Here is a 56862-nt window from a genome sequence, read left to right as displayed (position 1 = left end):
GTTCGCCACGGGCGGGTGACATGAGGGGCGGTCCTCACGGGTGGGTCATCCGCAGGACGTCGAGTGCCTCGTCGAGCTGCTCCAGCGTGAGGTCGCCACGCTCCACGTAGCCCGCTTCCAGGACGACCTGACGGATCGTCTTGCGCTCGGCGAGAGCCTTCTTGGCGACCTTCGCGGCCTCTTCGTACCCGATGTACTTGTTGAGCGGGGTGACGACGGAGGGCGACGACTCGGCGTACTCGCGGGCGCGTTCGGGGTGGGCGACGATGCCGTCCACGGTCCGGTCGGCGAGCAGCCGGGAGACGTTGGCGAGCAGCCGGACCGACTCCAACACGTTCTTCGCGAGGACCGGCATCATGACGTTGAGCTCGAAGTTGCCGGCCGCGCCGGCGGTGGTGACGGTCGCGTCGTTCCCGATGACCTGCGCGGCGACCATGAGGACGGCCTCGGGGATGACGGGGTTGACCTTGCCGGGCATGATCGAGGATCCCGGCTGCAGATCGGGAAGGGCGATCTCGGCGAGTCCGGTCCTCGGCCCCGAGGCCATCCACCGCAGATCGTTGGCGATCTTCGTCAGGCCGACGGCGATGGTCCTCAGCTGCCCGCTGGTCTCGACGATGCCGTCCCGGGCGCCCTGGGCCTCGAAGTGGTTGCGGGCCTCGGTGAGCGGCAGCCCGGTGGCGCGGGCGACCTCGGCGATGACCGCGGCGGAGAAGCCGGCCGGCGTGTTGATGCCGGTGCCGACCGCGGTACCGCCCAGCGGCAGCTCGGCGAGCCGCGGCAGCGAGGCGTTCAGCCGCTCGACGCCGTACCGCACCTGGGCGGCGTAGCCGCCGAACTCCTGGCCCAGGGTCACGGGCGTGGCGTCCATGAGGTGGGTCCGCCCCGCCTTCACGACATCCGCGAACTCGTCGGCCTTGCGTTCGAGAGAGGCCGCGAGGTGCTCGAGGGCGGGGATCAGGTCGCGGCTGACGGCGCCGGTGGCGGCGATGTGGAGAGAGGAGGGGAAGACGTCGTTGGACGACTGGGAGGCGTTCACATGGTCGTTGGGGTGCACGTTCCGGCCGAGCCGCTCACTGGCGAGAGTGGCGATGACCTCGTTGGTGTTCATGTTGGACGAGGTGCCGGACCCGGTCTGGAACACGTCCACGGGGAAGTGCTCGTCCCACCGTCCCTCGGCGACCTCGTCGGCGGCCTCCTGGATGGCCTGGGCGACGTCCTTGTCGAGCACCCCCAGCTCCGCGTTGACCTTGGCGGCGGCGCCCTTGATCCGTGCCAGCGCCTCGATGTGCGCACGTTCGATGCGCTGTCCGGAGACGGGGAAGTTCTCCACGGCGCGCTGCGTCTGCGCCCGCCACTTGGCGTCGACGGGTACCTTCACTTCGCCCATGGAGTCGTGCTCGATGCGGTATTCGCTCATACCGGGTACAGCGCGGGGGCGGGTGCGGTTGTTCCGGGGGATGGGCCGAATGGGGGACGGCTCCCGGGCCGGGGAAGCGGACTCTGGAACGTCGGCTGAGGCGCCGGATCGGCGGGGGATTTTTGAAGTGGTCGTTCGACTTGTTCGTCCGACGTTCGACCAATTCGTCCGAGGTTCGAGCCATTCGGTCCGACGGCGATGACGAAGCCCGTCCGGCGTTCGAGGACGAGGCCGTCGGCCCGCGAGGAGGTCCGGGGCGGGAGCCCCGCCAGGGTGCAGGGGCGCATCCCCTGCGGATGGGGCGGCGGGGGCGCGATGCCTCCCCGCCGCCCCGAAGGCGCTACGCCAGTCCCGGCCCCCGCACCGGAATCGACGCGAACGTCGGATGCGGTGCGGGTCCTTGAAGAAGTCGTTCGGCTTGTTCATCTTGCGTGGACCCTCGTACGATCGCCGCCATGATCAGGCATCCGAGGGTCCTGGGCGCTGTCCGCCTGTCCATCCTCAAGGACGACACCACCAGTCCCGAGAAGCAGAGGCAGGCCGTAGAGCACTGGACTGCTGGCCCGGCCGTGGACGGCCGCATAGCGGGCTGGGCGGAAGACCTGGACGTGTCCGGTGCGATGCACCCCTTCAAGCGACCGGGCCTCGGTCCTTGGTTCAACGAGCGGGCCGACGAGTGGGATGTGTTGGCCGTCTGGAAGCTCGACCGCCTCAGCAGGAAGGCGGGTCACTTCGCCGAGGTCTTCGAGTGGTGCCAGAAGCACGGGAAGTCCATCGTGTCGGTGACCGAGGGCATCGACATGTCCACCCCGATGGGCAAGATGTTCGCTCAGATCATCGCTGCCTTTGCCGAGGGAGAGTTGGACACCATTCGCGCCCGCGCGCTTTCTGGCTCGGCCGCTCGCAAGGCCAAGGGCGTTTGGATCGGTGGCGTCGAGCCGTACGGGTACCGCTTCGAACGGCAGGAAGGCGGCGGAAAGAAGCTGGTTCAGGACCCCAAGTATGCGGAGCTATTCAGCGAGATTGTCGAGCAGCTGAAGGGTGACTGGTCGTCGTACAAGATCGCGCTTGATCTGAATAAGCGTGGCGTTCCCACCTGGCGGGATCATCTTCGAATCGTGAAGGGGGAAGATCCGAGGGGCGTTGCCTGGACTGCCAACGCGATTCGCGCCATAGCCATGAATCCCACGGTGGCCGGCATCTACACGTACAAGGGCGAGAACGTCGTAGACGAGAACGGCGAGAATGTTCGGATCACTGATGATCCGTTGATGGATTTTGCCGAGTGGTCGGAATTCGTGGCCGCGCTCAAAAGTGATCGCCCGGTTAGGCGGTCCACCCCTTCGCGGTCGATGCTTGGCGGTGTGGCCACCTGTCAGGGGTGCGGCGCCCGGATGTCGTCCAACAAGAAGACGAAGCCGAATGGACGCGTGCATCACTACTACGCCTGCAACAACGTCAACACCGGAACGTGCCCTAACCCTGGCCGCATTCGGCGCGATGACCTAGACACGGCTGTTGGGACCTTCGTGAAGGTCACTCTCGGCCCGCTCCCGGTTATGGAGCGGACTGGTAATTCCATCAGTCAGGCCAAGATCGAGCTTGCCGAGGTCGAGACGACGCTAGACCGACTGGAAGCAGATTACCTGGCTGGACGGTTCAAGACCGACGTTCAGGTCGAACGCTACTGGGGACAGCACGAATTCCAGTCGGCCAAGGTTGAGCGTCTGCGGGAGGAAATCAAGACTGCCGAGGATGCCCCGGCCTGGAAGGAGACGGGGTGGACTTACTCCGAAGAGTGGACGACTAAGGATGACGAACAGAAGCGTGTGTTCCTGCAACGGCACGGCATAACTGTGGCGGTGGGGGCTACGGAAGATGGAAGTCGACGAGTCGTCTGCAAGATGCCTGAGCTTGTCGAGATCGCCAAGGAAACCGGGCTTCAAGTTCCCGAGGGATACTGGTTGATCGAGCCGGAGGCGGAATACATCCTGCCGAAGCAGATGGCTTATAAGCGGAAGTAGGTAGGGCCTACCACGTTCCCGACCCTTGCCCCCGACACGTGTAAACGCTTCGGGGGCCTTTCCATGTTTGTGAATTTCTCCCCGGACCGTTTACATGGCCTGCACTCCGCTGTGTTTAAACGCGTGGGCGACGTCACGCCTTGCAGGTTTACTCAACCTGGATTCCGCCAGGGGTTCGGCTGTAGACATGGCTGAGCACTGCGAAGACCGCAGACCAACCACCAAGAGCCCCGAAGGTAGCCGGGGCTTTTTGATGCCTGAACCGAGAGGGGAACTGGCCAATGGCTTTTCTCGACCAATGCGCGGATGCTATCGAGGTGCGCAGAGCGAAACTCCGGAAGCGCGGGTACGCTCTGGCGGCCGAAACAATCTTCCCGACCGGACAGGCCATCCTGTGGTACAGCGACGCGATCCTATGCGTGCCTCGTAGCGGTCAGGCCGTTGCCCGACAAATAGCCCGACTGTGCGGCGATGACTCCCAGGTAACTATTCCGTGGCGCTCGCTCGCCGATGCTGTCGGCGTACGCGACAGGGCCGGAAACCTTCGCCGATATACCGAGCGCGGCGTAAAAACCCTGATTGATGCTGAGTGGCTCGAAGTCGAGACGGTCGGGAGCAAGCGGGGAGCGAAGACGACATTCCGACTGCTGGCTGGCGATCTTTCCTCGGAGTGTCTGGGGTGGATCGATGATGAGGAGTGGTTCACCGAGGCGGCCTGAACGGCCCTCGGCGTCTTATGGCCTTAGTGGGGCCCCTTCGGGGCCGTTAACTGCTGCGCTCCGCTGCGCAGCTATGCTTTGGCCGATGAAGGCCCGGGGAACTTATGGCCTTAGAGAGAAGCAGTGCCCATCCAAGGGCGCTGCTCTATAGAAGCTCACTGGCGTTCGCTTCTCGCCCTGGCCGAGGAATGGAGGCCAGACTCACTAGCCACCTATAGGCACCCCGTGGAGGGTGCCTCTATTTGCGAGACAGAGTTACTCAGCTTCAACGACATCCGAGGGCGAGCCGTCCTCGGCGTCGAGTAGGCCACCGAAGTGACCAAAGGCCCAACCATCGACCATGGTTGGGTAAGCCTCTATCAGCATCCTCGGAAGAGAGTCGTTCGGCTCATCAAGGTGGAAGCACCATTGGGACACTACGTTGTCGCCCAAAGCCAGATCGGCTACGGCAGCGCGCAGCCGCGTTGTATGCTCCAATATGTCGTTTTGACTCACGGCAGATAGTGAGCCTACCGAGGCTCCTTTATGCGCAATGAAGTTGCGAGCTTTCCTTGCCCCGTCGAGGGCGTCGAAGTCGGAGGTTCGCGAGCCCAGCGATGTGTTCGCTAGGTCTCGCAACGTGCCCCCAAGCATCTTGTCTGGGGGCAGGCCATTGGCCTCATGTGTTCAGCTACGTCTGTGACCTGATGCCCCGACAGAAGAAGGGTGCCTCCCACCTGCGATGATCTGGATTGCCTAGATCAAAACCGTCGCAGAGAAGAGGCACCCGACAGGTGCAGGCTACCGAATGGGATCACCGGCTTGCTGCGCGGGCCGACGGCAAGAACCTGATCGGCCACGCGGGCGTGGTGTTGCTGCGGAAGGTCGCCGACCGCACTGGCCTGGTCACCGCACTGAGTGCGGCGCTGCCGAAGGGCGCCGGGCCGGGCTGGCGGGAGCGGGGTATGGCGCTGGTCCAGCTGGCCTGTGCGATCGTGCTCGGCGCGACGAACATCCTGGAAGCCGAGCGACTGCAGTACCAATGGCGGCCGCTGTTCCCGCGCCCAGTCTCGGACAGCACCCTGCGCCGCACTCTGGCGACGATCGACGGCCTGGTGGCGGCGCGGGTCGAGCGCGTCCGCGCTGCTATACGCCGCGTGGTGTGGACGCTGCTCGCCCTGCGCCCCGGCGGCTTCCCCTGGATTACGGTGTGCGGCCGGGCCCTGACCGGCTGGTACGTCCTCGACCTGGACGCGACCATCGTCACCTGCACCAGCGCCAAGGAGGGCGCGGCGGGCACCTTCAAGGGCAGCTTCGGTCACATGCCGCTGGGAGCGTGGGTGGCCAACACCCGCGAATGCGTCGCGATGCTGCTGCGGCCCGGCAACGCGCCGCCCAACGATGTCGCCGACCACAAGACGGTCCTGGCCGCCGCGCTGCGGCAACTTCCGCTGCCGCTGTGGTCGAAGCTGCTGATCCGGATCGACGGCGCGGCCTTCAGCCACGATGTCCTCGACCACCTCCAGCAGTTGTCCACCAGCCGGCGCCGGGTGCGCTGGGTGACCGGCTGGGCCATCAACGCCACGGACGAGCAGGCCATCGCGCTGCTGCCCGAGAACGTGTGGACGGCCGCACTGCGGCAGGACGGCGAGGTCCACGAGATCAAGGGATTCGACGGCGAGACGGTCTCCTACCAGGTCGCCGAGCTGACCGGGGTCCGTGACCTGACCGGCTGGCCCGAGGGGATGCGGCTGATCGTGCGCCGGGTCAAGCCCTCGCGGCGGGATGCGAAGAAGCTGACCGCCTTCGAGAAACGCACCGGCTGGCGCTACCAGATCGTCGCCACGAACATCCCCGCCCACCAAGGGCTTTCCGGGGTTCCCGCCTCGGGGCAGGTGTGGTTCATCGACGCCCTGTACCGGGATCACGCCGAGGTAGAGGACCGCGTCAAAGCGATCAAACGGGTCGGCCTCGGGCTGTTGCCCTCGAAGTCCTGGCAGATCAACGCCGCCTGGGTGCTGGCCGCCACGATCGCCGCCGACCTCGACGCCTGGACGCGGCTCCTTCTCCTGCACGACGAGCCCGAACTCGCCGCCGCCGAAGCGGAAACGATCCGCATGAAGCTCTACCACCTGCCCGCCCGCCTCACCTCCCACGCCCGCAGACGCACCCTCCACCTCGACCGGACCTGGCCCTGGGCCACCGCGTTCACCGCCGCCTGGCAGCGAGCCCATCAGCTTCCGGCCCGCGTCTGACGGCCGACCACCACCCCGACAAGGACCAGGAAGGAGCAGGCCAGCAGGATTCCGGCCCCGTGGAAGCCGGCGCACCCGCAGCGTCACGCGAAGGTCCCCCACACCGACCATCGGGACAAATAGGGCAAACCGTCGGACCGGTCAGACCGATCAGGCCACAGACGAATCGAGGTTGATCATCTCTTGCAGACCCAACACCGGGTCGGCTTGTGCAGCCTCGGCAAGATTGGCCATCCGCAAGACGTACTGACACTTCGACTCGAAGGCATTGGCCAGGTGCAACGCGCGACCAGCCGACAGGAAGAGCGCGTCCAACAGCCGTGGCTCACGCGGCTTCAGATAGTTCAGCGACCAACCCATGCGATCCACGGTACTGACACCGTCAAGGGGATTTCGGCCGGCTGACGGGGAAGGCGCGGGTGTTCAGGTCGCGGAGGCTCCCATAACGGCCCTGGCAGCCGGGAAGAACCGGGAAGGGGGTCTGAAACTCTGAAGGCATCCTTTCGGGCACCCGCGTCCTTCCCTTCGCTTGCACGCGCGGGGGTTAGCTCGAAGTCGTGGGACCGAATCACCGACCACTATTCGGCCAAAGTTTCGGGTCGCCCGGGGAATCGCGCCGGATGACGCGTGAGGTTCAAGGCTGCTACCAGCTAAGAAAAAGGTTCTCCAAACACAGGGACACCCGGCGTCTGCCGGGTGCCCCGATTTTTTTGTTTTAGCCGAGAACCGACAGAACTAGATTCCCCGGCTCATCAAGCCAAACCGTCTCGCCCTCGGGGCTCACCGTTAGCCCGAACCGGTCGAAGCCGGGGCGGCCCTGGCCGTCCCACCACTGGTACGCCTTTTCGACTTCATCCCACAGCTTCCGGGGCCCCGACTGAACGACCTCGAACTCTGTCCGGTCTGTCTCGAAGTCGACCGTCGCCCACGAAGTTACCGTCGTGTCCCGAAGCCACAGCGTGTAAGAGCCGTCCTTGTACGTCTCCATCCACGGGAACGCGTCGGCCACCTGCACGCCGATGGCGAACATGACGTGCCAGTCGCCCACGTCATCCGGGGAAAGCGTCGTGGTCGACTTGACGCCATAGGCGGGCCACGGCTGGCCGTTCAGGTACTCGCGAACGGGCTTGCGCTCCGTGCGCTGGTCACGAAGCCGCATGAACGCCGAGGACCCGATGAACTTCCCCGACGCTGCCCCGCCCGACTTCACCGTGAGCCGTACGACAGCTTCTCCGCCGTACGTAGGCCCCCAGGGGGCCACGATCACGCCGCCTGGTTTCGTCTGCTCGATCCAGGCATGGGGGACCTGGCCGATCGAGCACGTCGCAATCACCCGGTCGTACGGGGCCTCCAGCGCGAATCCGGCTGCTCCGTCGCCGACCACGGCCAACGGCACGAATCCCGCGTCCCGAAGCCGCTTCCGGGCATCCGACGCTGTGGCTTCGTCCACCTCGACCGTGACGACGTTCTCAGGGCCTACGCGGTGCGACAGCAGCGCGGCGTTCCAGCCGGTACCCGTCCCGATCTCCAAGACCCGATGATTTTCGTGAACGCTCAGGGCGTCGAGCATCGAGAAGACCATGGTGGGCATGGAGTTTGAAGAGGTCGGGATCCTGCCCTTGTCGGGTCCGGTGTACGCGCCGTCATCCCATTGCGTCGTGATGGGGGCGTCCGTGTAAACGGCGTCCCACCATGCGCGCGGTTCCTCGGAACGCGCGATCTGGCGCTTCTGCCGGTTGCCCCCCGCCATACCTGGCCAGATCGCATCCGGTACGAACAGGTGGCGCGGCGCCCGCTTGAAGGCGGGAAGCCAGTCAGACGTCAGGGCGCCCTTCTCCATCAGCGCGGACGCCAGCCGCTCGGGGCTGGCGTCCGTTCCTTGCTGCTCGGTCATTCAGCGGCCGTCCGCCGGTCCCTGGCCGTCGTTCGTGTTGCCGCCCTCGTCGGACCCGCCGCCGCCGTGCTTGTTGCCGCTGTCGCTGTCGTCCTGGGGGTTGCCGGGGTCCTCGGCCGTGAGCCACTGCTTGCGCATCTGGTTACCTCCAGTTGGATGGTGCCTCTTGAACCGTCCCGCTGTATGCGGAACGGGGTGTTGCCCGCCCCCGCCGGGATTCCGAGCCATGGGGGAACAGGGGATCGGGTCAGACCCGACGGGGGCGGAGAGCAGCGAGAAATGATCAACAGACGTTGGGCAGGAGCTGACCGCCGGCACACGTAGGGCAAAGCACCTTCCGCCGGTTGTTGCAGCCCGAGCAACCCCCGAAGCCGAAGCAGATGGGGCACCAGATTTCACGGTGTCCGGCACACGTTCCGCAGTACTCCCTGTGCGACCACAGATTCTGAGTGATCGTTCTGGGGCGGCGCGGGTCGGTGCGCGCCATCAGAGGATTTCGCCACGGCTCCGAGCATTGGCCTCGGCGACCCGTTCCCGCAGGCTCGTACGGCCCACTCCCGAATGAGGCGGAGCGTCCGCCCCCTCAGCCGTCGTCCCCAAGGGATCATCCGGGTCGTGGGACACCAACAGCATGCCGTTGCTGCCGAACCGGTCGAACGCCTCAGACAGCCAGGCTCTTGCGTCGCTCGCCATGATCGCTCGTCCCTCCTATGGTCGTGCAGACCACGCTAGGAACGGGCCACATCGGGGCTCTACGAAGTTCTACGAAATTGCACGCGTGTTAGCCGAGTGTCTCGATGGCCTTCGTGATCAAGGTTCGTGCCGTGGCCCCGTAGACCGCCGCTTCCGACAGTCGTTCGAAGGCTCTCGCGTACTGCTCGATCTCCGATGGCGCTGTCACGTTCACGGCCGCTGTCAGCAGCTCCACCTGAGCTTGGGCGCTGTCGTAGATCGAGAAGGTTTCCAGCGGCCACATGTGCCGGGAGGTGCTAAACGGCACGACTCCGAGGGAGACGGCCGACAGGGACATGATCGACAGCAGATGGCCCAGTTGCCCGGCCATGACTCCGGCGTCGCCTATGCGGTACCGCAAGACGGCTTCTTCAACGAGGATGGCGAATCGGTGATCTCCTTCGCGGAGAACACGCGCTCGATCCATGCGGGCGGCCACGGCCTCCGTGACGTCATTGGGCGTTTGCCGGAAGTCGGTGATCTCAGTCAGCAGCGCGGTTGCGTACGCAGGTGTCTGGAGCAGACCGGGCACCACGTTGGAGCAGTAGATCCGGAAAGTCCGAGTGCGCTCGAAGAGCGGTACGTACGACTCCTGGAGCCGGCGTAGTCCAGTGCGCTGGAGCCGTCGCCACTCGACGTACATCGACTCCGCCGAGCGAGACGCGGCGATCAGGTCGGCAGCTTGGTCGTCGGCTCCACAGATGCGGCACCAGTCGCGAATGTCGGCGTCCGAGGGGGGCGTTACGGCGTTCTCCAGCCGACTCGCCTTGGAGGGATGCCAGCCAGCCTGTAGGGCCAACTCACGGGCCTTCAGACCAGCGTCTAGGCGAATATCCCGAAGGCGTGCTGCAAGCGCCTCACGGGCCGCCTGGACGCTGGACGAAGGGGAACGGGCCATTGGTGCTGTGCGTTCTCAGATCCTGTAGCGGTCGTGCGGCACGGCCCGGTCCCAGACGGCTTCGAACGCCGAGGCGCACAGCTTGACCACCTCGGGGCGGTCGTCCACTTCGTCGCCGAGGTACACGCCCTCACCGGAGAATTGGCCGAACCTCACCAGCCGGTCATCGAAGCACCAGAAGTCATTGCCGGGGAGTGCCAGATCCGACGCGTTCCGGCGGGGAAGCCAACGGATCTGCTCACCGGCGGCGACGTTGGTGAACGTGCCGTCGTAGAGGTACCGGGTGTACTCGCTCACCGGCTCGGAGACGATCCGGGCGCGGCGGATGACGACGCCACGGGAGACCGCCTCGGACACCATGTCGAGCCACGGACGCCACCAGGACGCTCGGTCGTTCGGGTCCGGCCGATGCCCGGCCTTCCACGCGGCCACGCGCGGAGCTTCGTCGGGGTCGTCGTAGAAGTCGCGCATCTCCAGATGCACGGCGGATCGTTGGCAGTTCGCCAGCAGCTCACTGAACGGTGGGGCCGTCTGCGGCACTACAAGCCTCCCTGATGGCGGCGACCATACGCATAGGCAGCCGGACGACGGTCTCACTGTCGGGGATGGGGCCGGTCTTCAGGCACTCGGCGCGCGTCGCCTCGTCCACCGTCCAACCCTGCAACACGATCTCTTGCTTCTCCTCGTCGACCCACACCGTGGGGCAGTTCGCCCCGTCCGTGTTCGGGTCCTTGGCGATGAACCGTAGCGACACAGCAGCCTCCCGGGCTACGCGGATTGCACGGACTTCTACGCACGGACCCTTCCGATGCTGCCGCGCTGGCGTCAAGGGTGCCCTTCAAGCCACGGGAGCGGGGGACTATAGCGCCGCCCAGGGACAGCAGCAGACCCCCCGGCGACGCCGAGGGGTCTGTGAGGCCCTTGGGGGACTCAGGCCAGGCCAGGACCCCGGACCGGGATGCTGGTGAACGTCGGCTGCTCAGGTTCCCGTGAAGTGAAGAAGTCGTTGCCCTTGTCGTCCACCACGATGAACGCCGGGAAGTCCTCGACCTCGATCTTCCAGACCGCCTCCATCCCGAGCTCCTCGTACTCGACGACCTCGACCTTCTTGATGCAGTCCTGGGCGAGACGGGCAGCCGGGCCGCCGATCGAGCCGAGGTAGAAGCCGCCGTGCGACGCGCACGCGTCCGTGACCTGCTTGCTCCGGTTGCCCTTCGCCAGCATCACCTTGGAGCCGCCCGCCGCCTGGAACTGCTCCACGTAGGAGTCCATGCGGCCCGCCGTCGTCGGGCCGAAGGAGCCGGACGCGTAGCCCTCGGGCGTCTTGGCCGGGCCGGCGTAGTAGACCGGGTGGTCCTTGAGGTACTGCGGCATCTCCTCGCCGCGGTCCAGCCGCTCCTTGATCTTGGCGTGCGCGATGTCGCGCGCCACGACCAGCGGACCGGACAGCGAAAGCCGCGTCTTCACCGGGTACTTGGTCAGCTCCGCGAGGATGGCGTCCATGGGCTGGTTCAGGTCGACGCGCACGACGTCGCCGTCCTGCTCCAGGTGCTCGTCCGTCGTCTCCGGCAGGAACCGCGCCGGGTCCGTCTCCAGCTGCTCCAGGAACACGCCCTCGGCGGTGATCTTCGCCACGGCCTGGCGGTCGGCCGAGCAGGAGACCGCGATGGCGACCGGGCAGGACGCCCCGTGCCGGGGGAGGCGGACCACGCGGACGTCGTGGCAGAAGTACTTGCCGCCGAACTGCGCCCCGATCCCGATCTTCTGCGTCAGCTCGAAGACCTTCTCCTCCAGCTCCTTGTCCCGGAAGCCGTGGCCCAGCTCGGAGCCCTCCGCCGGCAGCTCGTCCAGGTAGTGCGCGGAGGCGTACTTGGCGGTCTTGAGCGCGTACTCGGCGCTCGTGCCGCCGACGACGATCGCCAGGTGGTACGGCGGGCAGGCGGCCGTGCCGAGCGAACGGATCTTCTCCTCCAGGAACTTCATCATGGAGGCCTCGTTCAGGACGGCCTTCGTCTCCTGGTAGAGGAAGGACTTGTTGGCGCTGCCGCCGCCCTTCGCCATGAACAGGAACTTGTAGGCGCCGCCGTCCGTCGCGTAGAGCTCGATCTGCGCCGGCAGGTTCGAGCCGGTGTTCTTCTCCTCCCACATGGTGAGCGGAGCCATCTGCGAGTAGCGCAGGTTCAGCTGGGTGTACGCGTCGTAGATGCCGTGGGAGAGCGCCTTCTCGTCCCCGCCCTCGGTGAGGACGTTCTGGCCGCGCTTGCCCATGACGATCGCCGTACCGGTGTCCTGGCACATGGGGAGCACGCCCGCCGCCGCGATGTTCGCGTTCTTCAGCAGGTCCAGCGCGACGAACTTGTCGTTCGCCGAGGCCTCCGGGTCGTCGATGATGCGCCGCAGCTGGGCGAGGTGCGCGGGACGGAGGTAGTGCTGGATGTCGTGGATCGCCTCTTCGGCGAGCTTGCGCAGCGCCTCCGGCTCGACCTTGAGGAACGTACGCCCGTCGGCCTCGAAGGTGGAGACACCCTTGGAGGTCACCAGCCGGTAGGGGGTGGTGTCCTCTCCTGTCGGGAGCAGATCGGTGTACGCGAACTCAGGCATCTCGCCCATTCCTCACTAGACAGGCCGTCATTTCCTGGCTCGTCGACCTCCGGGGCGCGACATGCTGTGCCAGGGGCCGATCGTGCTCGGTCTCCCCGCACAGGCGCGCCCCTTCGGCTCACTCGCCGGGGCTGGCCTCCGTTGGCAGCGTCCACCAGCGTAGAACCTGGCGCCGACGGCGAGCCTGTGAGGTAGGGCTCAGTCGGGCGCGCTCGAGCACCCGGTCCCGGGGCGCGGCTTTCCACAGTCCGGATCCGGGGGGTAGTCGCGATCTATCGCGTTTCGGTACGCTGCTGCCGTGGACCTTCACAAGAGCCCCGTTCTGACGAACCGGCAGCCCGTGCCCCCGGCCGAGCTGCGCTGCTCCGACGCCGACCGTGACCGCATCGCCGACATCCTGCGCGACGCCCTGGCCGAGGGCCGTCTCACGGCGGAGGAGCACGCCGAGCGCGTCGAGGGCGTGCTCAACGCCAAGACGGTCGGCGAGCTGGACCGATTCGTCCGGGATCTGCCCGCGGCCCATGCGCACCGTGTCGCCGCGGCGGACTCCCCGGCACCGGGCCGCCCCACCTCGGGCGCGATCCCGGTCGAGCCCGACGAGAACGTGGTGGCGGTCTTCAGCTCCGCCATGCGCAGGGGCCGCTGGCGCCCCGGCCGCCGTACGCACGCGTACGCGATCTTCGGCAGCGTCGAGATCGACCTGAGCGAGGCCATTTTCGAGTACCAGCAGATCGTGATCAAAGCGGTCTCGGTCTTTGGCGACGTCCAGATCCGCGTCCCGGAGAACGTGTCGCTGCGCGGCACCGGCGGCGGTGTGCTCGGCAACTTCGAGGTGAGCCCGCTGGATTCGGCGGACCAGGAAGCGCCCGTCGTCTACGTGGACGGCCTGGCCGTCCTCGGGAACGTCGAAGCCCGGCCGAAGCGGGGCAAGCGGGTGGCCGACATCCTCGATCGTGTCTCGGACAAGGTGGACCGCGCTTTGCGCAAACATCTGGACCGTTGACGCTTGTGAATCCGGTCGCATCCGAAGCGAAAGGGTCCGGTTGGAGCGGCACCGACACTCCCTGGGTGCCTGGCGGCCGGGGACGCAGTGCATAGGCGCGCGCACAGCGGGTAGGCCTTGCTGCATCGTCTCTCGCTCGCGAAGCCGTCGTCAGGAGTAGACCGTGCTGCAACCGCCGCATTCGTCCCTGCAGGTCGCTGACGTTCCGCACCAGCGGGTGCCAGTGCGCGACAGGGATCAGGACGCCCCGTGGCACACGGAGGCGGTGTGCCGGCGCGACGAGGCCGGCCTGTTCTTCGCGCCCTCCAAGGAACCCACCGCGGCCCGGCTGTCCCGTGAGGAGGCGGCGAAGCGGGTCTGTGGGCGCTGCCCGGTGATGGTGGAGTGCCGGGAGCACGCGCTGCTCCAGCCCGAGCCGTACGGGGTCTGGGGCGGCCTCACGGCCGCCGAGCGCCGTGTGGTGCTGGCCCGGCGCCGGCGCCGGGAGATGGAGCTCAAGAAGGCCGCGCGGGGGACGATAGCCGCGGCCGGCTGACGGGACCCACGAGAAGGGCGCCCTCTCCGCACAGAGGGCGCCCCGGGGTTCCGGTGACCGGGCCGAGGGGGCTGACGCCCCGAGTCGGACCGGTCTCCGGCTACTTGGCTCGGTCGAAGTCGATCGCGCTGTATGCGCGCAGCTTGCTCAGCCGGTGCACGGACTCGATCCGGCGGACGGTGCCGGACTTGGAGCGCATCACGATCGAGGCCGTGGTGGCGGTCTCGGAGCGGTAGCGCACCCCGCGCAGCAACTCGCCGTCGGTGATGCCGGTGGCGACGAAGAAGACGTTCTCGCCGGAGACGAGGTCGTCCGTGGTCAGCACCCGGTCGAGGTCGTGGCCAGCGTCGATGGCCCGCTGCCGCTCCTCGTCGTCCTTGGGCCACAGCTTGCCCTGGATGGTGCCGCCGAGGCACTTCACGGCGCAGGCGGAGATGATGCCCTCGGGCGTGCCGCCGACGCCGAGCAGCAGATCGATGCCGGTGTTCTCGCTCAGTGCCAGGATCGAACCGGCCACGTCGCCGTCCGAGATCAGTTTGATGCGCGCGCCGGTCTCCCGGACCTCGTTGATGAGGCCCTCGTGGCGCGGCCGGTCGAGGATGACGACGGTGACGTCCTCGGGCGTGGACCGCTTGGCCTTGGCGACCCGGCGGATGTTGACCGAGACGGGCGCGTCGATGTCGACGAAGTCGGCCGCCTCGGGGCCGGTGACCAGCTTGTCCATGTAGAAGACGGCGGACGGGTCGAACATCGTGCCGCGGTCGGCGGCGGCCAGTACGGCGATGGCGTTCGGCATGCCCTTGGCGGTGAGAGTGGTGCCGTCGATCGGGTCCACGGCGATGTCGCACTCGGGCCCGGTCCCGTCGCCGATCCGCTCTCCGTTGAAGAGCATCGGCGCCTCGTCTTTCTCTCCTTCGCCGATGACGACGACGCCGTTCATCGACACGGTGGAGACGAGGCTTCGCATGGCGCGCACGGCGGCACCGTCGGCGCCGTTCTTGTCACCGCGGCCGACCCAGCGGCCCGCGGCCATGGCGGCGGCTTCGGTGACCCGTACGAGTTCCAGGGCGAGGTTCCGGTCCGGTGCCTCGGAGGGAACTTCGAGTTCGGATGGCAGATGATGATTCTCGGTCATCGGAGCGCACCTTTCTGATACGACGACGGCCGGATGAGGGTGGCGCCCAAGACTCTATCGCCGAGCAGACAAAATGAGCAGGGGGCCCCACGGATGAGCGGAGGCTTGCACCTGCGACGATAGGGGGGTGGCAGGTACGAAAGGCAAGCAGAAGACGGTCCGGGACATGATCCTCTCCCTGGGCCTGATCGGTCTGATGGCGGGCGTGATCTACCTCTTCATCCCGCACGACGACCACGCTCCCGATCTCAAGCGGGTGGACTACCGCGTCGAGCTGCTCACGGCGCGCCGGGCCGCAAGCTACCCGGTGGCGGCGCCCGAAGGCCTGCCCGACACCTGGAAGGCCACCTCGGTGCGCTTCCAGGGTGACGAGTCCGATGCGTGGCACCTCGGCTTCCAGGACCCCGCCGGACAGTACGTGGCGATCGAGCAGTCGACTCAGAAGCCGTCCGCGTTCATCGACGAGGCGAGCCAGGGCGCGCACGAGACGAAGGCCACCCAGGAGATCGGCGGCCGTGTCTGGCAGCGCTACACGGGTGGCCGTTACGACGCGCTCGTGCTCAAGGACAAGGGCTCCACGACGGTGGTGGCCGGCACGGCGTCGTTCGCCCAGCTGGCGAAGATGGCGCAGGCGCTGCGGACGAAGTGACACGGGCCCGGGCCGGCCGTCCTGGACGTGCCGTGCGACGACCCGGATCACGTGAGCCGATCGGCTGAGGAGAGAGGGCCGGCTCAGGAGAGCCGACCGGTCCATGGGAAAGGCCCCCGGCGTCATTGGCGGGGGCCTTTCCCATGGGTCGCGCCAGATGGACCCAGATCCCTGGCGCGGCCTTGAGGGCGGCAACGAGGGGGGCGCTGCCCACCCTCGCCGAGCCGATGCCGAAGACGACGTCCAGAGCCGCGAGGCCCGCCGTGATCCGGCTGGTTCGGCCGACGGCATCGACACTAGGCCCAAGAGGTTCAAGCTTCAACTAAAACGGGCTCGCGGTGATCGACTTCACAGTCGGAAGGGATGGCGAAGCGGCATCGGCTTCCCCGTCTCAAGGGTGCGAGACCACGCGGACGACAGCCATCGGCGGCGCCCGCCACAGAGGCCCGCCTCCGGCTCACGCGCGTCGAGTGCCGAGGCCCACCACCGGCGTCCGCCACGGCTCAAGCACGTCGGATGCCGACGCCCGCCGCCGGATCAGTCGGAACCCGCGGCGCCCGCGCCCTCCTCGTCCTCCCGCTCCTCGGCGAGCGCGGCGTCGAGCCGCTTGCGGGCCCCCTCCAGCCACGTCCGGCACACCTTGGCCAGCCGCTCACCGCGTTCCCACAGCGCGAGGGACTCCTCGAGCGTCGTGCCCCCGGCCTCCAGACGCCGTACGACCTCGATCAGCTCGTCCCGCGCCTGCTCGTACCCGAGTGCCTCGTCCGTCTTGCTGGTCATGCGCCCACCCTAAGATCCCTGGTTGTCGGCCCGTACCGTGAACTCGCCCTCGGCGACCCGCGCCCGCAGCGCCTCACCCGGCGCCACCTCCTCCGGCCCCCGCACCACGTGCCCGTCGGCCTTCTGCAGCACGGCATACCCCCGCTGCAGTGTCGCGGCCGGCGAGAGGGCCACCACCCGCGCGTGCGTGTGGGTGAGCTCCGACTCGGCACGGTCGAGCAGATGGCGCAGCGTACGGCGGCTGCGGTCGACGAGCGAGGTGATCTGCTCGGCCCGCTCGTCGACCATGCGGTGCGGATCCTCGATACAGGGCCGCGCCAGCGCGTGCGCGAGCCCCCGCTCCTCGCGCTCGACGAGCGACAGCACACACCGCCGGGCCCGGTCCCGCAGCATCTGGACACGCTGCAACTCCTCGCCGACGTCCGGCACGACCTTCTTGGCCGCGTCAGTCGGGGTGGAGGCCCGCAGGTCGGCGACGTAGTCGAGCAGCGGATTGTCCGGTTCGTGCCCGATGGCCGAGACGACGGGCGTACGGCATCCCGCCACCGCCCGTACGAGCTGCTCGTCGGAGAACGGCAGCAGGTCCTCCACGCTGCCGCCGCCGCGCGCCACGATGATCACGTCCACGTCGTCCAGCGCGTCCAGTTCCTTCACGGCCTGCACGACCTGAGGCACCGCGTGCACGCCCTGCACGGCGACGTTGCGCACCTCGAAGCGGACGGCGGGCCAGCGGTGGCGCGCGTTCTCCAGCACGTCGCGCTCGGCCGCCGAGGCCCGGCCGCAGACGAGCCCGACGAGTTGCGGCAGGAAGGGCAGTGGCTTCTTGCGGTCGGCGGCGAACAGCCCCTCGGCCGCGAGCGACTTCTTCAGCTGTTCGAGCCGCGCGAGCAGTTCGCCGACGCCCACGGGCCGTATCTCGGCGGCGCGCAGGGAGAGCTGCCCGCGCGGGGCGTACCACTCGGGCTTGGCATGGACGACGACCCGGGCGCCCTCGCTCACGACGTCGGCGACGGCGTCGAACACCTGGCGGTAGCAGGTGACCCCGACGGAGATGTCGTACGACGGATCGCGCAGCGTCAGAAAGACGACGCCAGCCCCGGGGCGCCGCGACAGCTGCGTGATCTGCCCCTCGACCCACACGGCCCCGAGCCGGTCGATCCATCCGCCGATGAGCCGCGACACCTCACCGACGGGCATCGGTGACTCCGCGGACGTGTTGACAGCCATGCGCCGAGCGTAACGGCCGGGACCGACATCGCCGCTCCGCGCGACCGGCCCCCTGCCCCCTTGCGCGCCCCGCGTGTCCCAGGCGCCTCGCGGCCCCCGATGAGCCCCACGACTGTTCCGGATCGTCACCTGCTCTCCCCCTGGGAGGCGATCTACGACCCGGGACACGGCCTTACGATGGTTCGCATGACTGCTTCGCCTGGCCGCCGTGTTCTGCTCGCCGCCCCCAGGGGCTACTGCGCGGGTGTCGACCGTGCCGTCATCGCCGTCGAGAAGGCCCTGGAGCAGTACGGGGCCCCGATCTACGTGCGCCACGAGATCGTCCACAACAAGTACGTCGTGCGGACCCTGGAGAAGAAGGGCGCCATCTTCGTCGAGCGGACGGAGGAGGTCCCGCCGGGGAGCATCGTCATGTTCTCCGCGCACGGCGTCGCGCCCACGGTCCACGAAGAGGCCAAGCAGGGCCGGCTCGCCACCATCGACGCGACCTGCCCGCTGGTCACCAAGGTCCACAAGGAAGCCGTCCGCTTCGCCAATGAGGACTTCGACATCCTCCTGATCGGGCACGAGGGCCACGAAGAGGTCATCGGCACGTCCGGTGAGGCCCCCGACCACATCCAGCTCGTCGACGGCCCCGAGGACGTCGCCAAGGTCGAGGTCCGCGACCCGTCGAAGGTCGTGTGGCTCTCCCAGACGACCCTCTCGGTCGACGAGACGATGGAGACCGTCGACGCCCTCAAGGAGAAGTTCCCCCAGCTGATCTCCCCGCCCAGCGACGACATCTGCTACGCGACGCAGAACCGCCAGCTCGCGGTGAAGCAGATGGGCGCCGAGGCGGACCTGGTCATCGTGGTCGGCTCCCGGAACTCCTCGAACTCCAAGCGGCTGGTCGAGGTCGCCAAGCTCGCCGGCGCGCGCGAGGCCTACCTCGTGGACTTCGCCGACGAGATCGACGAGGCCTGGCTGGAGGGTGTGACGACCGTCGGCGTGACCTCGGGTGCCTCCGTCCCGGAGGTCCTGGTCGAGCAGGTCCTGGAGTGGCTCGCGGGGCGCGGCTTCGAGGACGTCGAGATCGTCAAGGCCGCCGAGGAGTCCATCACCTTCTCGCTGCCCAAGGAACTGCGCCGCGACCTGCGCGAGGAGGCGGCGACGCTGCTCGCGGAGCGTACTTCGGAGAGCTGACGGGTCCGCCTCCGTCACGGCTTCGGCAAGAGGGCTGCCGGTCCGACGCCGTACCGTGGTGACCATGAAGATCTTCGGCGTGGACATCGGTGGATCCGGTATCAAGGGCGCACCCGTGGACCTGGAGCGGGGCGATCTGACGGAGGAGCGCTTCAAGGTGCTCACTCCCCATCCGGCGACGCCCGACCTCGTGGCCGACGGCGTGAAGGAGGTCGTCGGCCACTTCGGCTGGACCGGCCCCGTCGGCATAACGTTCCCCGGCGTCGTCAGCGACGGTTCCACGATCCTTACGGCGGCCAACGTCGACAAGGGCTGGATCGGCACGGACGCGCGCGCCCTGCTCAGCGGGCGGCTGGACGGGCTCCCGGTCACCCTGCTGAACGACGCGGACGCGGCGGGAGTCGCCGAGATGCAGTTCGGCGCCGGCCGTGACCGCCGGGGCACGGTCATCATGCTGACGTTCGGCACGGGCATCGGCAGCGCCCTGTTCGTCGACGGCACTCTCGTCCCGAACACGGAGCTGGGCCACCTGGAGCTCGGCGGCCACGACGCGGAGAAGCGCGCGTCCACCAAGGCCAAGGAGGACCACGGCCTGACGTGGGAGCACTGGGCCCGCCGGGTGCAGAAGTACCTCGCCCATGTGGAGATGCTGTTCTCCCCGGAGCTGTTTATCGTCGGCGGGGGCGTGAGCCGCAAGTCCGAGAAGTTCCTGCCCCTGATCCAGGACGTCAGAGCCGAGATCGTCCCGGCCCAGCTGCAGAACAACGCCGGGATCGTGGGCGCGGCGATGAGGGCCGCCGAGGCGTAGGGACGGCCGAAGAGCTCAGGTGGTGGTACGGCGGCGCTGTGCCGCCCGGCGTCGAATCACCCGCACCCTGCGTACGGTCGCGATGACGCCTGCGATGAGTGTGCCGCTGTACAACCAGCCCGCCTGGGTCGCCAGCGCGGTGACCAGCCCGACCAGACGTCCGCCGAGCCCCTCACCGCCGTCGGTCATGGTCAGCAGGCCGGCGGCGAAGGCGATCGGCACCGCGACGGGCGCGACCACCAGGTCACCGGGCCGCACCCACAGCGCGGTCAGCAGGCACACGGGCAGGAACAGCGCGCCGTACACCGTCAGGGACGAGTCGAACAGCAGCTGGTCGAGAAATCCGGCAGCCAGCATCACGGCCCCGCAGAACAGCCCACCGCCCAGGCCCGTGAGCGGGGGGGCGGGCAGCCGCCTGCCTCTCTGGACCAGCGCTGCGGCACTCCGTCGCTCGGCCGCGGGGCGGCGCTGGGGGCCGCCGTTGCCTTGGTTCGCTGGCCGTGCCCCGGCGGTGGCACCGCGTGTCTCGGGGCGGCCGGGGGTGCCGGGCCGGGTGGGCCGGGCCGTCGTCTCGGGACGTACGGGCGTGGCCGCACCCCTCCGCCCCTGAGGGGGCAGGGGGGCGCCGCGTCGCGGTCCGTGTTGCGCAGGTCGCGTCCTGTGTTGCTCCACTGGACCAACTTAGGTCGGTTTATGTGTGAAATGACCCCACAGACACGCCGTTGGCGAGACCTTGGCCAAGCGTTCGATACGTCGCCGGGCCGGGGTCGGGCACACCGTAGACTGGTGGATCGGCCCGCACACGCTCCTACGGACCCGGGCCCGGACAGCCCCAGTCCAGTCCTCCACCTCACGTACGGGAAGTCGCAACGTGTCGCTCACGATCGGAATCGTCGGTCTGCCCAACGTCGGCAAGTCGACCCTGTTCAACGCCCTGACCAAGAACGACGTGCTCGCGGCCAACTACCCGTTCGCCACGATCGAGCCGAACGTCGGTGTCGTCGGCGTCCCCGACGCGCGGCTCGCCAAGCTGGCCGGGATCTTCAAGTCGGAGCGGGTCCTCCCGGCCACCGTGGACTTCGTCGACATCGCGGGCATCGTGCGCGGCGCCAGCGAGGGCGAGGGCCTGGGCAACAAGTTCCTCGCGAACATCCGCGAATCGGACGCGATCTGCCAGGTCATCCGTGCCTTCAAGGACGAGAACGTCGTGCATGTGGACGGCAAGGTCTCGCCGAAGGACGACATCGAGACGATCAACACCGAGCTGATCCTCGCCGACCTCCAGACGATCGAGAAGGTCCTCCCGAGGCTCCAGAAGGAGTCCCGGATCAAGAAGGACGTCGCCCCGAAGGTCACGGCCGTCGAGGAGGCGAAGGAGATCCTGGAGAGGGGCGACACGCTCTTCGCGCACGGCATCGTCCAGGGCAGCGAGCGCGCCGAACTGCTCCACGACCTGCATCTGCTCACCACCAAGCCGTTCCTCTACGTCTTCAACGTCGACGAGGACGAGCTGATGGACGACACCTTCAAGGACGACCAGCGCGCTCTGGTCGCCCCCGCCGAGGCGATCTTCCTCAACGCCAAGCTGGAGGCGGACCTCGCCGAGCTCGACGAGGACGAGGCCCTCGAGCTCCTCGAGTCGGTCGGCCAGCACGAGCCGGGCCTCGCGACCCTGGCCCGCGTCGGTTTCGACACCCTGGGCCTGCAGACCTACCTCACGGCGGGCCCGAAGGAGTCCCGCGCGTGGACCATCAAGAAGGGCGCCACCGCCCCCGAGGCCGCCGGTGTCATCCACACCGACTTCCAGAAGGGCTTCATCAAGGCGGAGGTGATCTCCTTCGAGGACCTGGTCGCCACCGGCTCGGTCGCCGACGCCCGCGCCGCGGGCAAGGCCCGCATGGAGGGCAAGGACTACGTGATGCAGGACGGGGACGTGGTGGAGTTCCGCTTCAACGTCTAGCAGGTGACCTGGCGCGCGATCGCTGATCTGGCGAACTCGCAGTTCAGAAGGGGTCCGTTCCTTCGGGGGCGGGCCCCTGGTTCTTTTCCGTGCCGGGATGGTGCTGGGATGCCTGACCCGTCGTCGCCTGTCATCACCCCTGGTCGTCCTTACTGCGCCGGGATGCGGCAGAGTCGTGACTGTGAGCGACGATCAGCGAGACGCTAAGCGAGTACGTTGCTAACATTCGCGTTACTAACATAGGCGTTAGTCTCACGTGGAGGTCGGCGGACGTTGGTGGATTTTGTAGGTCGCCGGCAGGAGCTGGCGACGTTGGGGCGAGAGCTGCAGAAGGTGGCGGTAGGGGCCGGCGGGGAGCGGCCCGGTCGGTGCGTGATGTTGCGCGGGCGGCGCCGGGTGGGCAAGTCGCGACTGGTCGAGCGGTTTGCGGAGCGCTCCGGAGCCCCGTTCTTGTTCTACACGGCGACTGGTGCGTCCCCTGGGGATGATCTGGCACGGCTGGCCCGAGACGCCCAGGCATCGACGCTGCCGCTGGCGCGGCTGGTGGCCGCCGCGCGGCCGGAGAGTTGGGATGCCGCGTTCGATGTGCTGGCCGCGGCGCTGCCCGGCGACCGGGCGAGCGTGCTGGTCATCGACGAGGTGCCGTACCTGATGGATCCCGATGGCGCCTTTGAGGGGATGCTGCAGCGGGCCTGGGACCGGGTGCTGGAGACCAAGCCAGTGCTGCTGGTCCTCATCGGCTCCGATCTGTCGATGATGGAGGCTCTGAACAGCTACGGGCGACCGTTCCACCAGCGCGGCCGGGAGATGGTGCTCGGGCCGCTGAACCCCTCCGAGGTGGGGAGGATGCTCGGGCTGGAACCGGCGGAAGCCTTCGATGCCGCGCTCGTCACCGGCGGGCTGCCGCTGATCTGCGCGGAGTGGCCGCACGGCGCGGGGCTGTGGGGCTTCCTCGGCGAGGCCCTGAATGACCCGGTCTCGGCTCTGCTGGTGTCGGCCGAGCGGTCGTTGGCTGCCGAATTCCCCCCGCAGGCTCAGGCGCGTACGGTGCTGGCGGCCATCGGCAGTGGCGAGCGGACCTTCACCAATATCGCCCGTGCGGCCGGCGGGATCGGGGCCACGCCGCTGCAGCGAGCGCTGGAGCTGCTCACGGACAAGCGGATCGTCGCTGCGGAGCTGCCCGTATCGCTGCGTACGTCGAAGGATCGCCGCTACCGGGTGACAGATCCCTACCTGCGTTTTTGGCTGCACCTGCTCGGCCCGTCCATGGAGGAGATCGAACGGGGGCGGGGCGATCTGACCTTGGCGCGGATCCGGGAGAAGTGGACCAGCTGGCGCGGCCGGGCGATCGAGCCGCTCGTCCGCGAGGCGCTCGCCCGGAAACTGCCCGACGACCGGCTCCCCGCGGCGCCCGCAGTGGGCGGCTACTGGACCCGCACCAACGACGTCGAGATCGACATCGTCGGGGCGGACCGCGCCCCCATCGCCAAGGAGCTGCTCTTCGTCGGCTCCATCAAGTGGCTGGAGCAATCGCCCTTCGACCGGCATGACCTGGCAGCTCTCCATCGACACCGGGCCGCCCTCACCGGCGAACCTGTTCCCGTCGTGGCGGTCTCGCGCAGCGGAGTCGACTGTCCGGGACTCGATGCCGCCTACGGCCCCGGCGATCTGCTGACCGCTTGGCCGCTGTGAGCGGCGGATCGCAGGCGAGGCGCGGAGTTGGTGAGTGCGATCAGGCCGAAGACATCGTGGAGAAGCACGTGGTGGAGTTCCGCTTCAGCGTCCAGCGGGTGACCCGGCGCGCGATCGCTGATCCGGCGCACTTCGCAGTTCAGGCGGGGCCGACCCGTCTCGGGTCCGGCCCCGCTTTCGGTACGGTGCCGGATGGGTCCTGGGTGATCTGGCACGCCGTCACCTCAGGTGTCTGAGTCCTCAGTCCGGCGGCTACCCCGAGCGGCGTCCTGGGTCGGCGCCGATGGCCCCCTCATGGCGCAGACCGTCGAACAGTACGGTCGTGAGGGAGTCGGCCAGGGTCGTGACCGGGAGGTCTCCGTCGGGTCTGTACCACTCGATGAGGGAATTCACGGTGCCGAACAGCAGGCGACTTGCCAGGTGGGGATCGATGTCGTCGCGTACGCCTCCCTCGGCTGCGGCGCGTATGACCAGGCCGGCGACCCGGTGGTCGAACTCGCGCCGCCGCTCGAGGGCCCGCTGCTCGGTGTCGCTGTTGCCATGGATCCGCAGGAGCAGGGTGACGTACGGCAGCTCGGCCGCGAGTACCTCGACGCTGCGCCGCACGACGTGCCGCAACCGGTCGGTTGCCGAAGCGTCCGGTGCCGGGCTTTCGTCCAGTACGGCGAACAGCGCGTCCAGAGCACGGGTGGCGGCGAGGGACAGCAGCTCCTCCTTGCCGGCGACGTGGTGGTAGATGCTGGACTTGCTCAGTCCGAGCCGCCGGGCCAGGTCCTCCATGCTGGTGCCGTCGTAGCCGCGCTCGTTGAAGACCGCGACCGCGACCTCCAGGAGGGAGGCACGGTCATAGGCGGGTCGCTCCGCGCGCCGTGCGATGGGCGTGTTGCTCACCCGGTCATTGTCGCAGGGAGACTGATCACGCCCCACGCTCGTCCTTGATCCGCCGGAGCTTGCCGAGGGAGCGCTCCAGGGTCTCCGGCTCCACGATCACCACGTCCACCGTCACGCCGACGCCGTCCTTCACGCCCTTGGCGATCGCGCGGGCAGCCGTCTCGCGCTGCTCCGGTCCCGCGCCGGGCCCGGCCTCCACACGGACGGTCATGTGGTCCATCCGTCCCCGTGTGCTCAGCTGGAGCTGGAAGTGCGGGGCGACGCCGGGTGTGCGCAGAACCACTTCCTCGATCTGGGTCGGGAAGACGTTGACCCCGCGCAGGATGATCATGTCGTCGCAGCGGCCCGTGATCTTCTCGATACGACGGAAGCCGGGACGGGCGGTGCCGGGCAGCAGCCGGGTCAGGTCCCGGGTGCGGTAGCGGATGACCGGGAGCGCCTCCTTGGTGAGCGACGTGAAGACGAGTTCACCGCTCTCGCCGTCGGCGAGGACGTCGTCCGTGATCGGGTCGACGATCTCGGGGAGGAAGTGGTCCTCCCACACATGCAGGCCGTCCTTGGTCTCGACGCACTCCTGAGCCACACCGGGGCCCATCAGCTCGGAGAGGCCGTAGATGTCGACGGCATGGATGTCCAGGCGCTCCTCGATCTCGCGGCGCATCTCCTCCGTCCACGGCTCGGCACCGAAGACGCCCACCTTCAGGGAGGTGGTGCGCGGGTCCACGCCCTGGCGCTCGAACTCGTCGAGGAGGGTCAGCATGTAGGAGGGCGTGACCATGATGATCTCGGGCTTGAAGTCCTGGATGATCTGCACCTGGCGGGCCGTCATGCCGCCGGAGGCGGGGATCACGGTGCATCCGGCGCGTTCGGCGCCGTAGTGGGCGCCGAGGCCGCCGGTGAACAGGCCGTACCCGTAGGAGATGTGGACCTTGTGCCCGGGACGGCCGCCGGCGGCGCGAATCGAGCGGGCGACCACGTCCGCCCAGGTCGAAAGGTCCTTCTCGGTGTAACCGACCACCGTGGGGCGACCGGTCGTGCCGCTGGAGGCGTGGACGCGCCGCACCTCGGACATGGGGACCGCGAACATGCCGAAGGGGTACGTGTCCCGCAGGTCGGCCTTGGTCGTGAAGGGGAAGCGGCCCAGATCCTTCAGCGTCCGGCAGTCCTCGGGCGTGACGCCGGCCTGGTCGAACTTCTTGCGATACAGCTCGACGTTCTCGTACGCATGCCGCAGCGTCCGACGCAGGCGGCGCAGCTGGAGCGCCTCCACCTCCTCGCGCGGCATCCGCTCGGCGTCGTCCAGCAGGTGCGCCGGAAGGGGCTCACCGCGGCGGGCCCGGACAGTCGCAGGTACGGTCGGTTCGTTGATCATTGCGGGCTTCCTAGTCCTCGGTGCTCCGGATGCTGCGGCTGCGGCCGCGGAACTCCGCGATCACCGTCTCGCCTCGTACGACGCTCACGTCGTAGATGCCGCTGCGACCGAAACGGGTGATCTCCCGTGCGGTGGCGGTCAGCACGTCCCCCTCGCGGGCGGGTGCCACGAACGTGACATCCGCTCCGGCGGCGACCGTGACCGGGCCATGGCTGTTGCAGGCGCAGGCGAAGGCGGTGTCGGCGAAGAGGAACAGATATCCGCCGTGAGCGATCCCGTGACCGTTGACCATCGAGGAGGTCACGGTCATGCGGAGGACGGCAGTCCCTTCGCCCTGCTCCAACAGCTCGATACCGAGGAGCCCGGAGGCCCGGTCGGCGGCGAACATGCGCGCTGCCGGCCCTGAGGTCGCGGACGTTGCTCTTGTCACGGTATACACCACCTTGTGTCCCGACCGAACATTCGGTTAGCGTGCGGCGGGGCCAAGTAATTCAAGCCATGCCAGTGCCTGTCAAGGGGATGAGTCACATGCAGCACGCAGTCACCGAGGTGCCCGACTTCTTCGCACGCCATCGCACCCTGCTGGAGCAGGCGGTGGCGGCGACGGAGAGTCGGGAGCACTGGACGCCCCATCCGGAGTCGCCCAGCAAGTCGATGTACGGCGAGGATGCTGCCCAGCTCGGTGAGGCGGTCTTCCGGGAGCAGATCGGCAGGCCCTTCGACCTGCCCGGGCATCCGGGCGAGGGGCGCGTGGCGCCCGAGGAGCACTCCCCTTACGGCTTCCCGCTGGGCATCAGCTACCCCCGTCTCTCGCCGGCCGCGGCCGTGGCCGCCGCCAAGGGCGCCACGGCAGCCTGGCGCGGGGCGGGCCCGGACACGCGCGCCGGGGTCGCCGCGGAGATCCTCGCCCGGCTGAACGCGGCGAGCTTCGAGATCGCCCACGCCGTGCAGCACACCACGGGCCAGGCCTTCGTCATGGCCTTCCAGGCGGGTGGCCCGCACGCCCAGGACCGCGGGCTGGAGGCCGTCGCCTACGCGTGGGCGGCGCAGAAGAAGCACCCGGCCGCCGCCCGCTGGAACAAGCCGCAGCGCAAGGGCGGCGCCCTGGTGCTGGACAAGAAGTTCAGCCCCGTCGGCCGCGGTGTCTCCCTGCTCGTCGCCTGCAACACCTTCCCGACCTGGAACGGTTATCCGGGCCTGTTCGCCTCGCTTGTCACCGGCAACCCGGTCGTGGTCAAGCCGCACCCCGGTGCCGTGCTGCCGTTGGCGATCACCGTCCGCATCGCCCGTGAGGTGCTGGCCGAGGCGGGCTTCAGCCCCGACCTCGTCCTGCTGGTCACCGAGGCGCCCGGTGGCCGGGACGCCGCCACGCTCGCCCTGGACCCGGACGTGCGGATCGTCGACTTCACCGGTTCCACCGAGTTCGGCGACTGGCTGGAGACCAACGCACGCCAGGCCGCCGTCTACACCGAGAAGGCCGGCCTCAACACCGTCGTGCTGGACTCGACCGACGATTACCGCGGTCTGCTCGGCAACCTCGCCTTCTCGCTCTCGCTGTACAGCGGGCAGATGTGCACCACCCCGCAGAACCTGCTGATCCCGCGCGAGGGAATCGCCACCGACCAGGGCCCGCGGACGGCCGACGAGTTCGCCGCCGACCTCGCCGCCGCCCTGGACAAGCTGCTCGGCGACCCGGCCCGTGCGGCCGGCACGCTGGGCGCGATCGTCAACGACGGCGTGCGGGCCCGGCTGAAGGAAGCCGCCGGCGCCGGCCGTACGGTGCGCGCGTCGACGTCCGTCGCACACCCGGAGTACGCGGAAGCCGACGTGCGGACGCCGCTCGTGGCGCGGCTGGACGCGGAGGCCGACCGGGAGGTCTACACCCGGGAGTGGTTCGGGCCGGTGTCCTTCGTGATCGGCACCGACTCCACCCGGCACAGCCTGGAGCTGCTCCGCGAGACGGTACGCGCGCACGGGGCGCTGACCGCCGCCGTCCACTCCTCCGACGAGGAGGTGCTGGCCGCCGCCGAGGAAGCCGCCCTGGACGCCGGTGTCCACCTCTCCGAGAACCTCACCGGGCAGGTCTTCGTCAACCAGTCCTCCGCCTTCAGCGACTTCCACGGCAGCGCCGCCAACCCCGCGGCCAGCGCCACCCTGTCCGACGCGGCCTTCGTCACCGGCCGCTTCGCCGTCCTGCAGTCCCGCCGCCCCGTCCACGCCGCCGAGGAGTCCGCCTGATGCCCGAAGAGGTCTACCTGATCGACGGAGCGCGCACCCCGCAGGGCCGCTACGGCGGCGCCCTGGCCTCCGTACGCCCCGACGACCTGGCCGCCCTCGTGGTCGGTGAGGCCGTGCGCCGCTCCGGCATCCCGTCCGAGGCCGTGGACGAGGTCATCCTCGGCGCGGCCAACCAGGCCGGCGAGGACAACCGGGACGTGGCCCGCATGGCGGTCCTGCTGGCCGGGCTGCCGCACACCGTGCCCGGCTACACCGTCAACCGGCTGTGCGCCTCGGGCCTGACCGCCGTCGCCTCGGCCGCCCAGGCGATCCGCGCCGGCGAGGCCGACCTGGTCGTGGCCGGCGGCACGGAGTCCATGACGCGCGCCCCATGGGTGATGCAGAAGCCGGGAACCCCCTGGGCCAAGCCGGGCGAGGTGCACGACACGTCGCTGGGCTGGCGGTTCACCAACCCCCGCTTCAAGGCCGCCGACCGGGCCGTGCCCGCCGGCGCCGGACCCGAGACGGTGAAGCTCACCCTGTCGATGGGCGAGACCGCCGAAGAGGTCGCCGCGCTCGACGGCATCACCCGCGCCGACTCCGACGCCTTCGCGCTGCGCAGCCACCAGCGTGCCGTCGCCGCCCAGGAGGCGGGCCGCTTCGACCGCGAGATCGTCCCCGTCCCTGTGAAGGACGGGGAGGTCACCCGGGACGAGGGCCCCCGTCCCTCGACCACGATGGAGAAGCTCGGCACGCTCCGCGCCATCTTCCGCGAGGACGGCATCGTCACCGCCGGTTCCTCCTCGCCGCTGTCCGACGGCGCGGCCGCCCTCGTCGTGGCGAGCGCCGCCGCCGTGGAGCGGTACGGGCTCACCCCGCGGGCGCGGATCGTCTCCTCCGCCTCGGCCGGTGTCCAGCCCCAGATCATGGGCCTCGGACCGGTCCCCGCCACCCAGAAGGCCCTTGCCCAGGCGGGCTGGCAGACCGCGGACCTCGGCGCCGTCGAGCTGAACGAGGCGTTCGCCGCCCAGGCCCTCGCCGTGATGCGCCGCCTGAAGCTGGACGAGGACAAGGTCAACGCCGACGGAGGGGCCATCGCCCTGGGCCATCCTCTGGGCTGCTCCGGCGCCCGCATCCTGCTGACCCTGCTGGGGCGGCTGGAGCGGGAGGACGCCCGCAGGGGCCTGGCGACTCTGTGCGTCGGCGTCGGCCAGGGCGTCGCGATGCTGGTGGAGCGGGTGTGAGCGCCATGACCCACGAGACCCTCCTGGTTGAGGAGCGCGACGACCGGGTCGTCGTCACGCTGCACCGGCCCGAGGCCCGCAACGCCATCAGCGGGCGGATGATCGCCGAACTGCACGACGTCTGCGACGAGCTGGAGCGTCGGCCGAAGCTGCTGCTGCTCACCGGCCACGGCCGGGTCTTCGCGGGCGGCGCCGACATCGCCGAACTGCTGAGGCGCGGCCGGGACGAGGCACTGCAGGGCATCAACAGCCGCCTGTTCGAGCGGGTGCGCCGGCTGCCCATGCCCACCGTCGCCGCGGTTGACGGGTGGGCCCTGGGCGGTGGCGCCGAGCTGGCCTACGCCTGCGACCTGCGCATCGCCGGACCCGACGCCGTGTTCGGCAACCCCGAGCCGGGGCTCGGCATCCTCGCCGCGGCGGGAGCCTGCTGGCGGCTGCCCGAGCTCGTCGGCGAGTCGGTCGCCAAGCAGGTACTGCTCGCCGGACGCAACCTCGACGCGCAGGCGGCCCTGGCGGCCGGACTCGTCATCGACGTCGTACCGGCCGAGAGGCTCCTGGACGAGGCGCATGCGCTGCTCGACCGCATGGCCCGGTCCTCGGCCACGGCCCTGCGCCTGACCAAGCTCGTCGTGGACTCGCCCGGCGCCCACCCGGTGGCCGACGACCTGGCACAGGCCGTGCTGTTCGAGGGCGAGGACAAGAAGGACCGTATGACCCGCTTCCTGGAGAAGAGGAGCCGAGCATGACCACCACCGCACCCGCACCGGCTGTCGTCGGAGTGATCGGCGGCGGCCGCATGGGCGCTGGCATCGCCCAGTCCTACGCGACCGCCGGGTCGACCGTCACCGTGGTCGAGAACGGCGCCGAGGCCGCGGCGGCCGCCTTGGACCGGGTGGCCACGGGACTGAAGCGGGCCGCGGAACGCGACCGGCTCACCGAACCCGTGGACGAGGTTCTCGCCCGGGTGTCCACCGTGCAGTCGGTGGACGCGCTGCCCGCCGAAGCCGACCTGGTCGTGGAGGCCGTCCCCGAGGACTCCGCGCTCAAGGCCCGGGTCCTCGCCGCCGCCGAGCAGGCGGTGAGCACGACTACGGTCCTCGCCAGTAACACCAGCTCCCTGTCCGTCACCGAGCTGGCCGCCGTCCTCAGCCGGCCCAGCCGCTTCCTGGGCATGCACTTCTTCAACCCGGTGCCTGCCTCGGAGCTCGTCGAGATCGTGGTGGCGCCGGGCACGGACGACGCCACGGTCGAGGCGGCCCTGCAGTGGACGCGCTGCCTCGGCAAGAAGGACGTCGTCGTCAAGGACTCGCCCGGCTTTGCCAGCAGCCGCCTCGGCGTCGCCCTGGGACTGGAGGCCATCCGCATGGTCGAGGAGGGCGTGGCGGAACCCGAGGCCATCGACGACGCGATGCGACTCGGCTACCGGCACCCGATGGGTCCCCTCCGCCTGACCGACCTGGTCGGCCTGGACGTGCGCCTGGCCATCGCGGAACACCTGCACGCCACGCTGGGTGACCGGTTCGCCCCGCCGCGGCTGCTGCGCGAGAAGGTTGCCCGGGGAGAACTCGGCCGCAAGAGCGGACAGGGGTTCTACGCATGGCAGTGAACTGACCGCACTCCGGCACTTGCCGGACCCCAGGAACCTTGTCATATCATTTACCGAACGAACGGTCGGTTGGGATTGGTGGTACGGATGACTGCACAGCAGGCCGGCTCGGCGGCCGCACCTGAAGCTCCCCCCGCACTGCAGGAGCACTTCGAGTCGACGATCGCGCGGGACCAGCGGATCGAGCCGCGTGACTGGATGCCCGACGGCTACCGGAAGACGCTGATCCGGCAGGTGGCGCAGCACGCGCACTCGGAAATCATCGGCATGCAGCCGGAGGGCGAGTGGATCACGCGCGCGCCGTCACTGCGACGCAAGGCGATCCTGTTCGCCAAGGTGCAGGACGAGGCCGGGCACGGACTGTACCTGTACTCGGCGGCCGAGACGCTCGGCGCCGACCGTGCGGACCTCACCGAGCGACTGATCGAGGGGCGCCAGAAGTACTCGTCGATCTTCAACTACCCGACGCTGAGCTTTGCCGACGTCGGGGTGATCGGCTGGTTCGTAGACGGGGCGGCGATCTGCAACCAGGTGCCGCTGTGCCGCTCCTCGTACGGGCCGTACGCGCGGGCGATGGTGCGGATCTGCAAGGAGGAGTCGTTCCACCAGCGGCAGGGCTACGAGCTGCTGATGACGATGATGCGCGGCACCGAGGCCCAGCGGGAGATGGTGCAGGACGCGGTCAACCGCTGGTGGTGGCCGTCGCTGATGATGTTCGGCCCGCCGGACGAGAACTCTCCGAACTCCGCGCAGTCGATGGCCTGGAAGATCAAGCGGCACAGCAACGACGAGCTGCGCCAGCGGTTCGTCGACATGACCGTCCCGCAGGCCGAGAAGCTCGGCGTGACTCTGCCCGACCCTGAGCTGCGCTGGAACGAGGCGCGTGGCCATCACGACTTCGGCACCCCGGACTGGGACGAGTTGAAGCGCGTCATCACGGGCGACGGACCGTGCAACGCCGAGCGGGTGGAGCGGCGGCGGATCGCTCACGAAGAAGGCGCCTGGGTGCGCGAAGCGGCGACCGTACACGCGGCCAAGCAGGCAGCCGGCGCCAGGAAGGGAGTCACGGCATGACCTCCGACAAGCAGGGTTGGCCTTTGTACGAGGTGTTCGTACGCGGCAAGCGCGGACTCAACCATGTCCATGTCGGCTCGCTGCACGCGGCCGACGATGCGATGGCGCTCACGCACGCGCGCGACCTGTACACACGCCGCAACGAGGGCGTCAGCATCTGGGTGGTGCGCAGCGAGCACATCGCGGCCTCCACCCGCGACGAGAAGGATCCGTTCTTCGCGCCCAGCGCCGACAAGGTCTATCGGCACCCGACCTTCTACGACATCCCCGACGACGTCCCCCACATCTAGGAGCAGGGCATGAGCGACGACCACGTCTACATGGCCCTCGCCGAGGGACACGAGGACGACGCCCGCTGGGCCTACGGCACCGGCTTCGAGGATCCGCTGCACGGCGTGAGCTCCGATGTGCCGGACGAGGTCGACCGGGCCGAACTCACCGAGCTGTGCCTGGCGTTGGCCGACGACGCCCTGGTCAGTGCCCAGCGCCTCGCCGAGTGGACCACCCGCGCACCCGAGCTGGAGGAGGAGGTGGCACTGGCGAACATCGGGCTCGACCTGCTCGGCCAGGCCCGCCTCCTCTACGCCCGCTGCGGTCAGGTCGACGGCACGGGACGCGGCGAGGACGCCTACGCCTACTTCCGTGACGCGGACGACTTCCGCAACGTGCGCCTGGCAGAACTGCCCAACGGCGACTTCGCGTTCAGCATCGCCCGGCTGCTGGTGCTCGCCAGCTGGCGCCTGGCCCACTTCGAGCGGCTCGCCGCCTCGGCCGACCCGGTACTCGCCGCCATCGCGGCCAAGGGTGTGAAAGAACTGACCTACCACCGGCAGTACGCGGCGGAGTGGGTCGTCCGGCTCGGTGACGGCACCGAGGAGTCCCATCGCAGGATGCGTGCCGGCCTCGACGCCGTGGCCGCTCACCTGGGGGAGTTGTTCGAAGCCCACGACGCGCGGACCGAGGTCCTCGCCGTGCTGCGGCAGGTCACGGAAGCAGCAGGGCTGCCCCTGCCGGATGTAGCGCCGCAGACGGCCGGCTCCGGCCGCGCAGGCGATCACACCGAACACCTTGCCCCGCTGCTGACCGAGCTGCAGAGCGTGGCCCGCGCCCACCCGGAGGCGACATGGTGACCGTGCTCACGGACGCCCGGCGCATCGCCGAACAGGTGCCCGACCCCGAACTGCCCATGCTCACCCTCGCCGACCTCGGCGTGCTGCGGGGCGTGACGGTGGCTGACGACGGCACGGTCGTCGCCGCACTCACGCCGACCTACTCCGGCTGCCCGGCCATGGCCGAGATGCGGGCCGGCGTGGCGGCGCGGCTGAAGGACGCCGGCTATGAGCGTGTGGAGGTCCGCACGGTCCTCGACCCCCCGTGGACCACCGACTGGATCACCGCGGAGGGGCGCCGCAAGCTCGCCGAACACGGCATCGCGCCCCCCGGCCCCGCACCGCGCCTGTCGCCGGGTCCCGTGCCGCTGAGCCTGTCCACCACCCGCCGGGCGGTGCCCTGCCCGCGCTGCGGCGCCACCGACACGCAGGAGACCTCCCGCTTCGGCGCCACCTCCTGCAAGGCGCTGTGGCGCTGCCTCGCCTGCCAGGAACCGTTCGAGTACGTCAAGGAGATCTGATGGAGGACTTGTTGGCTCCGAACGCCGCCCCCTCCCCGATGCGGCGGGCGCGCCGCCGCCCGGCCTTCCACGCCGTGAAAGTGGCGGGAGTGCAGCGGCTGTGCGACGACGCCGCCGCGGTGAGTCTCGACATCCCCGCCGAGCTGGCCGAGGAGTTCGCCTTCGCACCCGGCCAGTCGCTCACGCTGCGGCGCGAAGTCGACGGGCGGGACGAGCGGCGCTCGTACTCGATCTGCTCCCCGGCGGGCGCCCGGCCCCGCATCGGAGTGCGGGTGGTGCCCGGTGGACTGTTCTCGTCCTGGCTGGTGAACGAGGTGAGGCCGGGCGACACCATCGAGGTGATGGCTCCGACCGGCGCCTTCACCCCTGATCTGTCCACGCCCGGACACCATGTGCTCATCGCGGCCGGCTCGGGCGTCACACCTATGCTCTCCATCGCCGAGTCCGTCCTTGCCGCGGACGACCGGTCCCGCGTCACCCTCTTCTACGGCAACCGGCGCACCGACTCGGTGATGTTCGCCGACGAACTGGCCGACCTGAAGGATCTCTACCCCGCCCGGTTCCAGCTCGCGCACGTCCTGTCCCGCGAACCGCGGGAGGCCGAACTGCTGAGTGGCCGTCTCGACGCCGATCGGCTGGCCGCGCTCATCGACGGACTGGTCGACGTCTCCGAAGCCGACCACTGGTGGCTGTGCGGCCCCCACGGCATGGTCCTGGACGCCCAGAAGGTGCTCGCCGAGCTGGGAGTGCCCGGTGACCGGGTCCACCAGGAACTCTTCTTCGCGGGCGAGGAGCCCGTCACCGTACGCCACGAGGAGCCCCGGGCCGACGGACCGGTCAGCCAGGTCACCGTCGTCCTGGACGGCCGCTCCACCACCTCCGCACTCTCCCGCGAGACCTCCCTTCTCGACTCGGCCTCCCGCGTACGCCCCGACCTGCCCTTCGCCTGCAAGGGTGGCGTCTGCGGCACCTGCCGCGCTCGGGTCACCGAGGGCGAGGCGGACATGCGGCGCAACTACGCACTGGAACCCGCCGAGGTCGACGCCGGATATGTGCTGACCTGCCAGACCTTCCCTGTCTCCGACAGCCTGACCGTCGACTTCGACAGCTGAGCTTGATCTTTAACCTCGGCAAGATCGTTTCTTGTCGGGGTTCTTGATTCGCCGGACAGAGAGCGCGGCCGTCCTTGAGGCTTCGGAGTGTCGAGCAACGAAGCACCAAGAAACGGCCGCTGTGATGAGTGTTCTGGATGACGCCGCCCGCGTCGAGTCGCTGTCCGTGTTGTCCTGCTTCCGTGAGGACTTCCATGCCTGCCTGTCCCGGCGAGCGGATGCACTGTTCGAGCTGACGGATGCGGTTCTGTGTGCCGACGGCCCGGTCACCTCGCTGGTCGACCTGACGCTGGTGGCGGAGCACCAGCGGGGACACGGCGCGATGTACGACGCGCTGAACTGCGGGCGCCTCCAGGTGGAACGTCTGCGCCGGTCGTTGGCGTCCCTGCCGCTACCCAGGGCGGCCGATGGGAGGATCGTGCTGGCGGTCGATGTCTCGCCGTGGCTGCGGCCCGATGCGCCGACCAGCGCGGAGCGGCTGTTCTGTCATGTCTACGGGCGGGCCAAGAGCAACTCGCAGTTCATCCCGGGCTGGCCCTACTCTTTCGTCGCTGCCTTGGAGACCGGACGCACATCCTGGACCGCGCTGCTGGACGCGGTGCGGCTGGGCCCGGCCGACGACGCCACTGCGGTGACCGCCGCCCAGCTCCGCGAAGTTGTCGACCGGATCATCGCTGCAGGGCACTGGAGCGACGGTGACCCGGACATCCTGATTGTGATGGACGCCGGCTACGACGTCACCCGCCTCGCTTTCGTCCTCACGGACCTGCCGGTCGAGCTGGTGGGCCGTCTCCGCTCCGACCGGGTGCTGCTTCGACCCGCACCACCGCACCGTTACAGCCCCAAGGGGGGCCGGCCCCGCAAGCACGGCGGAACCTTCACCCTGGCCAAGTCCGACACCTGGCACGAGCCGGAGGTGGCGACCGTCACCGACACCACCCGCTATGGGAAAGCCGAGGCGATGGCATGGGACCGGATGCATCCCCGGCTCACCCACCGCGGGCCCTGGCTGGACCACGAGGGCGAACTCCCCGTTCTGCATGGCACGTTGATCCGCCTCAGGGTCGAGTACCTGCCCGGTGACCGTGACCCCAAGCCGGTCTGGCTGTGGTCGTCGGTCACCGGTGCGAGCGCTGGACTGGTCGATGTGTTCTGGCAGGCCTTCCTGCGAAGGTTCGATCTTGAACACACCTTCAGGATGATCAAGCAGACGCTCGGCTGGACCCGTCCGAAGGTCCGTGAGCCCGATACGGCGGACCGCTGGACCTGGCTGGTCATCATCGCCCACACGCAGCTCCGGCTCGCCCGCCCACTCGCCGAGGATCTTCGCCGCCCCTGGGAGAAGCCCGCCGAGCCGGGGCGGCTCACGCCCGCGCGGGTGCGGCGGGGGTTTCGGAACCTCCGAGCGAAGACGGCCCGTCCGGCGGCCGCACCCAAACCTTCCCGGCCCGGCCCCGGACGCCCGACCGGCTCGAAGAACCGCCGCCGGGCACCCAACCACGACGTCGGTAAAACCGTGAAACGCGATCTCAGCATCGCGGAACACAAGAACCGTGCAGGTTAAAGATCAAGCTGAGGAGCAGTTCTTGAACCCTCGTCTCGACGTTACTCAGGGCGTGGGCACGCTTCGTCCGGACCGCCGCAGGCGGTGCTGATGGATGCCGAGGGCGTCGACGGCAGTCGTCACGTACGGGGGTTTGACGTCGAGAGAGATCGGGTTGTGCTGCCGGCGGAGCCGTTCGCCCCCTGACCGCCTCCTTGCAAGGCAGCACAAGGCCGCAGGGGCACAGACCCTGGGTCGAGTTCGGCCGGATGGGCCCAGGTCAGGCGACGGGCGACGCGCACGCCAGGAAGGGCCCGGCCGCCTTGCTCCAGGACTCGCCCCGCGCGAGTGCGGCCGCTCCCTCCGTACGCAGTGACTCGACGACGGGCGAGAGGAAGTCCGTACGCCAGTGCCGTATGGCTTGCTCCTGCATCCCGCTTGCGTCGACGACTGCACCCACCTTCGCCTCGAGCACGGCCGCGCCCTCCGTGATGTCTTCACCGGTCCACTCGTCCATGCGGTCGGCCACGAGGGCCCAGGTCAGCTTGATCATGCGCCGGATCGTAGAGGCGCCGGCGGCGCTGGGGGAGGGGGTCGAAGGGAGTGGGTATGACCCCTCGAACCTGGCTTCACGACCGCCTCGTCTTGACAGCGCAGAATCCGCCACGCTTTCCAAGGCCGCCCGCAACGGCGGCGACGGAACAACGCCAGGTCATAGCGCTACTGCAAGGCTGAGCGGTCCGGCGATCGCGCGCCGGACCACAACATGACAGAGGCAGACCCGCCACGGGGGGTAAACGGGTCTGCCCCTGTATGAGCCGCCCACGTACCTCCCCCCGGAGAGCAGGCGGCGACCCCGCCCGGGGTCACTTTCTCCAGCGCACCGTCAGCATCAGGTGTCACGGGTGCCGGTGCATCGTTGCGAGGTCACCATTTGTGTGTGGTCCGGCACGTGTCTCCGTCACAAGTCGTATACGACCTGACCATGTACCCGGCGGGATCGTGCGGGTTCGGCGTCGGGTCAGTCGTCCGATCCCTTGCCCTTGTGTTTCCTCCCGTGGTGCCCGCCCTGGTCGTCGTTGTCGTCCTGCGGTGCAGCCGTGGTGGACGGCGTGATGGGGGAGGGCTGCGCCGTGGGTGTCTCGTCGAGAGACGGCGCCGACGTCGTGGACACCGGCTGGGTGGGGGTGTTGGGGCCGGAGTCCTCGTTCCAGGAGGCGCCGAGTGCGACAGCTCCTGCGAAGAGGGCGACCCCCACGGCGCCCAGTACCGCTTTCGACGGCACCCTGCGGCGGCCGCGAGGCTGTACGCGGGTGGCATGCTCCGGCGCGGTCTGTTCCGGAGGGGATGGCAGGGCGGCCGCGAGGGGGGCCGGTCCCGGGTGTTCCGGCTCTGCCGGGGCGGGCGTCTGGGTGTGGAGCCAGGCGGCTGCCTGGTCGGCAGAGGGGCGGTGTTCCGGGTTCTTGGCGAGCAGGTGTGTGAGGCAGTCGGCGAGCGGCTGCGGTATGTCGGGGCGCAGGTGCGTGACGGGCGGCGGCTGGGCGTCGACGTGCTGCTGCACCACGGCAAGCGAGGTGGCACCGCTGAACGGCGGTCGGCCGGTGAGGAGTTCGTACAGCACGCAGCCCAGTGAGTAGACGTCGGAAGCGGGCTGTGCGGGGTGGCCCAGGGCGCGCTCGGGGGCGAGGTAGGCGGCGCTGCCGATGATTTTTCCGGTGGCGGTCAGGGTGCTGGCCGCGTCGTCGGTGAAGCGGGCGATCCCGAAGTCGGTGAGTTTCGCGGTGCGGTCGTTGGTGAGCATGACGTTGGCCGGCTTGATGTCCCGGTGGATCACTCCCTGCCGGTGGGCGGCGGCCAGCCCGGCGGCCATCTGGGCGGCGATACCGGCGGCCTCGGGCGCGGGCAGCGCTCCGCGCAGGGAGCGTTCCTGGGACAGGTTCCAGCCGTCGACGTATTCCATGACCAGGTAGGGCTGACCGTGGTGGGAGCCGAAGTCGTACACCCCCACGACGTTGGGGTGATTGAGGCGGCCCGCTGTCTGCGCCTCCATGCGGAACCGCTCGAAGTCGGTGGCGTCGTCACCGTGCAGGAACTTCACCGCGACGGTGCGATGGAGAACCTGGTCGGCGGCTCGCCACACCTCACCCATCGCGCCGCGTCCCAGTAGTTCCTCCAGCTGGTAGCGCTCCGCCAGCAGCACTCGTACCCCCACCAGAAATCCGACAACACTGACCGACTGCGACGCGCTTTTCTGGTTTCGTCACGATCTGCGTCGCGGCAGGCTCACGCTACCCGTGCCGGAAGGTCGACGACAGGCCGCCCCCGTGGGGTCGCGCCGGCGCAGGCGGACGTCGGAGGGTGACATCTGCCCGCACCGGCGCGTGAGCACTGGCGCACAAGGGGGGAGGCGCGCAGTGCCCGGGACCGGCGGGTCCAGTGTCTATAGCGCACGGGAGCGCCAAGACGTCACTCATGCGCCGTGTACAGGGCCGCACGGCAGGTCAGCCGGGTGGCTACCGCCGTCCCGCGTCCTTGCGCGACTGATGTCCGGGCTTCTTGTCGGCTGCCTTGCTGTTCGGCTGTCCGCTCGCCTTCCCCGTGCCGCCCGCCTCGGTCCCGGACAACCTGTCGGCGCAGTAGGCGGCGACGTTGTCCGCGCCGCCGGCGGCTGCGAGGAACCGCTGCCAGGCCGACGAGCTCAGCGCGTTGCCCCGCCCCTTCACCGACGGGTACGCACGGCAGTGGGCTTCGATGTCCTTGGCCGTCGGCGGGCGGCTCTTGGACAGGGCGGTGCCGGGCTTGGAGGATGTGGTCGCGGGCGGGGCCTGTGCCACGGTGGCTGACGGATTTCTGTGTCCGGGGCCGTCGTTGTGCGGCTTCCCGGACGATCCGGGGGAGCCGATCGCCGCCATCGCCGCCCCGGCCAGGGTGAGGCTCGCAAGAAACACGGCCAAGGTGGTCTTCACCGAGCGTCGCACCGAGGTGTGCCGGGGCCGCCAGTCGTCCCGCCGCCGCGTCCGCAATCCCGCGTGAACGCCTGCGTCGCGAGCGGCACGGAAAGCGGCGATGGCCTGCTCCTCGGCCGGACGGCTGAAGGTATGGACGCGCAGTGCGCTGCCGAGCGCCGACTCCAGCCCTGTGGACGTGATTGCGCTGTCCGCGTCGGGCACTGGGCCGTTCGCGCCGGGGCTTCGGCGGGCGAACGCTCCGCCGTCGCTGTGTCGGTCGCTCATGCCTGTGTCCGTCCTTGCGTGATCGTTGCTCTTTTTTCTTACGCGTTTGGCGCGGTCGTTGCTCATTTCGACTGCCCCAGCGTATGAGCCCCCTTCTCTGTCACATCCGTAGCGCCGAGTTGGCGGGCGAGGCGTTTCAGACCGCGGTAGGCGGCGGTGCGAACCGCACCGGGACGCTTGCCCAGGACGCGCGCGGCGGCCGGACCGTCGAGGCCGATGACGACGCGCAGCAGCACCGCCTCGGCCTGATCGCGGGGCAGGCCGCGCACCAGTTCCAGTGCGCGCCAGGTCGAAAGGACCTCCAGGGCCTGGTCGTCCGTGGTGTCCGGTCCGCGCAACTCCAGGAGATCGAGGTCGAGCGCGGCAGGTACGGGGCGGCTGCGGCGGCGGCGCAGATGGTCCATCGCCCGGTGGCGGGCAATGGTCGCGCTCCAGCCGCGGAAGCCGGCCCCGTCGCCCTTGAACCGGCCCAGATCGCGGGCGATCTCCAGCCAGGCTTCGGACGCCACGTCCTCGGCGTCGTCCGCGACGAGCCCGCGCAGATAGCCCAGCAGCCCGGGCTGCACGATCCGGTACACGACCGCGAAGGCGGCCTCATCACCGTCCTGGGCCCGCATGACCGCGGCACCCAACTCCGCGTCCCGTGCACCGTCGCTCCGGGACTCGCCTCGCTGGCCCAAAACCCGTCCCCGTCCGCACCGTTCCTCGACCACGCGGGCGTGGACCCACATGGTGCCGCCACGGGCCCTGCCCAGCTCTACAAGATCATCAGCGTCGCACAGCACAGAAATGTCACAGCATCGGAGCGCGCGGGCCCAAAGCAGGTGCTCCAGCGCGGTATTCGCTCTGCCGTTGCACCACTGTGCGCTCTGGGTGCGCCCCCCGGACCGTTTCCTCGGAGGCCGGCCGCGCGTTCTCTGCCGGGGCCCGGTCCGGCCGTGCACGGGTGACGCCCGGCGAGGCCGTTGCGCTTGGGGAGTGTCGGGACCGTGACGGGCGAGGCGATTATCAGTTCTTGTAGGGGTGGGAGATTTGAGTTGCCGTACGACCCGTGCGTACATGCCACTGAGCCTGGGACGGCGGGCGTGGCTGACCGCGGGAGTCGTCGTACTGAGCGCGGCGGGGATCGTCACCCACGCCCTCGACCCTCAGCCGGCGCAGCCGCCGGGGCACGGACGCGAGTCGGCCGTGGGCACAGTACGACCGGCAGACCGGGGTGCGGCCGCGAGGTGCACGTGGTTGCCGCAGCAGGGCACGGGCCGCTACAGCGCCGCGCTGCCGGCCCGGAACAAGCACGCGCCGAAGCACGCCAGGGCCGGCTCTGACTACAACGGCGACGGCATCAGCGACCTCGCCGCCGGTACACCGAAGGCATCGGGTGGCGCCGGCAGCGTGACCGTGGTTCCGGGCAGCCCTCACGGCCCCTTGGCCGAGGCACGGCTGACACTCAGCCAGAACAGCCCTGGCGGCCCCGGCTCCTCCGAGCCGGGCGACCACTTCGGGGCCGCGACCGCATGGGGCGATGTCAACGGCGACGGCTGCGCCGACCTCGTCGTGGGCGCTCCCGGCAAGGACGACATCAGCGGCCGTGCCGACCGCGGTCTGGTCACCGTCCTGTACGGGCCCGGCCTGGACTCCGGTTTCTCGTACACCACTTCGGGTGTTCCGGCGGCCGGAGCGAGGCTCGGTTCCGCGGTGACCGCCGGCGACTTCAACGGCGACGGCACGGCGGACGTGTTCGCGGCCGGCACCGGCAACGGCGGTACCTGGAACGTCCGGCTGACCGGCGGAAGTACCCGGAACGTCCGGCCGGCCGCCGGCGTCACCACCTCCGGCACGCTCACCGGTTCCACGGGTCCGGTCGCCCAACTGGACGCCACATCGGGCGACTTCAACCGGGACGGCTTCGCGGACGTCGCCCTCAACTACCGTGACACCCGGGGCACCGGACGTGTGGTGTGGTTCGCCGGGTCCGCGAGCGGTCTGACCAGGGCAGGGATCCTCGCGGTCCGGGGCGGCCGTTCCGTCGCCGCGGGCGACTTCAGCGGCAACGGCTATGACGACCTCGTCATCGGCCAGCCCTACGCGTCCGAGTCCGGCGGCAGGACCGGTGGTCAGATCACCGTGGTCCCCGGCACGGCCGCCGGCCTCGCAGGCTCCGGCACGAAGGTCATCCATCAGGACGGCGTCGGCGTCGCCAGCACCGACCGGCCCGGCGACGCCTTCGGCGCCTCCGTCTCGACCGGCGACTACAACGCCGACGGCTACGCGGACGCCCTCGTCGGCGCTCCCGGGGAAGACCTCACCAGTGACGGCGTCAAGCGCACCGACGCGGGTCAGGCCACCCTGTTCCAGGGCTCCGCCTCCGGCCTGACGACGAGCGGCTCCTTCACGCTCAACCAGGACACCCCCGGCATCCTGGACTCGATCGAGAAGGACGACCACTTCGGCTCCTCCGTCTCCCTCACCGACCTGTCCGGATCGGGTCACGCGGGGCTCGTCTTCGGAGCCGAGGGTGAAGACGCCGGTGACGGCCTCCTTCTCTACACGCCCATCACCAGCACCGGCTTCGGTCTTGCGCAGACCGTCTCGCTCCGCGGCACCGCACTGGGCACCCCCGCCGGCGCCCGGCTCGGCGAGGTACTGGCGCCGTAACGGCCGGCGGCAGCCGCCGAGGCCATGACCGGCGTCAGGGCCGGGAGCAGCAGCACGCCGACGGCCAGGAAGGACGGTCGGGCCGCGGCGCGTCCACCATGCCCGCCATGGGGCCCAAGGCGCCCCGGGAAGTGCGGGTTTGCTGCTTGCTCCAGTTCGCCCGCGCAACACGCACAGCCATGGGCGCCGGCCGGCACCCGCAGCATTCGTAGTGATCTACGTCACCGTGGCCTGTCCTCCCGTGACGTTCGTCGGTCGGCATGCGCTTGAGAGATGGGCTGCCTGTGTGGCTGGTGTGCCTCATGTGACCTTTTTCTATGGGCCTTGGTGGGCCTCTGGGGGTGGATACGACGTGAGTCGTCGTACTTCGCATGCGTACAGACCGCTAAGTCTGAAGCGGCGGGTGTGGCTGACGCTCGGTGCGGTGGTCCTGGGTGGTGGGGGACTGGTGACCTATGCCGTCGCCAGCCCGTCCGGCGGTCACGCCGAAGGCCAGGCCAAGCGATCGCCGAGTGTTTTCGGCCTGACGCTGAAGGGCGACGGGGCGGGCAAGGCGGAGCTGCCGCAGACGGGCACCAAGCAGTTCTCGCTGCTCGGTGTCACCTGGACCGGTGCCACGAAGCAGCTCCACGGTACGGCTCAGGTGCGCACCCGCAGCGTGAAGACCGGCGAGTGGAGCGCCTGGCAGAACCTCGAGGTGAACACCGACCCGCTGGAGGACCCGAAGGAACAGGCCACCGCACGCGGCGCGTCCGAGCCGCTGTGGGTCGGCCCCTCCGACGGCGTCCAGGTGCAGGTCGTGCGCAAGAACGGCACCACCAGCTCCGGTCTGCCCAAGGGGCTCACGGTCAACCTCGTCGACCCCGGGGTGGTGACGGAGGCCGAGACGAAGGCCGAGCCGGCCGCGTACGTGGCGGGGACCGTCGACGAGACGAGCGCGCCGCCCACCGACTCCGTCTCCCCGAGCGACAGCACCGGCGCCGGGCCGACGGACAGTGCGCCGGCGTCTCCGAGCGACTCCGCAACCGTCTCGGCCCCGGCATCGACCTCGGAAACGCCTTCGGCTCCGGCGACTACGCCTGCGAGCCCGTCGGCCACCACGCCCACCGCACCGACCACGCCGCCGGCGCGGCCCTCGACGGTGCCGGAACCGCCGATCGTCTCGCGTGCCGGCTGGGGCGCCGACGAGTCGCGCAGCCCCGACCCGTCGGAGTACAACGCCGATGTGAAGGCCGTGTTCGTCCACCACACGGACGGGGCCGCCTACACGTGCGACCAGTCGGCGGCGATCGTGCGGGGCATCTACGTGTTCCACACGGCCGCCACCACCGCCAACCCGCCGGGCAACGGCTGGAACGACATCGGCTACAACTTCCTCGTCGACAAGTGCGGCACGATCTTCGAGGGCCGCAAGGGCGGTGTCGACCAGCCGGTGCTCGGCGCCCACACGTACGGCTGGAACCGGGAGTCCACGGGCATCGCGGTGCTCGGTGACTACACCACCACCGGCGCCTCCAACGCCGCGCTGGCCTCGGTCGCCCGTATCGCGGCCTGGAAGCTCGGCCAGTACGGCGCCGATCCCAGCTCGACCGTGAGCCTCAAGGCGGGCGCCACCCAGACGAACTACTCCGCCAAGAGCTTCACCGCGGGCAGCTCGTACACCTTCAACCGGATCTCCGGCCACCGCGACGGCTACAACACCCAGTGCCCCGGTAACTCCCTCTACGCCCAGCTGCCGACCGTCCGGACCTGGGCGGCCGGCCCGGTGCAGGGCCTGAAGGCCACCTCGGTCGACGGCGCGGCCCTCTCGGGCTCGACGTACTACACCAAGGGCGCCGTCACCGTGCACTGGACGGCCACCACGCCGTCCTCGCTCATCAAGAGCTACCAGCTGCTGGTCGACGGCAAGACCGTCGCCACCACCTCCGGCACGGCGACTTCCGCCGCGGCCACCCTGGCCCTGGGCAGCCACACCGTCGCCGTGCGGGCCGTACACCAGTCCGGCAAGACCGCGACCAGCAGCGCGCTGAGCGTCGTGGCCGAGACGACGGCGCCGACGTTCACCACCGCCCCGAAGCTCTCCCTGCGCGGCGGCACCGTCAACACCACCGGCGTCCCGGTCACGCTCGGCTGGAAGGCCACCGACGACAAGGCCCTGCGGTACGTGAAGCTGCTGGCCCCGACCACGGGCACCTACGGCCCGACGGTCACCAGCTCGAGCACCACCGCCAAGTCCGGTACCGCCACCACCTGGTCGATGCGTGCCTACGACTACGCCGGCAACTACCGCACGTCGTCCCCGGCGTACACCCCGATGATCCTGCAGGAGAGCTCCGCGACGAAGTCCGGCAGCTGGACCACCCGCTCGTCCACCAGCTACCTCGGCGGCAAGTCGTACTCCAGCGGTTCGAAGGGCGCGACCCTCAGCTGGACCTTCACCGGCCGCTCCGCCGCGTGGGTGGTCTCGCGCGCCTCCACCTCCGGTCAGGTCTACGTCTACGTAGACGGCACGAAGGTCTCCACCGTGGACCTGAAGTCGTCGAGCACCCTGTACCGGCAGGCGATCTGGACGAAGACCTGGTCCAGCAGCGCCAAGCACACTGTGAAGATCGTGGTGGTCGGCACCAGCGGCCGTCCCACCATTACCACGGACGGCCTCGTCTACCTCAAGTAGCCGGCCGCGCCGGAGTACGGCGTTTCCAGCCGATCGGCGCATGCGGTCCCGCATGCGCCGATCGGCATGTGCGGGCCCCATGGCGATCGGCTCGGCGGCCTGTTCGCCGAGCCGTGTCGATCGTGCAGGGCCGGGGGAGTCGTCCCCGGCGAGTTCGCCTACTGCAGCGGACCGCCCGCAGTGCCTCCGACGCTGCCGTGCTGATGGTGGTGGGCAGGCTGGGCCGCATCGTGTGCGGTCAGCAGTACCGCTGCCTGATGCTGCATGTGCTGGGCCGCCAGCTGAGCCTCCGCGACTGCGTCACCGCGTTCGCGTATCAGGTCCTCATAGATCGGCAGATGATCGTGTCCAGACGTGGTGCGTGCCACATTCGGTCCTTCCGCTGTCGTGCGTGTTCTCGGCGTGGTCGGCGGTGAGGAAGCCGGCCGCGGCAACCGCGCTCCCGTCAGGGGCCCTGGGCCCGCGGACATCAGGCGTTACGCGTCCGCGAACATCGGGAACGCGTCGGCTGCAGCGGTCAGTGGTGGCCTCGGTAAAGGCCGATGCATTGTCAGGCTCGGTTGAGCCGTGCGGCGATTCCGTGACCGATCAGCAAATAAAGAAGAGCCGGAAGGCCATAATTAAGGACGACCCGTAGACCCTCTGTGTCCATTGTGAAAATGTCCTGCGCCCACCAGGCCAGCCAGTCGGCCGCGCCGTGCACGAACTCGACGAATACATTCGTCCGATTCGCATGGAGCAGGAACAGCAGGATCCACAGACCCAGGAAACCCGCCGCGATGTCGGTGATCGTGCAGATGGTCAGTGCCGTGCGGCGTGCGGCGGCCTGGCGGCGCACCGCGCGGTCGGGGTCCGAGGACCGGTCGTACGTCTGATATCCGGAAACCGGGTCGATGTGGCTCACGTAAATCCGATCTGACGCGTTGTCGTGTCGGCATGCTCGCCTCAGTTGCGAATTTCAGTCCGGGTCGGCGTACCGCTTCTGACTTCTTCTGCGTCCGGTAAGCGCCGCCGCGTTACACACCCATCCGTGATGACCTGAATATGGTCGCGTATTCGGGCACTTACCCAAATGTTCGTGTGCGACAGTAAATTTTCGGACGGGACGGACGACGCCGCGGGTTCGCCGGCGGCGAGCCGTGCCCGGGCCGGGGCCCGCCGTGGGCCCCGGCCCCGGGTCCCACGGTCTCGGGCCGCTGCTCGCTCTCGCGCGCGTGCTCCTCGGCCCCGGGCAGGGCGAACATCCGCCCGCCCAGCGGTGCCTTGTCCCGGTACGGGTGCATGCCGAGCATGTTCCTGTGCTTGCGGCCGCGGCCCGCCGCGAACAGGATCAGCAGCAGGATCGAGGTCCACAGCATCGTCATGGGACTCATGTAGTGCCGGAACTTGATCCAGAAGGAACTGGTGTCGTGCCAGGCGAAGGTCTGGTTCTCCTTGATGGTGATGCCGGAGCCGGCCCGCGAGTTGTCGACCGCGCTGGGACCGACACCTGCGATCACGTTGTAGGAGACGACCGATCCACCGATCGAGCCGACCAGGGTCACACCGTGGTTGTGGGCCTCCTCGACGGTGTTGCCGCGCACCTCGGCCCGGGAGTCCCGGATGTAGACGCCGGTGTCGGTGTCCTCGGTGACGTTGCCGGTCACCGTGGCGCGGGTGACGCCGTCGCGCACGGCGATGCCCTGGCGGGCCTGTCCGATGAGCTGGTTGCCCGTGATGGCGACCCCGGAGGCGTCGAGCCGGGCGACGATGCCCATGTCGCTGCCCTCGACCCGGTTGTTCTGGATGCCGATGCCGATGCCGACGCCGCCGATGACCTCGATGCCGTAGTGGGCGTTGCCCCGGGCGACGCTGTTGGACACCGAGTTGGATCCGTAGGTGTCGAGCGACTCACCGGAGGCCGAGGGACCCTCGGCCAGCGCCCGCCCGCTGAGGGTGAAGCCGTTGCCACCGTTGTCCACCGACGTGGAACCGCTGATGCGGACCTCCTCGGTGGCGCGGGCGAGGTGGAAGCCGTCGCCGCCGTTGTGCTTGGAGACGGTCCGTTCGACGACCGCGCTGGCGGCGAAGCGGTGCAGCACCACCCCGTCCTCCAGGCTGTCGGACACCGTGCTGTCGCTCACGGTGATGCCATTGGCGCTGGAGATGAACAGGCCGTAGGCGTTGCCCCGGATCGTCGAGTGGCTCGCGCACCGAGGACATGCCGACTCCGTCGTCCTGGTGGCTCGGAGTGGCCGCGGGCTGCCTCGGGCCCGGAGGCGTCGGCCCCTGAGGCGGAGGTGAACGGCCCTGCAAACACGTGTGGCGTGCACGCGGATCGCGTGCACGCCACACGGGGTGTTCGGACGGCAGCAGGCGGAGGGCACCGCCTACTCGAAGCCGGCCGCCTGCCGGCTACTTGAAGCGGACCACCTGCGGGTCGTGGTCGCTCGTCTGGTCGGAGAACTCGGAGTTGATGTGGACGACCTGGTACTCGAACTTCTTGATGCCAGGCGAGACCAGGATGTGGTCCAGCGTCTGGGAGTTGCCGTCGTACACGTAGCTGTACCGCTCGTCGGCCGGGAGGGTGTTGATGAGGTCCGTGAGGACACCGCCCGAGGTCAAGGTGGCCAGGGGCTTGGAGAACTGGTAGTCGTTCAGGTCACCCAGGACGACGACCTTGGCCTTGCGGTCCGCGGCCAGCAGGTCGGAGACGAAGGCGTTGACCTCCTTCGCCTGGGCGACGCGCTGGGTCTCGGAACCGAGCGTCGGCGGCTGGAAGGCGCCGTGCACCGGCTGGTCGCCGCCCTTGGAATTGAAGTGGTTGCCGACGACGAAGACCTGCTCGCCCTGGAACCGGAACTCACCGACCAGCGGCTTGCGGCTGCTCGTCCAGGCGCTCGACGCCGGGTCGATCCGGCCCGGGGAGACGGACAGCTGCACGTCGTGCTTGCCGGTGGGGACGGCGGTGACTCCCGTTGTGGAGTCGCCGCCGGGCCGGTCCACGAACCTGACGCGATCGGGGTTGAAGAGGAAGACGTTGCGGATGTTGCCGCCGGGCTCGCCGCCGTCCGAGTCGTTCACCGGGTCGATGGCGCGCCAGTCGTACGCCGGGCCGCCGGCCGCCTTGATGGCGTCGATGAACTGGGTGATGGTCTTGTCGGCCGCGACCGTTCCGTCGTCCTTGGCGCCGTTGTTGTCCTGGATCTCCTCCAGGCTCACGATGTCCGGGGACGCCAGGTTGGTGACGACTCCCGCGGCCAGCCGGTCGAACTTGCTCTGCGGGTCCGTCGGGTCGAGGTTCTCGACGTTGTACGTGGCCACGGACAGCTCGTTGGACTTGCCCTTCGTCGCCACATCCGGCGTGAGCCCGCCCGGCTGGACCGTGCCGAGCGCGGTCGCCTGGATGTTGTAGCCGCCGAAGTCGGAGTAGTCCACGGGGCCCGCGGTCGTGCCGGACAGGGTGTCGCCCACATTGGCCTTGAGCTGGTCACCGTTCAGCGAAGTGACCATGAGGCGACCCGAGTTGGGGTTGTCGTAGCCGGTGATGATCGTGCCGCCCCGCGGGGTCGGGTTCTGGTTCGGCTTGGTGGTGATCCACGTCTCGTTGTAGGCGTTGGTGGCGCCCACCACACGGGAGTCGCCGATCTGCGCCAGCATGCCCTCGTGGGCCTCCAGCCAGTCCAGCGTGTAGGTGCCGGGCTGCAGCTCCAGGGACTCGATGCTCTCGCCCTGCGCCTGCGGCGCGTAGGCCTCGGGTAGCGTGGCCGCGTCGATGACCTGGGCCGCCGGCAGGGGGTTGCCGGAGGAGAGCGTGGCGGCCGTCGGGCCGGTCAGTTCCGTGACGGACTGCGTGCCGCTGCTCTTGCCGCCCGGGTAGTACTCGCTCACCTTGCCCGAGACGAGCACCGAGTCGCCGACCTTGACCAGGGGCGTGGCGGAGCCGGTGTAGACGAAGAGGCCCTCGCTGGTGGCCGGGTTCGCGTCGGGCTCGGGGTCCTGGATCCAGTAGCCCTTCGAGCCGGTGCTCCGCACACCGGTCACCACGCCGGGCACGTTGGTGACGGTCTTGCCGTTCTGCGGCGAGATCCGGCTGGTGCCCTGGATGTCGTGGATGCGGAGGCTGCCCGGGGTGGGCGTCGGGGTCGGGGTCGGAGTGGGGGTGGGCGAGGGGTCGCCGGTGCCGCCGCCGGTGCTGTTGCGGGGGTTCGGCGCGGACGCCGTCAGGTCCACCGAGTTGTCGTCGGTGTCGCTGAACTTGGCGTCGCGCGAGACGGAGGCGGTGTTGCTCGCGCCGGTGGCGGGGGAGCCCTCCCGGACCACGGCGGTGCCGAAACCGACCAGGTCCTTGATGGTGCCGTCCGCCGCGCAGTCGGCCGCGGTCAGGCAGGTGAGGGCGGTGGTCGAGTGGACCAGTGCCACGGTGCCGGTGGTCGCCGACATCGGGATGGCGCCGACGGCGTCGGGCGCGGGCAGGGGGGTGTCACCGCCGGTGCCCTTGGCCTCCTGGACCAGGTAGGTGCCGCCCGCGGGGATGGCGCCGGTGAGCGGGGTGACCTGCCACTTGCTGCTGGCGGTGGGCGAGCCGGGCAGGTACTGGACCGACCAGCCGTTGAGATCGAACGGAGCGGTGGCGCCGTTGCCCAGCTCGATGAAGTCGTTGGTGTAGGAGGCGCCGGAGTTGCCGCCGCCGCCGTACACCTCGGAGACGGAGGCGTCCGACGACGGTGCCGCCTGCGCGGTGAAGGGAAGCGCGAGGAGCGATCCGGTGAGACCGACCGGGAGCGCTACGAAGAGGACCTTGGCACCTCGACCGCGCAGGGCCGGGGGTATGCGTGAGGACACTGGGTGTCTCTTTCTGACGGGAGCAGATGTCTATGGCGCGGTTGAGATGTGGGGGGTATGTGATGCTTTTTCAAGTCGGGGTAAAAATACGCGCGTAGATCTGTGCGGTACAAGGCGCCGACCCCGCGGTGCGGCAAACGTTTCCTGACAGTTCGCCGACAGTGCGGACCCCCGATGTGTGGTGTGCCTTGCCTTCAGCCGGGGTTCTGTTCTTCCGTCAAGTACGCGACGCCCGAAGGCGGGCCGGAGCGCCGGGCCGCAGTTGCCGGGGTCCGGCGGCCGGCCGCGCGCAGGCACGCGGGAGTTCCTCTGCCGGTGAACCGGAAGACGACCCTTCGGCCATGGAGTGGGCACGGCCGCCCCGCCCGTTCGAGCGCGGTCGCCGGCTGGACGCCGGGCAGGTCCCGGGAGGCGGACGCGTGCGGTCGCGCCGCCCGAGGGCGGGTGGTTAGCCTGAGGTCATGCTGTGGCACCGATGAGTCGTGCCCGCGGCGCTACGGACGATGAGCGCCTGCCGTGCGGTGCTTCGGCGAGCGACGTCCCCCACGGGGATGCCGGCCCCACACCTTCATATTCCGCCGGGCTCAGGGCCGCCCGTAGCGACCTCCACGGGTTCCGGTCAAGGCCGGCTCCGCGCCTGGCCGGCGTGTCGTTCGGGCTCCGGCTCCACGAGGCCGCGCCGACCTGTGCGGCGATGTCCGGAGCCGCACATCTGCTCGGCAGGCACCGGAGGGGTGCCTCCCGTCACCTTCCGACGTGCCCGGCGGCCGTGGCACGGAGCGTGGCCGCGACGTCACCCGGTCACGCCGACACGGCATTCGCACAGAGGGAGATTGTCATGACCGAGAGCCATGCGCGGACCCCGGCCGCCCCCGCCGCCCTGCTGGACCCGCTGCGGAACCGTGGTGTGGCCTTCACGCAGGAGGAGCGGGAGACCCTCGGCCTGACCGGTCGTCTGCCCTCCGCCGTGCTGACCCTGGACCGGCAGGCCGAACGTGCCTACCAGCAGATGGAGGCCCAGGGGAGCGACCTGGCCAAGAACGTCTACCTGGAGCAGCTGCACGACCGTAACGAGACCCTGTACTTCAGGGTCCTCACCGACCATCTGACGGAGCTCCTGCCGGTCGTCTACGACCCCACCGTGGGTGAGGCGATCGAGAAGTACTCCTATGAATACCGGCGCCCGCGCGGCATCTTCCTGTCCATCGACCGGCCGGACGAGATCGAGAAGGCCTTCGCCACGCTTCAGCTCGGGCCCGAGGACGTCCAGCTGATCGTGTGCACGGACGCCGAGCAGATCCTGGGCATCGGCGACTGGGGTGTGGGCGGTATCCAGATCTCGGTCGGCAAGCTGGCGGTCTACACCGCGGCCGCCGGCATCGACCCGCGCCGCGTGGTGCCCGTCTCGCTGGACGTGGGCACGGACCGCAAGGCGCTGCTGGAGGACCCGCTGTATCTGGGCAACAGGCACTCCCGGGTGCGCGGCGCGGACTACGACGCGTTCATCGAGAGGTACCTGGAAACGGCCTCGTCCATGTTCCCGGACGCGCTGCTGCACTTCGAGGACTTCGGTCCCAGCAACGCGCGGCGGATCCTGGAGCAGTACGGCGACCGCTACCGGATCTTCAACGACGACCTGCAGGGCACCGGAGCCATCACGCTGGCCGCGGCACTGTCGGCCATCAAGGTGAGCGGTGTGCCGATGCGGGACCAGAAACTGATCGTCTTCGGCGCCGGGACCGCCGGGGTGGGCATCGCCGACCAGTTGCACAGCGCGATGGTCCGCAGCGGTGCGGATCCGAAGCAGTCCGCCGCCCGGATATGGCTCATCGACAAGCAGGGACTGCTCACCAGGGACATGGACGACCTGCGCGACTTCCAGCAGCCCTACGCGCGCGATCCGGCCGAGGTCGCGGACTGGGCGCGGGACGACAGCGGTGCGATCACGCTGCTGGAGACGGTGCGCCGGGCCAAGCCGACGATCCTGCTGGGCACGTCCACCGTGCACGGGGCGTTCACCCGCGAGATCATCGAGGCCATGGCCGCGGGTACCGAGCGGCCGATCGTCTTCCCCATCTCCAACCCCACCTCCCGGATCGAGGCGATGCCCGCCGATGTCATCGCCTGGTCGAAGGGCAAGGCGCTCGTCGCCACCGGCATCCCCGTCCCACCCGTGCGGCATGACGGCGTGACCTACCAGATCGCGCAGGCCAACAACGCACTCCTGTACCCCGGTCTGGGCCTGGGCACGATCGTCTCCGGCGCCTCGCAGGTCACCCCGGGCATGCTGCGCGCGGCCGCACAGGCGGTCGCGGACCAGGTCGACCCGTCGGGGCCGGGCGCCTCCCTGCTGCCGCCGGTCGAGAAGCTCCGCGAGTCCTCGGCGATCACCGCGATCGCGGTGGTCAAGGCCGCGCTCGACGACGGCGTGGCCACCTGCAAGCCGATCGACATCGGCGAGGCCGTCCGGGAGGCCATGTGGCAGCCGGTCTACACCGACGGAGCGGCGTCATGACCACCCGGCATCACGGCGGTGACCGGAGCGGGCCGGCCGGCCAGGACCAGGCCCCGAGGATCCTCGACGTCCCCGTCGGCCTGCACGCGGTGGGCACGCGCAGGGAGACCGACTCCATGGGCGCCATCGACGTCCCCGCCGACCGGTACTGGGGCGCCCAGACGCAGCGGTCCCTGATCCACTTCTCCATCGGGGACGACCGGATGCCCAAAGCGGTCTACCACGCCTACGGCTACGTCAAGAAGGCCGCCGCTCTCGTCAACGGGCGCGCGGGGCGGCTGCCGGGCTGGAAGTCCGGCCTGATCCAGCAGGTGGCCGACGAAGTCATCGCGGGCGCGCTGGACGACCACTTCCCGCTGTACGTGTGGCAGACGGGGTCCGGGACCCAGTCCAACATGAACACCAACGAGGTGATCAGCAACCGCGCCGTCCAGCTGGTCGGCGGAGAACTGGGCAGCAAGACGCCCGTCCACCCCAACGACCACGTCAACATGGGGCAGTCCTCCAACGACACCTTCCCGACGGCCATGCACATCGCCGCGGTCAAGGAGATCCATGAGCACCTGCTGCCCAGCGTGAAGGCGCTGCAGCAGGCCATCGAGGCGAAGGCACGGCAGTGGCACGACGTGGTCAAGATCGGCCGCACCCACCTGGAGGACGCGGTCCCGCTGACTGTGGGCCAGGAATGGTCGGGCTACGCCCATCAGCTGCAGCAGGCCGTCGGCCGGGTCACCCGGTCCTCCGAGGGCCTGTACGAGCTCGCGATGGGCGGAACGGCGGTCGGCACCGGGCTCAACGCGCCACCGGGATTCGGCGAGCAGGTCGCCGCCGAGATCGCCACCGCGACCGGCTATCCGTTCACCACCGCGCAGAACAAGTTCGCCGCGCAGGGCGGCCTGGACGCCATGGTCGGCGCCTCGGCCGGTCTGCGCGCCCTGGCCGTGCCGCTGATGAAGATCGCCAACGACATCCGCTGGCTGGCCTCAGGACCCCGCTGCGGCCTCGACGAACTCATCCTGCCGGCCAACGAGCCCGGCTCGTCGATCATGCCGGGCAAGGTCAACCCGACGCAGTGCGAGGCCATGGTCATGGTCTGCATCCAGGTGCTGTCCGAGGACACCGCCATCGCGTTCGCCGGCTCCCAGGGCAACTTCGAGCTCAACGCCATGCGCCCGGTCATCATCAACAACTTCCTGCACGCGGCCACTATCCTCGCCGATGCCGCCACCAAGATGCGCGAGTACTGCATCGAGGGCATCGAGCTCAACCGGGACCAGATCGACAGCTACGTCGACCGGTCCCTCATGCTGGTCACCGCCCTCTCACCGGTCATCGGCTACGACAAGGCGTCCGCGATCGCCCACCGGGCCGACGACGAGGACACCACTCTGCGCGAGGCCGCACTGGCGTCGGGCTACATCAGCGCCGATGACTTCGACCGCATCGTCGAACCGGCCGCCATGGTCGGTCAGACCTAGGGCGACTCGGGGGCCGGTCGGCCGCCCGCCGAGACGCGCTCCGCTTGTTGCCACGGTGGACAACTCGCGTGCGGCGCCGCGTCGTTCGTCAGCCGCCGCATGGCTGGTGGTAGGCGTGAATTCTGCCCACCGCCTGGTCCCAGCGCTTCCTGCCGGTTCACAGCCGTCCGGCCCGTCCGCCGCTTCAGCCACGTCACGGCGACCGTCGGGAACACCGTGAAGGCCCCGCCGTTCCCGAGGGCGACCGCCACGGCGTCCATCCCGGTGCCCAGCGTGCCCTCCTCGGGTGCCCCGGCAGCCAGCCGGACCCGTCCCCGCAGTGGTTCCTCGGCCACCAGCCACTCGCGCAGCGAACGCAGCTCGTCCGCGGCATGCTCGCCCGCCATTTCCACCCGTCAGTCCACGCGGACACGGTGGCAACGGTCGTGCTGCGCGGGCAGGGAGCTGTCCGTTCCTCCGCACAACCGCCGCAACGGCACCCTCAGCCGTTCTCCTCCCGCAGAATCTCCGCGCATTCCGTCGCTGCCTGCTGAAGGAGCTTGCCGAGGTGGCGGATGTCGGGGCGCCGGGACGTGCCGCTCCGGCTGACCGTGTAGACGGTGCGGGTCACCGGGTGCAGAAGGGGGTGCAGACTGATCGGTCCCGGTATCGCGTCCGGGAGGGTCATCCGGGGCAGGAGGGCGGCTCCCGCTCCCGCGGCGACCAGCGCCGTCAGTACGGAGAAGTCGCTGCTGCGGGACCGGACGGTCGGAACGAATCCGGCGGCACCGCAGGCACGCTGGATCATCTCGTAACAGGACGTCTCCGGGCCCGGCGTGAGCCAGGGACTGCCGGAAAGGCGCCCCAGGTCCACGGTTTCGCCCGGACTGATTCCCAGGCGGGTGGCGTGATCGGGGTGGAGCGCGAGGAGGACGGGTTCCTCGAGGAGCTTGGTCTGCTCGCATCCGGGGGGCACGTCCCGCGGCAGGACGGTGTACGCGTGGACGACGGCCAGATCGACGTCCCGGCGGCGCAACGACTCCAAGGCCGCGTCGGGCTCCTGCTCGACGAGTTCCAGCATCAACGAGACCTCGGCTGCTTCGCCCGCGCCGAGGACGCGATTCCACACCGGAGCGATCAATGTCCGGGCGGCGGAGGCGAAGGCGGCGATGCGGACGATGCCGCGGCCGCCGCCCCGGATGGCCTCCAGATCGGACTCGGCGGACGCCAGATCACTGAGCACGATCTCGGCGTGGGACACCAGCAGCTCACCGACAGGGGTCAGACGCAGGGTGCGCCCCTGCTTCTCCACGACGGGCAGCCCCACTTCCCGTTCCAGCGTGGCGAGTTGCTGGGAGACGGCGGGGGCCGTCAGATGCAGCGCCTGCGCCGCCGCCGCGACCGTGCCGTAGGTGGCCAGGTACTGCAGGATCCGGAGCCGCCTCACGTCGAGCATGAAGACTTCCTTACGCATCGTCCCTGGATCGTCAAGCATAGTTGTCCGCTGGTCGCACCCATTGATTCAGTGAAACTTTGTCTTTGATGCATAACAACTAACTGGACCTTTTGCTTTGCCTGGCGCACCGTAAGAGATGTGAACGCACGCACAGGCTCCCGCAGCTTCCTCGCCCTGGCAGGCGTCGTGGTGCTCTGGGCCTCGGCATTTCCGGCCATCCGCGTCGGGGTCGACGGCCTGGGCGTGGCGGCGCTGTCCTTTCTGCGGCTGGCGGTCGGCGCCGTCGCCCTGGCCGTGGTCGCACCGTTCCTCGGGGTGCGGCGCCCCCGGCCCCGCGACCTGCCGTTGATCGCGCTCGCCGGCGCGACCGGCATGACCGCCTATCAGGTCCTGCTCAACTGGGGTGAGGTGCATGTCGCGGCGGGTACCGCGAGCATGCTGATCGCCATTGCCCCCGTCTTCAGCGTTCTGCTCGGCAGGGCGTTCCTGTCCGAGCCGCTGACGCGCCATGTCATGGCAGGCAGTACCGTCGCTGTCGGAGGTTCCGTGATCGTCGCGCTCGCTGGCGGATCCACGGGGTTCTCCACCGGTGCGCTCGTGGTGCTCGCGGCCGCTGTCGTGCAGGGTGTGTACCACTTCGTCTCCAAGCCCCTCCTGCGCCACTACAGCGGGCTGGAGGTCGCGACGTACGCGATGGTGGCGGGGACCGTTCTCGCGCTGCCGTTGCTCCCGGCGACTGTGCGCGCCCTATCCGGTGCCCCGCAGGGGTCGCTGGTGTCGGTGGCGTATCTCGGTCTGCTGCCCTCCGCCGTGGGGTTCGTCCTCTGGGGCCATGCCGTGGCCCGGCTGCCGCTCGCCGTCTCCACGGCCGCCCTGTACCTGGTGCCGCCGGTCGCCCTCGTCGTCTCGTTCGTGTGGCTGTCCGAGGTTCCCCGACTGCTCGAGGCGGTGGGCGGACTCGTGATCATCGGCGGTGTGGTGCTGATCAACCGCCGTTCTTCGGCGGCCACTCGTGAAGGGCGCGTCCGGGTCACCGCGGAGCACCGGGCGGATCCCGCCATGCGGCCCGTCGCCCCGCTGCCCCGGCCCCTCGGTTCCAACCCCTCGGTCGCGCAGCCGGTCCCGGTCACCGGCACCACCCAGGGTTCGACGGGTCCGGCCGGCCACACCACCCACGATGCCGCGGCGCCCGTCCCGCTCCGTACACCTCGCTCCACGACGGCCTGCGACTGAGCGCAGGTGCCTCCCGCCCAAGGAAAGCGATCACGAGGGAGACGAGCAGGGCGATCGCGGTGGTCGGGCAGAGCCTGACCGGACTGAAGTGAGCAAGCGGGCCGGAGCCCCGGGGCCGTTGCGGGCCGGCCGGCCTCGGGCGGTGCGGCGGCCACTTCGCCGACGCAGTCCCGCAGTTCGCCCTGCCCGGGTACCTTCCGCACCAGAGGTCCGGCAGCGGCCAGGACGAGTCCCGACCCACGAGGAGTTCGTGTGACCATCCCCTCCGGCATCCTGTCCGTCGAGGACGGAGCCGCCGACACCGTCCGCGAGATCGCTCAGCAGCCCGCCCTGTGGCGGGAGGTCGAACGGCTCGTCGCCGCCTCCCGGGAGTCACTGGACGCATTCCTGCGCCCGCTCACGGCCCGACACGACCTGCGCGTGGTGCTCACCGGCGCCGGCAGCTCCGCATTCGCCGGCCAGGTTCTCCAGGCGGCACTGGCCCGGCGCCTGGGACGGCGCGTCGACGCGGTCCCCACCACGGACCTCGTCGCCGACCCCCGCGGCTGCCTCGCCGAGGACCTGCCGACCCTGCTGGTCTCCTTCGCCAGGTCGGGCGACAGCCCGGAGAGCGCGGCCGCCACTTCCCTGGCC

Annotated in this window: 51 protein-coding genes (1 of these 51 running past the window's edge); 26 read left to right on the top strand and 25 right to left on the bottom strand. The window is 69.4% G+C overall.

All coding sequences use genetic code 11. The features are described from left to right. Positions 1 to 34: 34 nt before the first annotated feature. The gene (locus ACQEXA_RS22175; RefSeq protein WP_432932011.1) at positions 35 to 1420 is read right to left on the bottom strand and encodes a class II fumarate hydratase; all 1386 of its coding nucleotides are present in this window, start codon (positions 1418 to 1420) and stop codon (positions 35 to 37) included. A gap of 455 nt (positions 1421 to 1875) precedes the next feature. Between ACQEXA_RS22175 and ACQEXA_RS22170 the strand changes: the two genes are divergently transcribed. The 3 genes from ACQEXA_RS22170 (at position 1876) to ACQEXA_RS22160 (ending at position 6397) form a co-directional block, all read left to right on the top strand. Continuing rightward, a complete protein-coding gene (locus ACQEXA_RS22170) occupies positions 1876 to 3444 on the top strand; it encodes a recombinase family protein (protein ID WP_433130811.1) in 1569 nt (522 codons plus the stop codon). A gap of 281 nt (positions 3445 to 3725) precedes the next feature. Further along, positions 3726 to 4163 carry a hypothetical protein gene (locus tag ACQEXA_RS22165; protein WP_433130809.1) on the top strand — a complete coding sequence of 146 codons (438 nt, stop codon included), beginning with the start codon at positions 3726 to 3728 and terminating at the stop codon, positions 4161 to 4163. Between the two features lie 773 nt (positions 4164 to 4936). Beyond that, entirely contained in the window at positions 4937 to 6397 is a 1461-nt protein-coding gene (locus ACQEXA_RS22160; protein WP_433130807.1) for an IS1380 family transposase, read from the top strand. A gap of 150 nt (positions 6398 to 6547) precedes the next feature. Here ACQEXA_RS22160 and ACQEXA_RS22155 read toward each other — a convergent pair whose 3' ends face one another. The 7 genes from ACQEXA_RS22155 to ACQEXA_RS22125 all read right to left on the bottom strand — a co-directional run bounded on the left by ACQEXA_RS22155 (position 6548) and on the right by ACQEXA_RS22125 (position 12522). Then, on the bottom strand, positions 6548 to 6757 hold the full coding sequence (locus tag ACQEXA_RS22155) for a hypothetical protein (RefSeq protein WP_433130805.1): 210 nt from the start codon (positions 6755 to 6757) through the stop codon (positions 6548 to 6550). Between the two features lie 355 nt (positions 6758 to 7112). Continuing rightward, a complete protein-coding gene (locus tag ACQEXA_RS22150) occupies positions 7113 to 8291 on the bottom strand; it encodes a methyltransferase domain-containing protein (RefSeq protein WP_433130803.1) in 1179 nt (392 codons plus the stop codon). After that, positions 8292 to 8429 (bottom strand): hypothetical protein, encoded by a 138-nt coding sequence (locus ACQEXA_RS22145; protein ID WP_199814055.1) that lies wholly within the window; start codon positions 8427 to 8429, stop codon positions 8292 to 8294. A 643-nt stretch (positions 8430 to 9072) separates the two neighbouring features. Continuing rightward, positions 9073 to 9921 (bottom strand): helix-turn-helix domain-containing protein, encoded by an 849-nt coding sequence (locus ACQEXA_RS22140; protein ID WP_433130800.1) that lies wholly within the window; start codon positions 9919 to 9921, stop codon positions 9073 to 9075. Positions 9922 to 9936: 15 nt separating this feature from the next. Next, positions 9937 to 10461, bottom strand: a complete 525-nt coding sequence (locus ACQEXA_RS22135) for a DUF6879 family protein (protein WP_433130798.1) — start codon at positions 10459 to 10461, stop codon at positions 9937 to 9939. After that, positions 10433 to 10675 carry a hypothetical protein gene (locus tag ACQEXA_RS22130; protein WP_433130796.1) on the bottom strand — a complete coding sequence of 81 codons (243 nt, stop codon included), beginning with the start codon at positions 10673 to 10675 and terminating at the stop codon, positions 10433 to 10435. Before ACQEXA_RS22130 ends, ACQEXA_RS22135 begins: the two co-directional genes overlap by 29 nt. Positions 10676 to 10851: 176 nt before the next feature. Further along, entirely contained in the window at positions 10852 to 12522 is a 1671-nt protein-coding gene (locus ACQEXA_RS22125) for a fumarate hydratase (protein WP_433130794.1), read from the bottom strand. Positions 12523 to 12820: 298 nt separating this feature from the next. Here ACQEXA_RS22125 and ACQEXA_RS22120 point away from each other — a divergent pair, with 298 nt between their 5' ends. Together ACQEXA_RS22120 and ACQEXA_RS22115 are read left to right on the top strand one after the other, a co-directional pair. Continuing rightward, positions 12821 to 13525 carry a DUF1707 SHOCT-like domain-containing protein gene (locus ACQEXA_RS22120; RefSeq protein ID WP_433130791.1) on the top strand — a complete coding sequence of 235 codons (705 nt, stop codon included), beginning with the start codon at positions 12821 to 12823 and terminating at the stop codon, positions 13523 to 13525. Positions 13526 to 13688: 163 nt separating this feature from the next. Next, positions 13689 to 14060 (top strand): WhiB family transcriptional regulator, encoded by a 372-nt coding sequence (locus tag ACQEXA_RS22115; RefSeq protein ID WP_359392129.1) that lies wholly within the window; start codon positions 13689 to 13691, stop codon positions 14058 to 14060. A 100-nt stretch (positions 14061 to 14160) separates the two neighbouring features. Here ACQEXA_RS22115 and glpX read toward each other — a convergent pair whose 3' ends face one another. Next, entirely contained in the window at positions 14161 to 15195 is a 1035-nt protein-coding gene (glpX, locus tag ACQEXA_RS22110) for a class II fructose-bisphosphatase (protein WP_359392128.1), read from the bottom strand. Positions 15196 to 15322: 127 nt separating this feature from the next. Between glpX and ACQEXA_RS22105 the strand changes: the two genes are divergently transcribed. After that, the gene (locus ACQEXA_RS22105) at positions 15323 to 15844 is read left to right on the top strand and encodes a DUF4245 domain-containing protein (protein ID WP_432932017.1); all 522 of its coding nucleotides are present in this window, start codon (positions 15323 to 15325) and stop codon (positions 15842 to 15844) included. A 537-nt stretch (positions 15845 to 16381) separates the two neighbouring features. On the opposite strand, the gene ACQEXA_RS22100 is transcribed toward ACQEXA_RS22105, so the two are convergent. Together ACQEXA_RS22100 and xseA are read right to left on the bottom strand one after the other, a co-directional pair. Continuing rightward, the gene (locus ACQEXA_RS22100; RefSeq protein ID WP_432932019.1) at positions 16382 to 16624 is read right to left on the bottom strand and encodes an exodeoxyribonuclease VII small subunit; all 243 of its coding nucleotides are present in this window, start codon (positions 16622 to 16624) and stop codon (positions 16382 to 16384) included. Positions 16625 to 16633: 9 nt separating this feature from the next. Next, a complete protein-coding gene (gene xseA / locus ACQEXA_RS22095) occupies positions 16634 to 17851 on the bottom strand; it encodes an exodeoxyribonuclease VII large subunit (RefSeq protein ID WP_432932021.1) in 1218 nt (405 codons plus the stop codon). Positions 17852 to 18028: 177 nt separating this feature from the next. On the opposite strand from xseA, the gene ACQEXA_RS22090 reads away from it, so the two are divergent. Next, positions 18029 to 19033, top strand: a complete 1005-nt coding sequence (locus ACQEXA_RS22090; RefSeq protein ID WP_432932023.1) for a 4-hydroxy-3-methylbut-2-enyl diphosphate reductase — start codon at positions 18029 to 18031, stop codon at positions 19031 to 19033. A gap of 64 nt (positions 19034 to 19097) precedes the next feature. Continuing rightward, the gene (ppgK, locus tag ACQEXA_RS22085) at positions 19098 to 19841 is read left to right on the top strand and encodes a polyphosphate--glucose phosphotransferase (RefSeq protein WP_432932025.1); all 744 of its coding nucleotides are present in this window, start codon (positions 19098 to 19100) and stop codon (positions 19839 to 19841) included. A 15-nt stretch (positions 19842 to 19856) separates the two neighbouring features. On the opposite strand, the gene ACQEXA_RS22080 is transcribed toward ppgK, so the two are convergent. Further along, positions 19857 to 20228, bottom strand: coding sequence for a DUF6542 domain-containing protein (locus ACQEXA_RS22080; protein WP_433134592.1), 372 nt, complete (start codon positions 20226 to 20228; stop codon positions 19857 to 19859). Positions 20229 to 20712: 484 nt separating this feature from the next. On the opposite strand from ACQEXA_RS22080, the gene ychF reads away from it, so the two are divergent. Next, on the top strand, positions 20713 to 21801 hold the full coding sequence (ychF, locus tag ACQEXA_RS22075) for a redox-regulated ATPase YchF (RefSeq protein WP_432932027.1): 1089 nt from the start codon (positions 20713 to 20715) through the stop codon (positions 21799 to 21801). Between the two features lie 273 nt (positions 21802 to 22074). Further along, the gene (locus tag ACQEXA_RS22070) at positions 22075 to 23493 is read left to right on the top strand and encodes an ATP-binding protein (RefSeq protein ID WP_433130788.1); all 1419 of its coding nucleotides are present in this window, start codon (positions 22075 to 22077) and stop codon (positions 23491 to 23493) included. A gap of 252 nt (positions 23494 to 23745) precedes the next feature. On the opposite strand, the gene ACQEXA_RS22065 is transcribed toward ACQEXA_RS22070, so the two are convergent. From ACQEXA_RS22065 to paaI, 3 genes are read right to left on the bottom strand one after another with little or no spacing between them, the layout of a single operon-like run. Beyond that, positions 23746 to 24384, bottom strand: a complete 639-nt coding sequence (locus ACQEXA_RS22065) for a TetR/AcrR family transcriptional regulator (protein WP_432932031.1) — start codon at positions 24382 to 24384, stop codon at positions 23746 to 23748. A 25-nt stretch (positions 24385 to 24409) separates the two neighbouring features. Then, positions 24410 to 25756: a phenylacetate--CoA ligase PaaK gene (paaK, locus tag ACQEXA_RS22060; RefSeq protein WP_360995884.1), complete on the bottom strand. Its 1347-nt coding sequence runs from the start codon at positions 25754 to 25756 to the stop codon at positions 24410 to 24412. Positions 25757 to 25766: 10 nt separating this feature from the next. Further along, entirely contained in the window at positions 25767 to 26144 is a 378-nt protein-coding gene (paaI, locus tag ACQEXA_RS22055) for a hydroxyphenylacetyl-CoA thioesterase PaaI (protein ID WP_432939518.1), read from the bottom strand. Positions 26145 to 26284: 140 nt separating this feature from the next. On the opposite strand from paaI, the gene paaN reads away from it, so the two are divergent. The 10 genes from paaN to ACQEXA_RS22005 all read left to right on the top strand — a co-directional run bounded on the left by paaN (position 26285) and on the right by ACQEXA_RS22005 (position 36203). Next, positions 26285 to 27994 (top strand): phenylacetic acid degradation protein PaaN, encoded by a 1710-nt coding sequence (gene paaN, locus ACQEXA_RS22050; protein WP_432932033.1) that lies wholly within the window; start codon positions 26285 to 26287, stop codon positions 27992 to 27994. Beyond that, positions 27994 to 29217, top strand: coding sequence for a thiolase family protein (locus ACQEXA_RS22045; protein WP_432932035.1), 1224 nt, complete (start codon positions 27994 to 27996; stop codon positions 29215 to 29217). The genes paaN and ACQEXA_RS22045 overlap by 1 nt, the downstream gene beginning before the upstream one ends. Before the next feature lie 5 nt (positions 29218 to 29222). Next, on the top strand, positions 29223 to 29963 hold the full coding sequence (locus ACQEXA_RS22040) for an enoyl-CoA hydratase/isomerase family protein (RefSeq protein ID WP_432939520.1): 741 nt from the start codon (positions 29223 to 29225) through the stop codon (positions 29961 to 29963). Continuing rightward, positions 29960 to 30823, top strand: coding sequence for a 3-hydroxyacyl-CoA dehydrogenase family protein (locus ACQEXA_RS22035; protein ID WP_432932037.1), 864 nt, complete (start codon positions 29960 to 29962; stop codon positions 30821 to 30823). The genes ACQEXA_RS22040 and ACQEXA_RS22035 overlap by 4 nt, the downstream gene beginning before the upstream one ends. Before the next feature lie 87 nt (positions 30824 to 30910). Beyond that, positions 30911 to 31897: a 1,2-phenylacetyl-CoA epoxidase subunit PaaA gene (gene paaA / locus ACQEXA_RS22030; protein WP_432932039.1), complete on the top strand. Its 987-nt coding sequence runs from the start codon at positions 30911 to 30913 to the stop codon at positions 31895 to 31897. Continuing rightward, positions 31894 to 32187 carry a 1,2-phenylacetyl-CoA epoxidase subunit PaaB gene (gene paaB, locus ACQEXA_RS22025; protein WP_100044009.1) on the top strand — a complete coding sequence of 98 codons (294 nt, stop codon included), beginning with the start codon at positions 31894 to 31896 and terminating at the stop codon, positions 32185 to 32187. The genes paaA and paaB overlap by 4 nt, the downstream gene beginning before the upstream one ends. A 9-nt stretch (positions 32188 to 32196) precedes the next feature. Continuing rightward, the gene (gene paaC, locus ACQEXA_RS22020; RefSeq protein ID WP_432932042.1) at positions 32197 to 33027 is read left to right on the top strand and encodes a 1,2-phenylacetyl-CoA epoxidase subunit PaaC; all 831 of its coding nucleotides are present in this window, start codon (positions 32197 to 32199) and stop codon (positions 33025 to 33027) included. Then, the gene (paaD, locus tag ACQEXA_RS22015) at positions 33021 to 33527 is read left to right on the top strand and encodes a 1,2-phenylacetyl-CoA epoxidase subunit PaaD (protein ID WP_432932044.1); all 507 of its coding nucleotides are present in this window, start codon (positions 33021 to 33023) and stop codon (positions 33525 to 33527) included. The genes paaC and paaD overlap by 7 nt, the downstream gene beginning before the upstream one ends. Next, on the top strand, positions 33527 to 34639 hold the full coding sequence (gene paaE, locus ACQEXA_RS22010) for a 1,2-phenylacetyl-CoA epoxidase subunit PaaE (RefSeq protein WP_432932046.1): 1113 nt from the start codon (positions 33527 to 33529) through the stop codon (positions 34637 to 34639). Before paaD ends, paaE begins: the two co-directional genes overlap by 1 nt. Before the next feature lie 124 nt (positions 34640 to 34763). Then, positions 34764 to 36203, top strand: coding sequence for an NF041680 family putative transposase (locus ACQEXA_RS22005; RefSeq protein WP_432920289.1), 1440 nt, complete (start codon positions 34764 to 34766; stop codon positions 36201 to 36203). Positions 36204 to 36462: 259 nt separating this feature from the next. On the opposite strand, the gene ACQEXA_RS22000 is transcribed toward ACQEXA_RS22005, so the two are convergent. The 4 genes from ACQEXA_RS22000 to ACQEXA_RS21985 all read right to left on the bottom strand — a co-directional run bounded on the left by ACQEXA_RS22000 (position 36463) and on the right by ACQEXA_RS21985 (position 40095). Continuing rightward, positions 36463 to 36735 carry a hypothetical protein gene (locus tag ACQEXA_RS22000; protein ID WP_432932048.1) on the bottom strand — a complete coding sequence of 91 codons (273 nt, stop codon included), beginning with the start codon at positions 36733 to 36735 and terminating at the stop codon, positions 36463 to 36465. Between the two features lie 468 nt (positions 36736 to 37203). Then, positions 37204 to 38394: a protein kinase domain-containing protein gene (locus ACQEXA_RS21995; RefSeq protein WP_432932050.1), complete on the bottom strand. Its 1191-nt coding sequence runs from the start codon at positions 38392 to 38394 to the stop codon at positions 37204 to 37206. Positions 38395 to 38695: 301 nt separating this feature from the next. Next, positions 38696 to 39415 (bottom strand): hypothetical protein, encoded by a 720-nt coding sequence (locus tag ACQEXA_RS21990; RefSeq protein WP_432932052.1) that lies wholly within the window; start codon positions 39413 to 39415, stop codon positions 38696 to 38698. A gap of 62 nt (positions 39416 to 39477) precedes the next feature. Further along, positions 39478 to 40095: an RNA polymerase sigma factor gene (locus ACQEXA_RS21985; RefSeq protein ID WP_432939522.1), complete on the bottom strand. Its 618-nt coding sequence runs from the start codon at positions 40093 to 40095 to the stop codon at positions 39478 to 39480. Between the two features lie 379 nt (positions 40096 to 40474). Between ACQEXA_RS21985 and ACQEXA_RS21980 the strand changes: the two genes are divergently transcribed. Together ACQEXA_RS21980 and ACQEXA_RS21975 are read left to right on the top strand one after the other, a co-directional pair. Further along, a complete protein-coding gene (locus ACQEXA_RS21980; RefSeq protein ID WP_432932054.1) occupies positions 40475 to 42070 on the top strand; it encodes an FG-GAP-like repeat-containing protein in 1596 nt (531 codons plus the stop codon). A gap of 403 nt (positions 42071 to 42473) precedes the next feature. Next, positions 42474 to 44744, top strand: coding sequence for a peptidoglycan recognition protein family protein (locus tag ACQEXA_RS21975; protein WP_433130786.1), 2271 nt, complete (start codon positions 42474 to 42476; stop codon positions 44742 to 44744). A 158-nt stretch (positions 44745 to 44902) separates the two neighbouring features. Here the strand turns inward: ACQEXA_RS21975 and ACQEXA_RS21970 are convergent, their stop codons facing one another. The 4 genes from ACQEXA_RS21970 to ACQEXA_RS21955 all read right to left on the bottom strand — a co-directional run bounded on the left by ACQEXA_RS21970 (position 44903) and on the right by ACQEXA_RS21955 (position 49568). Beyond that, entirely contained in the window at positions 44903 to 45112 is a 210-nt protein-coding gene (locus tag ACQEXA_RS21970) for a hypothetical protein (protein WP_432932058.1), read from the bottom strand. A 182-nt stretch (positions 45113 to 45294) separates the two neighbouring features. Beyond that, positions 45295 to 45648 carry a hypothetical protein gene (locus ACQEXA_RS21965; RefSeq protein WP_432932059.1) on the bottom strand — a complete coding sequence of 118 codons (354 nt, stop codon included), beginning with the start codon at positions 45646 to 45648 and terminating at the stop codon, positions 45295 to 45297. Between the two features lie 160 nt (positions 45649 to 45808). Then, positions 45809 to 47056, bottom strand: a complete 1248-nt coding sequence (locus tag ACQEXA_RS21960; RefSeq protein WP_433134590.1) for a right-handed parallel beta-helix repeat-containing protein — start codon at positions 47054 to 47056, stop codon at positions 45809 to 45811. 82 nt (positions 47057 to 47138) lie between these two features. Then, positions 47139 to 49568: an endonuclease/exonuclease/phosphatase family protein gene (locus tag ACQEXA_RS21955; protein WP_432932063.1), complete on the bottom strand. Its 2430-nt coding sequence runs from the start codon at positions 49566 to 49568 to the stop codon at positions 47139 to 47141. 838 nt (positions 49569 to 50406) lie between these two features. On the opposite strand from ACQEXA_RS21955, the gene ACQEXA_RS21950 reads away from it, so the two are divergent. After that, a complete protein-coding gene (locus tag ACQEXA_RS21950; protein ID WP_432932065.1) occupies positions 50407 to 52083 on the top strand; it encodes an NAD-dependent malic enzyme in 1677 nt (558 codons plus the stop codon). Continuing rightward, entirely contained in the window at positions 52080 to 53561 is a 1482-nt protein-coding gene (gene fumC / locus ACQEXA_RS21945; RefSeq protein WP_432932067.1) for a class II fumarate hydratase, read from the top strand. Before ACQEXA_RS21950 ends, fumC begins: the two co-directional genes overlap by 4 nt. Here the strand turns inward: fumC and ACQEXA_RS21940 are convergent. Next, the gene (locus ACQEXA_RS21940) at positions 53558 to 53947 is read right to left on the bottom strand and encodes an effector-associated constant component EACC1 (RefSeq protein WP_432932069.1); all 390 of its coding nucleotides are present in this window, start codon (positions 53945 to 53947) and stop codon (positions 53558 to 53560) included. The two genes, fumC and ACQEXA_RS21940, sit on opposite strands and share 4 nt — an antisense overlap. 95 nt (positions 53948 to 54042) lie before the next feature. Beyond that, positions 54043 to 54996 carry a LysR family transcriptional regulator gene (locus ACQEXA_RS21935; protein WP_433130784.1) on the bottom strand — a complete coding sequence of 318 codons (954 nt, stop codon included), beginning with the start codon at positions 54994 to 54996 and terminating at the stop codon, positions 54043 to 54045. 138 nt (positions 54997 to 55134) lie between these two features. On the opposite strand from ACQEXA_RS21935, the gene ACQEXA_RS21930 reads away from it, so the two are divergent. Together ACQEXA_RS21930 and ACQEXA_RS21925 are read left to right on the top strand one after the other, a co-directional pair. Then, the gene (locus tag ACQEXA_RS21930; RefSeq protein ID WP_432932073.1) at positions 55135 to 56229 is read left to right on the top strand and encodes a DMT family transporter; all 1095 of its coding nucleotides are present in this window, start codon (positions 55135 to 55137) and stop codon (positions 56227 to 56229) included. A 252-nt stretch (positions 56230 to 56481) separates the two neighbouring features. Next, positions 56482 to 56862, top strand: the 5' portion of a protein-coding gene (locus ACQEXA_RS21925; RefSeq protein WP_432932075.1) for an SIS domain-containing protein. 780 nt of this gene lie beyond the right edge of the window; the window shows 381 of its 1161 coding nt (coding positions 1–381); its start codon is at positions 56482 to 56484; its stop codon lies beyond the right edge, outside the window.

It is taken from the genome of Streptomyces sp. CA-106110, assembly GCF_050936285.1.
Classification (GTDB): domain Bacteria; phylum Actinomycetota; class Actinomycetes; order Streptomycetales; family Streptomycetaceae; genus Streptomyces.
This window is presented reverse-complemented; position numbering and strand designations above follow the sequence as displayed.

What these genes read in the sequence shown, in the direction of transcription:
- paaD (WP_432932044.1), top strand. Translation starts at nt 33,021, where the DNA reads ATGGTGACCGTGCTCACGGACGCCCGGCGCATCGCCGAACAGGTGCCC.
- ACQEXA_RS22170 (WP_433130811.1), top strand. Translation starts at nt 1,876, where the DNA reads ATGATCAGGCATCCGAGGGTCCTGGGCGCTGTCCGCCTGTCCATCCTC.
- ACQEXA_RS22045 (WP_432932035.1), top strand. Translation starts at nt 27,994, where the DNA reads ATGCCCGAAGAGGTCTACCTGATCGACGGAGCGCGCACCCCGCAGGGC.
- fumC (WP_432932067.1), top strand. Translation starts at nt 52,080, where the DNA reads ATGACCACCCGGCATCACGGCGGTGACCGGAGCGGGCCGGCCGGCCAG.
- ACQEXA_RS21950 (WP_432932065.1), top strand. Translation starts at nt 50,407, where the DNA reads ATGACCGAGAGCCATGCGCGGACCCCGGCCGCCCCCGCCGCCCTGCTG.
- ACQEXA_RS21990 (WP_432932052.1), bottom strand. Translation starts at nt 39,415, where the DNA reads ATGAGCGACCGACACAGCGACGGCGGAGCGTTCGCCCGCCGAAGCCCC.
- xseA (WP_432932021.1), bottom strand. Translation starts at nt 17,851, where the DNA reads ATGGCTGTCAACACGTCCGCGGAGTCACCGATGCCCGTCGGTGAGGTG.
- paaB (WP_100044009.1), top strand. Translation starts at nt 31,894, where the DNA reads ATGACCTCCGACAAGCAGGGTTGGCCTTTGTACGAGGTGTTCGTACGC.
- paaE (WP_432932046.1), top strand. Translation starts at nt 33,527, where the DNA reads ATGGAGGACTTGTTGGCTCCGAACGCCGCCCCCTCCCCGATGCGGCGG.
- ACQEXA_RS22040 (WP_432939520.1), top strand. Translation starts at nt 29,223, where the DNA reads ATGACCCACGAGACCCTCCTGGTTGAGGAGCGCGACGACCGGGTCGTC.
- paaC (WP_432932042.1), top strand. Translation starts at nt 32,197, where the DNA reads ATGAGCGACGACCACGTCTACATGGCCCTCGCCGAGGGACACGAGGAC.
- ACQEXA_RS21935 (WP_433130784.1), bottom strand. Translation starts at nt 54,996, where the DNA reads ATGCTCGACGTGAGGCGGCTCCGGATCCTGCAGTACCTGGCCACCTAC.
- ppgK (WP_432932025.1), top strand. Translation starts at nt 19,098, where the DNA reads ATGAAGATCTTCGGCGTGGACATCGGTGGATCCGGTATCAAGGGCGCA.
- glpX (WP_359392128.1), bottom strand. Translation starts at nt 15,195, where the DNA reads ATGACCGAGAATCATCATCTGCCATCCGAACTCGAAGTTCCCTCCGAG.
- ACQEXA_RS22125 (WP_433130794.1), bottom strand. Translation starts at nt 12,522, where the DNA reads ATGCCTGAGTTCGCGTACACCGATCTGCTCCCGACAGGAGAGGACACC.
- ACQEXA_RS22100 (WP_432932019.1), bottom strand. Translation starts at nt 16,624, where the DNA reads ATGACCAGCAAGACGGACGAGGCACTCGGGTACGAGCAGGCGCGGGAC.
- paaK (WP_360995884.1), bottom strand. Translation starts at nt 25,756, where the DNA reads ATGATCAACGAACCGACCGTACCTGCGACTGTCCGGGCCCGCCGCGGT.
- ACQEXA_RS22155 (WP_433130805.1), bottom strand. Translation starts at nt 6,757, where the DNA reads ATGGGTTGGTCGCTGAACTATCTGAAGCCGCGTGAGCCACGGCTGTTG.
- ACQEXA_RS21940 (WP_432932069.1), bottom strand. Translation starts at nt 53,947, where the DNA reads ATGGCGGGCGAGCATGCCGCGGACGAGCTGCGTTCGCTGCGCGAGTGG.
- paaA (WP_432932039.1), top strand. Translation starts at nt 30,911, where the DNA reads ATGACTGCACAGCAGGCCGGCTCGGCGGCCGCACCTGAAGCTCCCCCC.
- paaI (WP_432939518.1), bottom strand. Translation starts at nt 26,144, where the DNA reads ATGTTCGCCGCCGACCGGGCCTCCGGGCTCCTCGGTATCGAGCTGTTG.
- ACQEXA_RS22145 (WP_199814055.1), bottom strand. Translation starts at nt 8,429, where the DNA reads ATGCGCAAGCAGTGGCTCACGGCCGAGGACCCCGGCAACCCCCAGGAC.
- ACQEXA_RS22175 (WP_432932011.1), bottom strand. Translation starts at nt 1,420, where the DNA reads ATGAGCGAATACCGCATCGAGCACGACTCCATGGGCGAAGTGAAGGTA.
- ACQEXA_RS22140 (WP_433130800.1), bottom strand. Translation starts at nt 9,921, where the DNA reads ATGGCCCGTTCCCCTTCGTCCAGCGTCCAGGCGGCCCGTGAGGCGCTT.
- ACQEXA_RS22150 (WP_433130803.1), bottom strand. Translation starts at nt 8,291, where the DNA reads ATGACCGAGCAGCAAGGAACGGACGCCAGCCCCGAGCGGCTGGCGTCC.
- ACQEXA_RS22035 (WP_432932037.1), top strand. Translation starts at nt 29,960, where the DNA reads ATGACCACCACCGCACCCGCACCGGCTGTCGTCGGAGTGATCGGCGGC.
- paaN (WP_432932033.1), top strand. Translation starts at nt 26,285, where the DNA reads ATGCAGCACGCAGTCACCGAGGTGCCCGACTTCTTCGCACGCCATCGC.
- ACQEXA_RS21980 (WP_432932054.1), top strand. Translation starts at nt 40,475, where the DNA reads ATGCCACTGAGCCTGGGACGGCGGGCGTGGCTGACCGCGGGAGTCGTC.
- ACQEXA_RS22005 (WP_432920289.1), top strand. Translation starts at nt 34,764, where the DNA reads ATGAGTGTTCTGGATGACGCCGCCCGCGTCGAGTCGCTGTCCGTGTTG.
- ACQEXA_RS22090 (WP_432932023.1), top strand. Translation starts at nt 18,029, where the DNA reads ATGGTTCGCATGACTGCTTCGCCTGGCCGCCGTGTTCTGCTCGCCGCC.
- ACQEXA_RS22165 (WP_433130809.1), top strand. Translation starts at nt 3,726, where the DNA reads ATGGCTTTTCTCGACCAATGCGCGGATGCTATCGAGGTGCGCAGAGCG.
- ACQEXA_RS22000 (WP_432932048.1), bottom strand. Translation starts at nt 36,735, where the DNA reads ATGATCAAGCTGACCTGGGCCCTCGTGGCCGACCGCATGGACGAGTGG.